Source organism: Bradyrhizobium genosp. L (assembly GCF_015624485.1).
GTDB lineage: Bacteria > Pseudomonadota > Alphaproteobacteria > Rhizobiales > Xanthobacteraceae > Bradyrhizobium.
On record NZ_CP061378.1, the window covers coordinates 510,626 to 568,296 of the forward strand.

A 57,671-nucleotide genomic window follows, 5' to 3' on the forward strand; every position below is an offset into this window, starting at 1 on the left:
GCCATAGGTGGCCGTCACGGTGAAGCTGGCGGCGGTTGCGAAGCTGTGGCTGAGCGTGGCGCTGCCGCCGGCCAGCGCCGCCGTCGCGGTGGTACCGTCGCCGAAGTTGATGGTCACGGTGCCGGTCGGCGTGCCGGCACTGCCGGTGACATGGGCGGTGAAGTTGATCGCCTGCCCGACGGCGCCCGGATTGGCCGAGGGTGTCAGCGTCGTGGTCGATGCACCCTGGTTCACCTGCTGGGTGAAGATGCCCGTGCTCGCCTGGAAGGCGCCGGTGCCGGCGTAACTGGCGGTGACGGTGAAGGCGCCGGCCGCCGCGTAGGTGTGGGTGGTCGTAGCGACGCCGCTTGCGTTCAGCGAGACGATGGCCGTGGTGCCGTCGCCGAAAAACAGCGTCACCGCGCCGGTCGGCGTCGGGCCGCCGGCCGTGTTGGTCACCGTGGCCGTGACATTGACCTGCTGTCCGATCGTGCTCGGATTGGGACCGGCACTCGCGGATGTCGAGGTTGGTGCGGTGTTGATGGTCTCGTTCGCAGTGGCGGTGCTGATCAGGAAGGCCGCGGTGCCGCCATAGCTCGCGGTGACGCTGAAGCCGCCGGATGCGCTATAGGCGTGGGTGGTGATGGCCTGGCCGCTCGCGTTGACGGTTGCCGTTGCCGTGCCGCCGTCGCCGAAGTTGAAGGTCACCGCGCCGGCGTTCACCGGGTTGCCCAAGCTGGTGACCGTGGCGATGAAGGTGACGGACTGACCGGCGAAGGCGGGATTGGGCGACGGCGTCAGGGTCGTGGTCGTCGCCGCCTGCACCGTTTGGGTGGCCGTCGCGCTGGAGGGGGTGTAATTGCTGTCGCCATTATAGGTGGCGGTGATCGTGAAGCTGCCTCCGGCCGTGTAGATGTGGTTGGCGAACACGCCGAGCCCCACGGTCTGGCTGGATCCGTCGCCGAAATTGAGGGTGACGGTGCCGGTCGGTTGCACCTGGGGTGGAGGGACGGCCACGCTGGCGGAGACGTTGACGGTTTGCCCCGCGGTGCTGGGATTGGAGTGCTGGATGATGGTGGGGGGACCCGGGTCGCCCTTGTTGACGGTCACCGTGGCGGTGCCGCTGCTCGGATCGGGGTCGATATCGCCGACGTAGGAGACGGTGACCGTGTAGGTGCCGGCAGCGGCGTATGCGTGGCTCGCGATCGCGGCGCCGCCGCTCGCCACCGGCTGGGAGCTGGTGGCGGTGCCGTCGCCGAAATCGAATGTCGCCGTCCCGGTCGCCGTGTTGTTGCTGTCCTGGATCAGTGCGGTGACGGCTACTGGCTCGCCGAGGGCGGCGGTCTGGGCGGTCGGCGTCACCGTGGTCGTGCTGAAGCCGGCAAGGCTTGGGGAGACAAGGCCGAACAGCACCAGCGCGGCGAGCAGCACGGACGCCATCGCCCCGCGCAACGACCGGCTCCGCCATTGCCGCCAACCGGGCGTCGACGACACTCCGGCCTCAACTCCGCAGGCGTCCTTCCCCATCAGGGCACCATGTCATCGCTTGCAAAATGCTTGAAAATACAGAGCGATAGGAAAGCGTGACGCAGTCATCGCGCCCCGCTCTCGCCATGCGACAGGCAAATCCTGCGGCAGGTTGTCGCAACCTAGGGATTGCTGCCCGGCCACACAAACGCTTTCGCACACAAACGTGCATTTGGCAGCAACATGTGGTGCGCTTGCCACAACAGGACGAAAGGAGGGGGCGAATAGTTCGTAGCCTGGATCTTTCCTCACGGTTGTCCTGGCGAAAGCCAGGACCCATTACCACCGCATTGGGTAGCTGAAGGAAGCCGACGCCGCTCGCGCCCATTTCACGGGCAGCGGCGTATGGGTCCTGGCTTTTCGCCAGCTACTTCGCTGCCGCATTCCCGCCCACCGGCCGCACCGGATCGCCCTCGCGCAGCAGCGCGCCGGCGCGGGCGACCACGATGTCGCCTTCCTGGATGCCGTCGCGGATCTCGACCTGGCCGGCCGACATCAGCCCGGTCTCGACCCGCCGCGTCTCGACCCGGCCGCCGCGCACCACCTGCACCACGGTGCCGGCGGTGGAATAGAGGATCGCGGTCAGCGGCACCGCGACGCCGCAGCTCTGCCCGGTCTTGATCTGCGCGCGGCCCGACGAATTCACCAGGAGCCGCCGGTCGCTCGCGATGCCGATGAACACCTGGCCGAGCTGGCTGTTCGGCTCGACCGTCGGCGCCACCCGCCGCACCTTGCCGTCGAGCTCGCCGGCGCCCGAGATCTTGATTCGCGCCGTCTGGTTGGCGGCGAGCCGCGCGATGTCGCGGGTCGGCACCATGCCGACCAGGTCGTATTCGCTCTTGGCGATGATCGAGAACAGCGCCTCGCCCTTGGCCGAGGCCGACGCGCCGACGATCGCCGTCGACGCGGCGATCGTGCCGGCCACCGGCGCCGTGACGTTGACCGAATTGGCCCCGTCCGTCAGCCGCGCCAGCGCCTGCCCCGCCGCGACCGTGTCGCCGGCATCCGCCATCACCTCGGCGACCTTCAGCCCAAACCTGTCAGGCCGAACCTGTTGCTCGTCGCGCGGCTGCACGATGCCGGAGATCTCGACGATATTACCGAAGCAGTATTTCGAGGCCTTCAGCACGGTGACGGCCGCGCCTTTGGGGGCGGCGTCGGTTTCGCCGGCGGCGAGGGTGGGCTGGGCTGCGATGACGAATGCGGTGGCAGCGAAAGCGAGACGCAAATTCATTGTGCGCTATTCCCAGAACGAGGGCCTCCTGAGTATCAGATGCGGCCCGGGCGAGCCAGCCGGCTGCGCCCGCACCGTGTCGGTCCCAGTTGCCAGATGCAGCGCCGCCAGCTCGTCGGCCCGCCTGACATGGCGCACGATCTTCGGATTGACCCGGTCCGCATGCGTCACCGGCAGCATGTGGCCGGCGGCCGGCCAATGCCGCATCTCGGCGCCATCAACCAGCGCGGCGAGCTTTGCGACAATGCGCTGGGTCACATAGGGCGACAACCCGCCCGACATCAGCAGCGTCGGTACGCGCAAGCGCGTCGCCGCAGCCGCGACGCCGTCTTCCGCGAGCACGGCGGCGAAATCGTACGGCAGCTTGTCGGCTTGCTCGATCATCCGCAGCCGCCCGCTCGGCGAGAACTGCTCGCGCGGCCCGGAGCCGGCCCAGAACGAAGTGAAATCCGCCACCGCCTCCATCACCGCACCCTTGAAGATATCCTGCGACAACCGCTCGGCCGCGTCCGCAAACCGCTCGAACAGTCGCGCGTCCTGTGCACTGTCGCGCAGTAACGTCGGCAGCACAGGTTCGATCAGGGTCAGGCTGCGAACCCGGTTCGCATAATGTGAGACCGTCGCCATCCGGAACGCGATCGCCGCGCCATAGGAATGCCCGATCAGATGCAGCGGTCCGGTCACTTCGGCAAGCCGGCACTCAAGCCGAGCGATCTCGCCATCCAACGTCCGCGGCCAGTCGCGCCCGACCGTGCAGACGCCATAGCCGGAGATATCAGGCGCAATGAACCGAGCGCCGCCAAACGCAGCCGCAAGCTTCGTCCACTGCCGCCCCGACCCCAGCGAGCAATGCAACGCCACCACCGACGCCGCGGCGTGCGTCCCGTCCAGACCCGTCATCCGACCCATCCTGCTTGTTGTTTGCCCGCGCCCAAGAGGATGCGAGCGGGGCGGGGGATGGGTTATTCCTGGAAGAGGTGAGGGCGGTCGTGATCGTGATCACGCTGGGGGTGGGGGTCACTGGATGGTGATTTTGCCATCGCTGTGACGCACCCCTTGATCGTTGAATCAGGAATGGTGCCACTTGTTCGGTGTCGTCCCGGCGCAAGCCCGGACCCCTAACCACCGCGCTTGCGGTGACGAGAGGCTGGGGCCGCCGCTCGCTTCAACAACACAATCCTGTGGCTATGGGTCCCGGATCGCGCTTCGCTTGTCCGGGACGACGTGGGGAGGGAGTCTTAGCGCACGATGCGCTTGGCTCGCTTCGCCTTGGTGGCCGCGGGCTGTGGCACAGGCGTCGCATCGGCCGCCTCGGCGTCGCGGGCTTCGCGCAGCGCACGCAGGCGCGCCATGTTCTTGCGCACGGCGATGCCGTCGCGCTCGACCTCGGCGATCGCGCGCGCGCCTTCCTCGGCCGCGATCCGCTGGCGGTGCGCCCGGGCAAGGCTCGAAGGCGAAGGTTCTGGCCGCTTCGCGGTCATCGGCGATCCCGTCTCCAAACACGTCAAAGCCCGCCCAACCCCTGCGGGATCGAGCGGGCCGCGTCGTCATCCCAGTACATCCGTGGAATGACGGCTCGGGCTTACATCAGCTCGAGATTCTCGGCGCTGGTCTTGCCACGCATCTTGTCGGTCTTCAGCTCGAACGAGAGCTTCTGGCCTTCAGCCAGGCCGGTCAGACCGGCGCGCTCGACGGCGCTGATGTGCACGAACACATCCTTGCTGCCGTCGCTCGGCTGAATGAAACCAAAGCCCTTCTGGCCGTTGAACCACTTCACTGTACCTGTCGCCATTCTCTTCTCCAAAGTGCGTGCACACGCACGCGTTCTTGCGCAAACCTGCGCATCATCATTCAACTTGCGATGTTCTTTGGAGGAGGGCCGCTTTGACCATTCAACAAGGCACAACGGCTAATCGAACGGTACCAATATACACATCTTTGCCGGGAATACAAGGTGAGAGCCGGGGGGTGAGTTCCCGCGAGGGGTGACCGCGCGCCCTCATTCTCAATCCGTCACCCTGAGGTGGCAGCTTCTTCAGCGGCCCTCGAAGGGTCGACGGCCCCGCTGGTGGCCGATTCATCCTTCGAGGCTCGCAAGAGCTCGCACCTCAGGATGACGGTTTGGTAGCGAGACGATTAGGGGAGAGAGCGTGCAACGCTCGCTCACTCCGCCGCGGCCTCCGCGCTTGGCTCGCCCTTCCAGCTCAGGATCTCCGCGGCCAGGATCGGGTGGTTGAATCCCTTCACCACGAGATCGTCGATCGGGCGGCCCTCGACGCAGGCCTCGACCATGCCGTAGACGCGGCGGCTCACCACGATCTGGTTGGGTTTGGCCTCGCCGCAGAGGCGGGAGGCGAGGTTGGTGACGCTGCCGATCGCGGCGTATTCCAGCCGCTGCTCGAAGCCGACCTGGCCGAGCGTGGCGTAGCCGAGCGCGATACCGATGCCGAAGCCCAAGCTGTGCCCGCGGTTGCGCCAACGCTCGGTGAGAGGGCCGACGGTGTCGCGCATCTCCACCGCCATCTTCACCGCGCGCTCGACATGGTCCTCGAACTGGATCGGCGCGTTGAACAGGATCATCACGCCGTCGCCGGCATATTTGTCGAGCGTGCCCTCGTATTTGAAGATCAGCTTGCCGAGCGCGGCGTGATATTCGCGCAGCACGTTCATCGCCTCTTCCGGCTCGGTCGCCTCGGTGAACGCGGTGAAGCCGCGCAGGTCGCAGAACACCACGGTGACTTCGCGGCGGTGGCTCGCCAGCAGGCCCTGCTCGCTGTCGGAGGAGGCGATCAGCTGCGCCACCTGCGGCGCCAGGAAGCGCTCGAGGCGGCGGATGCGCTCGATCTCGGCGAGCTGGGTCTCGACCCGGGCTTCCAGCGACTTGTTGAAGTCGGTGAGCTCTTCGGTCTGGGCGCGAAGCTTGTCGGCCTGCTCGCGCACGATACCGTTGGCCTGCTCCAGAGCGTGGCTCTTGTGGTCGACCTCGCTGAACAGCCGCGCATTGCGCATCGCCAGCACCGCCTGGTGCGCGAAGGTCTTCATCAGGCCGATCAGGCTTGCAGGGAAGTCGCCCGCCATCTTGCGCAGCACCACCAGCGCGCCGAGCACGCCCTGCTGGTCGACCAGCGGCACCACAAGCACGGAGTGGAAGCCGGCGCCGACCACGACATTGCGCAAGGGATGATCGGGACTGTCGGTGAGATCGGGAAACGCCAGCGGCTCGCCGTTGGCGGCGGCCTCGCCGAGCGGGCTGCCGCTGGCCTCGATGGCGCGATGGCTGCCTTCGGCCTGGTCGTCGATGCCGATCGATTGGGTCAGGGTGAAACTGCGATGGATGGCGTCGTAGCCATAGATCAGCACGGCATCGGCATGGGTGATCTCGAGCGCGCGCGCGGCAACCGTCGGCAGCACGGCGTTGAGATCGAGCGAGGAGGCCACCGCGCGGCCGACCTCCTCCAGCACCTTCAGTTCGTTGATCGACTGCGCGAGGTCGCGGGTGCGCTCCTTCACCTTGGCCTCGAGGCCGGAATAGGTCTCGGCAAGCTGGCCGGCCATGCTGTTGAACTGGCCGGCGAGCTCCTCCAGCTCATCGGAGGTCTTGACCTCGATGCGATGGCCGAAATCGCCGGCCCCTAGCCGCCGCGCGCCGGTGCGGAGCGCGGTGATCGGCACCAGCATGCGCCGCGCCAGAATGGTGCCGGCGATGGTCGCGACCACGAGGCCGAGCGCGATCAGGAGCGCGACGCGCACCAGCTGGTCACGGATCGGAGCCAGCGCCTGCGCGGTCGGCTGCTCGACAAACACGTGCCAGCCGAGCTTCGGCACGCTGCGCGCGGTGGTCAGCATCGCATTGCCGTCGCTGTCGGTGCCGGCGACCACGCTGGCGCCGCCGGGCATCAAGAGCGAGGCGACTTGCGGCAGTCCGGAGAGATCCTTGCCGACATCCGGGCCCTTCGACGAACTCGCCAGCACGCGGCCCTTGGCGTCGACGACATAGGCGAGCGCCAGCCTTCCGACCTGGGAGTCGCTCAGGAAGTCGTTCAGGAAGCGCAAATCGATCTCGGCCATGGTGACGCCGGCGTTGAAGCCGGAATGCTGCTCGCCGATCGACATATACGGCCGCTGGTCGCGGAAATAGGCCGGCGCGAAAGCCGTTCCGCGGTTCACCGTCTCGGTGTAGCGGAGATCGCGGGAGAAGTCGGCGTTGGAGTTGACGGTATAGGTCTGGCGCGACAGCCGCAGCGCCTCGTGGCCGCCGCCGTCGATCAAGGTGAGCTGGTTGACCTGCGGGACCTGGCCAAGCAGCTGGGCATAGTCGGCGCGACGCAACTCGAGCGTGTTGGAGGAGGCGCGGGTGACCCAGGAGATCTGGCGCTCGAGGTCGGAAATCGCCTGCTCGATGCGCTTGGCGGTGGCGTCGGCCTTCTCGCCCATCGCATCGGTGAGCGTGCTCTTGATGCCGCGGTAGCTGATCCAGGTCTCCAGCGCGCCGTTGACGGCGAGCACGAACACCACAAGGCCGACCAGCGCGAGGACGTATTTGGCGAACAAGCCTCCGCGCAGGAACCAGACCTTGTCCTTGACGACCTCGTTCATCCAGCCTCGTGCGCCCCTTCAGACCTACCGGGCGTGCCAGACTTGTTTAGCACGGATCGGGAGGCGGCGCCGGTTCCGGCCGGCCGCATGGTTAGCTCTTAAGGGAGCGGCCCGATCAGCGGTTGAACAGCTGCCGCAGCACGTCGTTCATGGCGGGATTGTCCGGCTGGGCGGCAGCATCGGCGGCCGGCGGGGTTGGCGCGGGCTGCTCGGCCGTCGGGGGCGCCGGCTGGGGCTGGGCCAGGCTGCGGTTTTGGCCGGGGCGGGGCGAATTGCCCTGGTTCATGGTGGAGAGGCCCTGCTGCAGCAGATTGCCGAGGGTCTCGCCGAGCTGCCCGCCGAGCGGGTTCTGGCCATTGGCACCGGCGGGCGGCTGGGCGTTCCCGGGCTGCGCGCCGGTTCCGCCGGCTTGTCCGGTCCCCTGGGCACCATTGAGGAGGTTGGTCAGGCCGTTGAGCCCCTGGCCCAGGCCCTGGCCGTTCGGCCCGAACAGGCCCTTGCCCATCTCCTTGAGCTTGGCATAGGCGGCCTCCGGATTGTCGAGCATGCCCTGCATCTCCGGATAGATCCGCGGGGCGACCCAGGGCCCTTCGACGCGCACGGGGATGCCGAAGCCGACCGGGTTGCCGGCGCGGCCCTGGCCTTCGGTGGTCATCACGAGCTGCGGCTCGACCCGGAATCCGATCTGGCGGGTGTTGAGGTCGACCGTGCCCACCCCGGTCATCTTGACCAGCGGGCCGACCAGATTGAGGTCGGTGGTGACGGCCTGGCCCTTGTCGATCTTGAACGAGGCCGAGAGCTGGCTGAGATCGGTCGCCTGCGCCTCACTCTGCTGCCAGCCGGACAACGTGCTCGTGGTGAGGTTGCGGATCATCTGCGCGACATTGAGGCCGATGATCTTGCCGTCCTGGAGCACGACAAAGGCCGTGCCGCCGAGACTGCCGACGACGGCGCGCTCGCTGCCGCCTTGCGCACGCAGGCTGATCTTGGCCTGCATCCGCCCGTCGAGCTTGTCGAAGGCGGCGAGGCTGCTCAGCACCGGCAGCGCGCGGACGCCGTTGACGTCGAGCGACAGCGTGTAGGCCGGCTCAGTGCCCCTGGCGTCGATCGCAAGATCGCCATTGGCGGTGCCGTCATAGGCGCCGAGATTGGCGAGACGGGCCTTCAGCATGCCGGAGTCGAGCGTGGCGTCGATCGCCACAGGTGCGAAGCGGCCGTCGCCGATCACAAGTTCCGCCGCCGAGATGCGCGCCTGGGCGTCAACATAGTTCAGCCCGGTGAGGTCGATCGAGGCATTGCTCCAGCTGTTGGTGCCGAGCGGCTGCGCTGCGTCGGAGGGACCGGGCGCTGCGATCGCGATGCGCTGGAAGTCGAGATCGAGCTTCACCAGCGGCTTGTTGCTGGCGAAATCGACCGAGGCCCAGCCGGTGAAGCCGCCGTCGCCGAGCGTGCCGGAAACGCCGTTGAACATCGCGACCGTGCCGTTCAGCCGCACCTCGGCATTGGCCTTGATCGCCGCAGGCAGCAGGCCGGGCGCATCGATGAGAAATTCCGCCGGCACGTTCTGCCGCTCCAGCGGAGGTGGCGGCGCCGTGGCCTTGATCTCGAATTTCAGCGGCTTGTCGCCGGCCTGCGCATTCCCCGTGATGACGATCTTGCGGTCGTCGCCGACGGTCGCATCGGCGTTGACCGTCTCGATCCGGTTCTCGATGCGGTCGCGGACATTGGAGAACACGATGGTGCCGCCGGAGACGCTGACGTGCCGGATCGTGATGCCGTCGTTGCCGGACGAGGCGGACTTCGTCTGCGGATTGTGATCGCGGGTGCGCTCGCGCTGCAGCGGCAAGGTGACCACGGGCTTGATGATCGTGAGCGCGGTGACGTCGGGGTGGCCCGACCACAGGCTCGCCAGCGTCATCTCGGCCGCGACGCGATCGGCCGCGAAGCGGTTGTTGACCTCGCGCTCGGTCGGATCCTGCAGCACGACGTCGTTCAGGGTCACGGTGACGCTCGGCCAGAAGCCGATCCTGGCGCCGCCATTGACCGTGAGCTGGTAGCCGGTCTCGCGCTCGACCCGTTCGGTGATCGCCGAAGTCAGGAAGGCGGAGGGAACTCCGATCGCCGTGAGCAGGGCGATGATCACGGCCACGGCGGCTATCGCGGCCACGGCAAATTTCAGTGCTCTCATGTCGTCGTTCCCGACCGGGCAGGCGGCATCGGATCGACTGACCCGCGGGCGGGCAGGTCCGATCGCGCGAGATTATCCCGCAAATGGGACCTCGCTCCAATGCAGGTAAAAATAATCCGCTAATCGCATGAACTTATGTGATCTCTGACACACTTCATTGAGGGTGATTTTTGCTAACCGGCGTGAGCGGGGACTGCGCTGGATCGATTTGGGAAGGCAGTACAATGAGCAAACAGGCCGAATTTGCGGTCATTTTGAAGATGAACCCGATGTTCGCCGATCTCGGCGCGGACGAATTGCAGCGGCTTTCAACCCTGTGCCACACCCAGCAGCTCGCCTCCGGCGAGCTCCTGTTCCAGAAAGGCGATCCCGGCGACGCCCTGTTCGGGGTCCGCCGCGGCCAGGTCCGGATCGAGACCGGTGCCTCCGACGGCAGCCGGCTGACGCTCAACTTCATGGGGCCCGGCGATCTCTTCGGCGAGGTCGCGGTGCTCGACGGCCAGGACCGCACCGCGGATGCGACCGCGGGCGAGGCCTGCGAATTGTTCGTGCTGCGGCGGGACGACTTCCTCACCTTCCTCGAGCGCGAACCCAAGGTCGCGGTCCGGTTGATCGAATTGCTGTGCCAGCGCATCCGCTGGCAGAGCGAGCGGATGGAAGAGTCGGTGCTGCAACCGTTGCCGGTGCGGCTGGCGCGGCGGCTCTGTGCGCTGGCAGAGGATTTCGGTTCCGAGGTGCATATCTCACAGGAACAGCTCGGCGTCTTCGTCGGCGCCGCGCGCGAAAGCGTCAACCGGCAGCTGCAGAGCTGGCGCCGGGACGGCATCGTCGACCTGCAACGCGGACGCATCATGCTGCACAACATGACCAAGCTGACCGCGGTCGCGCGCAACGACTAAGCCGAATCCGCTTCTGCACTCATCGCTTGCACACGCGCGAGATGACAGCACCTCGCGCGTGTGCGCATGCATTGTGCGTTCGGCTGCACAAAAGACTTGCTTGCCGGAACCGGCAGGCGTCGCTTTCAATGGGCGCGCGGGTCCTTGGGGTGACACCCAGCCTTGCTGGCCTCACGCCATCCACCCTGCAAACCCCTGCGGTCATCCCGTTGACCGCAGGGGTTTTGATTCCAGGCGCGTGAGGTGGGATCGTCTCGGTCAAGGCCCGATGGGCAAGCGCCTTCTGCGAAGGTGGTCGCGGTCGACGACAATGATGCTTTCAACAATATCGTCATCGCTGAGCTGCGCAAGGATATCGCCCAATCGCTTGCAGACCTCGGCGAGAGTCCAGTCGCCGCGTCGGAACAGGATGAGGCTTGGCTCGGTGGCGCGCGCGGTTGCGAGCAATTGAGGATAGTCGAGGTCGGCCGTGATGATAGTCCTCGCCTCACGTTTGGCGCGATCCATGATGTCGCTGTCAGGCGCGCGTTGCAGTCCCAGATCGATGGCGTGAACGGCGTCGTGACCGCGTTTGGCCAGCCAGGTCGCGGTAGCTGGCGGCAGCGGCATATCGATGAGGAATTTCACTTCGCGGGGACTGCAGGAAGCAGTTCGACCGTCTCGTCGTCAACGAGGAATGCTGCGTATCGCAGCGCCTCGTCGATATCCTCGGCTTCCAAATAGGGATAGCCCGCCAGGATCGTTTCGCGGGTTTCACCGGCGGCGAGCAGTCCGAGCAGACGCGCCACCGGGAATCGCAGTCCGCGGATGCAGGGCTTGCCGGTGCAAATTGCCGGGTCGATGGTGATGCGCGCAAAGGTCATGCAATCAAAATAAGCCTCATTGGGTCGCATTTCCAGCGCCGCGTATCACTCCGCCGCGGGCGACATCGTGCCTGGCGGCGGTCCGGGTGGTCGCTTGGACGACGGCGCCTCGTCGTTCGGGGCCAGCTCGTGATCGGCATGCGAGACCACGAGCCGCTTGCCGACGCGCCAGATCAGGCTGCCGATGTCGTCCATCACCATGAACATCGCCGGCACGAACACCAGCGACAGCACGGTCGAGAAGATCAGGCCGCCGATCACCGCCAGCGCCATCGGCGAGCGGAATTCGCCGCCGGCGCCGAAGGCGAGCGCGGACGGCATCATGCCGGCGACCATCGCGATCGTGGTCATCACGATCGGCCGCGCGCGCTTCATGCCGGCGTCGATCATCGCGTCCTCGCGGGTCTTGCCGTCGCGGATCGCCTCGATGGCGAATTCCACCAGCATGATGGCGTTCTTGGTGACGATGCCCATTAGCATCAGGATGCCGATCCACACCGGCGTGGTGAGCTGCTTGCCGGTCAACAGCAGCGCGCCGATCGCACCGCCGATCGAGAGCGGCAGCGAGAACAGGATGGTGATCGGCTGCAGGAAGGTGCCGAACAGCAGCACCAGCACCGCGTAGACCATCATCAGGCCGGCGGTGATCGCGGTGGCGAAGCCGTCGGACAGTTCGGCAAGGCTCTCGGCATCGCCGGACGGTGACACCTTCACGCCCTTTGGCAGGCTCTTCATGACCGGCAAATCGTAGATCTGCTTGGTGGCGTCGCCGAGCGCGGCGGTGCCGACCAGGTCGGCGGCGACGGTGGCCTGCCGCTCGCGGTCGTAACGGTTGATGCTGGTCGGGCCCTGGTCGAGCTGGATGTCGGCAACGACCGACAGCGGCACGCCGCCGCGTTCGCCGCGCTGGCCGAGCGGCACGCGCAATTGCTCCAGCATCTGCAGGTCGCTGCGGGCAGAGTCCTCGAGCTGGACGCGGATCGGCACCTGGCGCTCGCCGGCGTCGAATTTCGCCAGCGCCGGGCCGACGTCGCCGATGGTGGCGACGCGGATGGTCTGCGACAGGCTTTCGGTGGAGACGCCGAGCCGCGCGGCAAGCTCGGCCCGCGGCCGGATGCGCAGCTCGGGCCGGTCGAGCGAGGTCTCCGAGATCACGTTGGCGATGATCGGGACACGCTGCTTCATCTGCGTCGCGAGCTCGCTGGCGACGTTGTTGACGATGTTGCTGTCGACGCCGGTGACCACGAGCGAGATCGCGCGCAGGCCGTTCTCGTCGAGGAACCAGTAGCGGATGTCGGGGACGTTCTCGAGTTCCTTGCTGATCGAGAGCTCGAGCTCGCGCTGGGTGATCTTGCGATCGGCCTTCGGCGTGTAATTGACGATCAGCGCGGCGCGGCGCACCTCCACGATGCCCGGCGGCACGCGGCCGCCGTCGACGAACACGCTGCGCACCTCGGGCCGCTTGCGCAGGCGTGCCACGATCTCCTCGGTGACCTTCTCGGTGTAGGCGAGCTGCGAGCCGGGCGGCAGCTCCATCGCCAGCAGCGAGCGTGCGGTGTCCTGCGCCGGCAGGAAGCCCTGCGGCAGCAGTGTGATGCTCCAGATCGAGGCCGCAAAGATCGCAAAGCCGATCAGCACGGTGATGTAATGATGCTTCACCGACCAGGTGACGAGGCTGTGGTAGCCGCGCAGGATGCGCCCGGGTGGCGGCTCCGCATGCGAATGATGCTTGAGGAAATAGGCCGCCAGCATCGGCGTGACGAAGCGCGCCGCAAGCAGCGAGAAGAACACCTGCACCGACACCGTGATGCCGAATTGCTTGAAGAACTGGCCTGCGATCCCGGACATGAAGCTCGCCGGCGCGAAGATCGCGATGATCGTGAGCGAGATCGCGATCACGGCGAGGCCGATCTCGTCGGCCGCTTCGAGCGCCGCACGATAGGGCGTCTTGCCCATGTTCATGTGGCGCACGATGTTCTCGATCTCGACGATGGCATCGTCGACCAGGATGCCGGTCGACAGCGTGATGGCGAGGAAGGACACCAGGTTGAGCGAGAAGCCGAGGATGTCCATCGCCCAGAACGCCGGGAAGATCGACAGCGGCAGCGAGACCGCGGCAATGATCGTGGCGCGGATGTCGCGCAGGAACAGCAGCACGATGATGACGGCGAGGATCGCGCCCTCGAACAAGGTCGAGATCGCCGCCTCGTAATTGCCCTTGGTGAATTCGACCGAGGTGTCGATCAGCTTGAGGTCGACGTCGGGATAGGCGGCCTTCAGCGCCTCGATGCGCTTCTGCACGGCGGCCGCGACCACCACGTCACTGGCGCCCTTGGAACGCTTGATGCCCAGCGCCACCACCGGCTCGCCGTTGAAACGGGCGAAGGTGCGGCGGTCGGCGATGGTGTCGGTGACGGTGCCGAGATCGTCGAGCCGCACCTCGCCGCCGCCGAACAGCGGGATCATGGTGCCGGCGAGCTCGTTCAGCGTCTTGGCGCCGGCCAAGGTGCGGATCGCCTGGTCGTTCTTGCCGATCTCGGCGCGGCCGCCGGCGACGTCGACATTGGTGCCGCGCAGGATCTGGCTGACATTGACCGCGGTCAGCCCCATCGCCGACAGCTTGTCGGGATCGAGCGAGACCAGGATCTCGCGCTCGACACCGCCGATGCGCTCGACCTGGGCGACGCCGCGCACGCCCTGCAACGCGCGCTTGACCACGTCGTCGACGAAATAGGACAGCTGCTCCGGCGTCTTGCCGGGCGAGATCGCGGCATAGGTGACGATCGGCAGGCCGATCACGTCGACGCGCTGGATCAGCGGCTCGGTGACGTTCTGCGGCAGATTGGCGCGCACGCGCGTCACCGCGTCCTTGACGTCGTTGAGCGCGCGGTCGGTGTTGGTCTCCAGCGCGAACTGGATGGTGGTGACCGATACGCCGTCGGTGATCGAGGAGGAGATGTGGCGCACGCCCTCGACGCCCGACACGCCGTCCTCGATCGTCTTGGTGACCTGCGATTCAAGCTCGGACGGGGCCGCGCCGAACTGCGAGACCGCGACCGAGATCACCGGGATGTCGGCGCTCGGCAGCCGCGTCACCGCGAGCTTGGTGAAGGAGATCCAGCCGAGCGCGAGCAGGATGATCGAGAAAACGATCGAGGGAAGCGGGTTCCGGATCGACCATGCCGAGATGTTCAATGCCATGCGCGTGCCCGATTACCGTGACCGAGTGCGGTCGAGTTCGTCGGCGAACATGGTCTTGATCTGGTCGCCGTCATGCAGCGAGGTGCCAGCATCGGCCACGACGATTTCGCCGACATCGAGGCCTTCAAGGATTTCAGTCGAGGTGTCCGAGGTCAGCCCGACGCGCACCCGGCGGGTCTCGACCGTGTTGCCCTTCACGACCTGCAAGGTCAGGCGGTCGATCGCGGTGCGCGGCACGGCGACGCCGCAGGAGCGCTTGGCATCGATATTGGCGCGCGCGAACATGCCGACCTTGAGCGTCGGATTGTTGTTGAGCGTGATGCGGACATGACCGAGCTGGGTGGCGCGATCGATCTGCGGCGAGATCAGGCGAACCTTGCCGACCATGTCGGGCGCATCGTCGCGGCTGATCCGCACTGTGGCGCCGGGATTGAGCTTGAGGAGCTGGAACCCCGGCACCTCGGCGTCGAGCTCGATCTCGTTGCCGATCGAGATCTTGAACATCGGCGGCGCCTGCGGCGAGGCCGGTGCGCCGGCGGCGGTGCGCACCTCGGTGACGAGGCCGGCAGCCGGCGCGCGCAGCGAAACCGGCTTGGCATTGGCTTGGGCTGCCTGCTGCGGCGGCGGGGTCAGCCGCGCCAGCTCCTGGTTCTCGGTGACGGTGTCGCCCTCGTGGACCAGGACCTCGGTGACCTTGGAGCCCTCCTGGTCGACATTCACCTGCGCCTCGCGGCGCGGCACGATGAAGCCGGTGACACGGACCATGTCGGAGAAGCAGGCATTGGTGGATTTCGTCACCACCACCAGCGCTTCGCCCGGCGTCTCCTTTTCCTCGGGATGGGAACGGTGCTCGAAGGCGTAATAGGCGACGCCGAGGACGACCAGGCCGACTGCTCCGAGCGCGGGCTTGAGGTACTGGGACACATTCATCGCCGGATCGATCCAGAGCTTGGCACGTCATCAGCCTTCATCGAAATCTCATTCCGCCATCTTGCTGCTTTGAGCATGTGAGGGCCGTCATTGTTCCGGATCATGCTCTGACGTCATGTGCGGCGGGTCACTCTGGCGCTGCTTTTGGGGTTCGGCCGGCAAGCAAATGCGTCCCGCCGGGGCGCGGAACGCATTGTAACCTCAAACAAACCCGGCGCGCCACGGCCTTCGCTCGCGCATCATTTGGCGGCCGTGGTGGCCTTGTCTTCCATGTTCACGACCTGGACGCGGCGGTTCACTTCCGACAGCGGCTGGCTCGGGTCCTTCAGCTTGCTCTTGCCGTAGCCGACGGTGACGAGATCGGTGCCGTTGATGCCGTAATTGTTCACGAGGTAGCGCTTGATGGCGTCGGCACGGCGTTCCGACAGGCCCTGATTGTAGTCCTCGCCGCCGGCCGCATCGGTGTGGCCGGCCACCACGAAGGTCGAGCCCTTCAGATCCGGGTTGGTCAGGGCGCGGCCGAGCGCCTGCACCGAGGGCATGGATTCGTCGCGGATATCGGCGGAGTTGTAGTTGAAGTTGATTTCGAGATCGATCTTCGGCTTGTCCTGCACGATGGTCGCGATCTCCTCGCGCTCGTTGGACGAGAGCGAGCGGGTGGCGCGGCCGCGGACGCTTTGCACGAACTTGGCCTGATCGGCGTTCAGCCCGGGCGCCGGGGTCTGCGGGCCGACCGACAGGCCGCGGGTCACCGGTTTCTTGTCGGGCGTCAGGGCCCTGAGGATCTGCTGCTCGCTGACGTTATCGCCGGCGCGCGCGGCCGAGATGCCGAGCGAAAATGCGGCGCCGATGGTTGCGATCGACAGGATGACGGCCTGACGGGCTGACGGCTTGATCATATCGGTCCCTCCTGCGCGTGTCCTTGCGCGCTTCAATCACTGCTCAAATCGATGGCCGGCAACCGAGGCCGGCGCACACCCTGCTGATTAGTCTCGCAATACGGCCCAGGGTTCGAGTTCCACCGCGGACCGGCGACAGTTGATCACTGCACGCCGTAGTCCGTGAACTCCTTCACGATGTTGGGGTCCATCGCCTTGGCATTGGCGATGTCGAGATCGCCTTCCGCGGCCGCGCCGTTGCGCTTCTTGGCGAGACCCCGTCCGTACAACGACGACGTCAATCGCGGGTTGATCTTCAGCGCGGCGTCGAAATCGGCGATGGCGTTCTTGTTCTGGCCGCTCTTCAGGTTCATCAGCCCGCGGCTGTCGAGCGCGTCGACGAAATTCGGGCGCAGCCGCAGCGCCTCGTTGCAGTCTTTCAGCGCCCCCTGCAGGTCGCCGAGCACGGTACGGACCCAGCAGCGGTTGTTATAGGCCTCGACATCCTTCGGGTTCACCCGCAGCGAGTTGGTGAAGTCCTTCACCGCGAGGTCGTAGAAGCCCTTGCTGGCATAGACCTGGCCGCGGCGGTACAGCGCTGCCGCATCGTCCGGATTTTTTTCCAGCTTGTCATTCAGTCCCTTGATGGTCTGGTCGTCGGCCAGCGCGGGCGGATTGCCCGGAGCGGGCGCAGGCTGGATCACCACCGGCGGCACGGGTGACGGCGGCGGCAGAGTGATCTCGGGACCCTTTGGCGGCGGTGCGGGCGGGGCCGGCGGTGGGGTCGGGGCCGTCGCGACCGGGCCGGGCGGCGTCGGCTTCGGGGCTGGCGGGGGCGGGGCCGGCGTGGGTTTGGCCGGCGTCGCCTGGGTTGGCGGAGCCGGCGGAGGCGGGACCGGCGGGGAAGGCGCGGGCGAGGCGGGCGGCGCCACCGCAACATCGCCGGGCGCGTTGGTCGGCCGCGGTGCGCCGCCCGGGATGAAGGAAAAGTCCTCAGCCAGCGACGACGAAATCCACGGCACCTGTTCCTGGCGCGAGGCGCGGGTGACACCGACGCGGGTGCGGTTCAGCGTCTCCTCCGCCATCAGGTCGGGGGTGCGGATCTCCTTCAGAAGCTCGCGCACGAACAGGCTGTGGTCGCTGCCATTGTCTGACACCACCGACGACAGCGCGGCCGAGTACATCACCAGCGTTCCGTTCGGCGCGATCACCGGGGCAAGCCCCGCCGAGAAGCTGCGGAAGCGGCGCTCGAACGGGTTGCGCCTGGAAGCGTCGATCAGGGCGATCTTGACGCCGGCGCCGCGGCTGTTGATCTCGCCGAGCACGGTTTCCAGGCTGAAGCCGTCACGGCGGACATCCGCCTCGGCCCAGATCTGCGCGTCGACCGGGATCATGTAGCTCTGCCGGTTCGACTGGATGCCGTAGCCCGAGTAGAAGATCAGCGCGACCGCGCCCGGCTTGATCTTGCCATAGAGCTTGTCGAAGGCGCGCCGCATGCCGTCGCCGGTCAGGTTCTCGCCGACCTCGACGGTGAAGCCGTCGCGCTTGAGCTCGTCGGCGACGTCGCGGGCGTCGTTGATCGGCTCCTTCAGTGGCGCGTCGGCGTCGGGATATTTGGCGTTGCCGATGACCAGCGCGAAGCGCTCACCGGCCGCGTAGGAGGAGACCGGCGACGCGATCGAAAAAATCAGCGTGGCAAGCAAGGCAAGGCGGATTTTCATAAGCGCGGCAATCCAGATCGCGGCATTGCAAAAGAAATGGCGCCGATTCCAGCCCGCGCCTCGGCGACCTTACTCTAGGGAAAACCCATTATCAAACCACCGCCAAACCTCCGTCAACCGCCTGCGCCGGCATCGCAAATTGCGACAGACTATTTTGCGGCCGTGCGGTGCAACCGGACAATTCCGGCCCGCCGCGGCCGACCTCGTCCATGGTTACGGGTTCCGGGCGGCGGCTAATGTGACCCGCCTCTCACAGCAGATGTCGCGGCCCTGACGTGTGTTTGTCATTGGGCCGCGCGGTTTGACCTTTGCGCGTCGCGATGGCTTGCTGTGTGGGGACGGCAATCCACCCAAACAAAAGAGCGAAACCGATGGGAAACGCCTACGAGATCTATGCGCTGCGCTATGCGACGATGTCGCCCCGCACCCCTCATCTGAACTTCCTGGTGCCCGATCCGCACGATACCACCGCGCAGGACCTCGATTATTTCGTCTGGCTGGTTCGCGGCCATGGCCGCGACATCCTGGTCGACACCGGCTTCAACGCCGAGGAAGCGAAGGCGCGCGCCCGCAAGCTGACGCTCAACCCGGTCGATGCGCTTGAAGGCTTCGGCGTCAGTGCCGATGCGATCCGCGACGTCATCGTCACCCATCTGCATTATGACCACGCCGGCAATCTCGATCGCTTCCCGAATGCCCGCTTCCATCTGCAGGAACGCGAGATGAGCTACGCGACCGGCCGCTGCATGTGCAACGGCATGCTGCGCCATCCGTTCTCCATCGAGCATGTCACGCAGATGGTGCGCCATGTCTATGGCGAGCGCGTCACCTTCCATTCCGGCGACGGTGAGATCGCGCCCGGCGTCACCGTGCATCGGGTCGGCGGTCATTCCGACGGCCTGCAGGTGGTACGGGTCGAGACCGCGCGCGGCCCCGTCGTTCTTGCCTCCGACGCCGCGCATTACTACGCCAACCTGCACAAGCGCAGCCCGTTTCCGATCGTCTACAATGTCGGCGACATGGCGCATGGCTGGGAAACCGTCGAGCGGCTCGCCGGCCATCCGGATCGCTTCATCCCCGGCCACGATCCGATCGTGAGCGAGATCTATCCCCGCGCCAGCGACAAGGTCGACGCGTTCGCACTGCATCTGGCGCCGTCGCGGTCGTTCGCGAAGTAGCCGCTATTGCGCGGGTAGCGCGCCACAAACTCTCTGTCGTCCCGGGCTTGACCCGGGACCCATAACCACGAATGTGAATTGTTGTCCGACGCTGGGCCCCTGCTTGCGTCAACAACGCAATCCTGTGGCTATGGTCCCGGCTTTCGCCGGGACGACGGTTGGACCTAATACGCGTCCTTCGCGTCGGCTTCTTCGCTGGTCTGCACCAGCTCGAGGCTCTTCTCGACCTTGCCGAGCAGGCGGCCGAGATCGCGGCGCTCCTGGGCGGAGAGGCAGGACAGGATTTCCTGCTCCTTGCGCAGCAGGCGCGGGATCAGCTCTTCGTAGAGCGTGCGGCCCTGCTTCGTCAGTTGCAGGCGGAATTCGCGGCGGTCGTCCGCGTTCTCGACGCGCTCGACGATGTCGCGTTCCATCAGCGCCGAGACCGCGCGGCTGATGGTGGACTTATGGGTGCGGGTGCAGTGCGCGATATATTGCGCGCTGCAGGGATCGGCGCGAAAACCCAGCGTCGCGAGCACGCGCCATTCCGGAATGTCGAGGCCGTAGCGCGCCTGATATTCGCTCGACAGCGCCGACGAGACCTCGGCCGCCAGCCGATTGAGGCGGAACGGCACGAAGTGAAAGAGATCGAGGCGCTTCTTCCGTGCAGCGACATCGTCGCGCAGGTCGGCGTCCACCGGGCGCGGCCGGATCGGAGGCTGGCTAGCTGAGGTCCTTGCCAAGAATCTCTCCAATTTGAGTTGACGGCGAGCCCGCGGGGGAGTTTAGATAGTTGCAAGTGAGACTAATTTAGCAAGGTCGCCGTCCGGCCGCAAGCTTGTCATGCGGGACCGGAGCCAAAAGGGCCGGCGCCTCGAGGGAACATCCAGGGTCACGCAATCAGGGTCGCATCATGGCAGACGCCGGCACGGCACAGGCCAAAACCCAGTTCGGCTATCGCCGCCATCCCGACCAGGACCGGAGCGGCGGCAACGTCGCGGAGCATCCGGTCGTGGTGGTCGGCGCAGGTCCCGTGGGGCTGTCGCTTGCGATCGATCTGGCGCAGCGCGGCCAGCGCGTCGTTCTGCTCGACGATGCCGACCGCATCGGTGAGGGCTCGCGCGCGATCTGTTTCTCGAAACGTTCGCTGGAATTCTGGGACCGTCTCGGCGTCGGCGACCGCATGGTCGACAAGGGCGTGGTGTGGAGCGTCGGCAAAATATTTCACGGCGCCTCGCAACTCTACCAGTTCAATCTGCTGCCCGAGGAGGGTCACAAGCGGCCCGCTTTCATCAATTTGCAGCAGTTCTACGCGGAAGCCTATCTGGTTGATCGCATCGGGCAATTGCCTGACATCGATCTGCGCTGGCGTAACAAGGTGATCGCGCTGGACAGCCGCAATGATGGCGTGGCGCTGACCATCGCAACGCCCGAGGGCTCCTACCAGTTGCATGCGAGCTTCGTGGTCGCCTGCGACGGCGCCCGCTCGTCGCTGCGGCAGATGGTTGGCGCGGAGTTTTCAGGCCAGGTGTTCGAGGACCAGTTCCTGATCGCCGACGTCAAGATGACCGCGGCGTTCCCGACCGAGCGCTGGTTCTGGTTCGATCCGCCGTTCCATGCCGGGCGCTCGGCGCTGCTGCACAAGCAGCCGGACGACGTCTGGCGCATCGACTTGCAGCTCAACCCGGATGCCGATCCCGTGGCGGAGCGGCAGCCGGAAAACGTGCGGCCGCGGATCGCCCGCATGCTCGGCCATGACAAGTTCGAATTCGAATGGATCTCGCTGTACAAGTTCCAGTGCCGGCGGATGGCCAAATTCATCCACGGCCGCGTGGTGTTTGCCGGCGATTCCGCTCACCAGGTGTCGCCATTCGGCGCGCGGGGCGCCAATTCCGGGCTCGAGGATGCCGAAAACCTGGCTTGGAAGCTCGATCGCGTGCTGCGCCGGGTATCTCCCGAAGGCTTGCTGGAGAGCTATCACGTCGAGCGCAGCGCTGCGGCGGATGAGAACATCCGCGAATCGACCCGCTCGACCAATTTCATGGCGCCGGTGACGCGGCAGGAGGCGCGGCTACGCGAGGCGGTGCTCTCGCTTGCCAAGGAGACCGAGTTCGGCAAGCGCATGGTCAATGGCGGTCGGTTGTCGGTGCCTTCGGTGTATGAGACGCCGCTGTCGAGCGGGGATCGCGACCAATGGCGCGGCGGCCCGCGGCCGGGCGCCTCGATGCTGGATGCACCGGTGACGGAACGGGATGGCTGCCCGACATATCTGACCGAGGCTTTCATCAAGCAGGGAACGCGCTTCACGCTGCTGGAGTTTTGTAATGGCGCGGCGGCCGATGTTCCCGACGGTGTCGGGAGCATCCGCGTCGGCGGCAACGATGGCCTGGTCGACGCACAGGGTCTTGCCGGCAAGCGATACGACGCCGAGCCCGGCACCGCCTATCTGCTGCGGCCGGACGGCTATGTCGCGGCGCGCTTTCGTAAAGCGCAGCGGCCGGCGATCGATGCGGCGCTGGCGCGCGCATCAGGCGTGAGCTGAGGTATCGATCATGACGCTCTCGACCAGCTCAAATTTTGCCAAACCCGATGACGCCTTCCGCGCCATCGTCGAGGCGCATCGCGGCCTCACCGAAGCGCAGAGCGCCGACCTCGATGCCGCGCTCGTGCTCGTGCTTGCCAATCATATCGGCGACATCGCGGTGCTGCATGAAGCGATCGCGCTGGCGAAGCGGCGGATGCTGGATGCGAGCCAGCAGCAACAACAGCAACAACAATAGCGACAGACAGGATTGAACTGATGGCCAAAGGTTTCGCCTCGACCACCGATCTCTCGGAAAAGAAGGTCACCTTCTCCGAGATCGGCACCGATCTCTACGCCTTCACCGCCGAGGGCGATCCCAACACCGCCGTGATCGTCGGCGAGGACGGCTGCCTGGTGTTCGACGCGCAGGCGACGCCGGCGATGGCGAATAAGGTGATCGAGCGGGTGCAGACCGTCACCGACAAGCCGATCAAATATGTCGTGCTATCGCATTATCACGCGGTCCGCGTGCTCGGCGCCTCGGCCTATCATGCGCAGGGCATCGTCGCCTCGCAGGAAACCTACCGCCTGATCGAGGAGCGGGGCCAGCAGGATTGGGATTCCGAGTACGGCCGCTTCCCGCGCCTGTTCCAGGACGCCGCCAGCATTCCCGGCCTGACCTGGCCGACGCTGACCTTCGAGGGCGAGATGTCGATCTACCTCGGCAAGCGCGAGGTGCGGCTGATGCAGCTCGGCGCCGGCCACACCTCCGGCGACATCGTCGCCTGGGTGCCGGATGCCGAGGTGATGTTCTCGGGTGATCTGATCGAATACCATTCGGCCTGCTATTGCGGCGATGCGCATTTGCGCGAATGGCCGATGACGCTGAATGAAATCCGCGCCTTCAATCCGAAGGCGATCGCGCCGGGCCGCGGCGACGCGCTGACCGGCCTCGCCACCACGCGCGATGCGATCGCGATGACCCGGGATTTCGTCACCTCGCTCTATGGCGCGGCGGAGACCTCGGTCGCCAAGGGCCGCAGCCTGAAGGAATCGATGGCTGCGACACGCGAGGTGATGGATCCGAAATTTGCGAGCTTTGCGATCTACGAGCACTGCCTGCCGTTCAACGTCTCGCGCGCCTATGACGAGGCGTCCGGCATCGACGACCCCGTGATCTGGACCGACAAGCGCGACCAGGAGATGTGGGCCGCGCTGCAAGGAGGAGGATAGTCGTGAACATCAACACCTCGCCTGACCAACTGGTTCGCAGCACCGGACAGGTGACGCCGGGCTACATGTCCGGCTTCGGCAACAGCTTTGAGACCGAGGCGCTGCCCGGCGCGCTGCCGATGGGCCGCAACTCGCCGCAGCGCTGTGCCTATGGGCTCTATGCCGAGCAGCTCTCCGGCTCGCCGTTCACGGCGCCGCGCGGCACCAATGAGCGTTCCTGGCTGTACCGCATCCGTCCCTCGGTACGGCACTCAGGCCGTTTCACCAAGGCCGACGCCGGGCTGTGGCGCACCGCGCCCTGCCACGAATACGATATGCCGATCGCGCAACTGCGCTGGGACCCTGCGCCGATCCCGAAAGAGGACATGACCTTCCTGCAGGGCGTGCAGACCATGACCACGGCCGGCGATGCCAACACGCAGGCCGGCATGGCAGCGCATGTCTATCTCATCACCAAATCGATGGTGGACCAGCATTTCTACAATGCCGACGGCGAGATGATGTTCGTGCCGCAGCAGGGCAATCTGCGCTTCGTCACCGAGTTCGGCCGCATCGACGCCGAGCCCGGCGAGATCGTGGTGATCCCGCGCGGCGTCAAATTCCGGGTCGAGATTCCCGCCGGTCCTGCCCGCGGCTATATCTGCGAAAACTATGGCGGCGCCTTCACGCTGCCGGAGCGCGGCCCGATCGGCGCCAATTGCCTGGCCAATTCGCGCGACTTCCTGACGCCGGTGGCTGCTTACGAGGACAAGGACACGCCGACCGAGCTCTACGTCAAATGGGGCGGCGCGCTGTTCAAGACTGAGCTCGCCCATTCGCCGATCGACGTGGTGGCCTGGCATGGCAATTATGCGCCCTACAAATACGATCTGCGGACCTTCTCGCCGGTCGGCGCGATCGCCTTCGATCATCCCGATCCCTCGATCTTCACGGTGCTGACCTCGCCGTCGGAGACTGCGGGCACCGCGAATATCGACTTCGTGATCTTTCCGGAGCGCTGGCTGGTGGCCGACAACACCTTCCGTCCGCCGTGGTATCACATGAACATCATGAGTGAGTTCATGGGCCTGATCTACGGTGTCTACGACGCCAAGCCGCAGGGTTTTGTGCCCGGCGGCATCTCGCTCCACAATTGCATGCTGCCGCACGGCCCCGACCGCGAAGCCTTCGAGCACGCCAGCAACAGCGAGCTGAAGCCGGTGAAGCTGACAGGAACGATGGCCTTCATGTTCGAGACGCGCTTCCCGCAACGGGTGACGCAGCACGCAGCGACGTCGTCGACCTTGCAGGACGATTACTCGGATTGCTGGAAGGGCCTCGAGAAGAAGTTCGATCCGAAAAAGCCGTAACACTTGCCCTCCCCTGGAGGGGGAGGGTCGCTTCACAGTGAGCGAAGCGAATGTGAAGCGGGGTGGGGTGATCTCTCCCCTCGGGCACTGCTTCAGCGGAGAGACTTTCACCCCACCCCGCCGCTCATTTCATTCGCGTCGACCCTCCCCCTCCAGGGGAGGGTGAAGAACATCAGCCGTTGCACCTGATTGCACACCGGGAAATCCTATGCCCCACCCCAACGACCCCTCCCTCCGCTCCTTCATCGACGTCGCGCCGACCTCAGACTTCCCGATCCAGAACCTGCCCTACGGCGTGTTCTCGTCGAAGGACGGGCTGGCGCCGCGGGTCGGCGTCGCGATCGGCGACTACGTGCTCGACCTGTGGGAGCTCGAGCAGGACTCGCGGCTCGATGTCGGGCCGCTCGGCGTGTTCTCGCAGCCCTCGCTCAATGCCTTCATGGCGCTGGGGCCGAAGGTGTGGTCGGCGACGCGGGCGCGGATCAGCGAGCTGCTGCGCTCCGATCACGCGGAGCTGCGCGACAACAGGGAGTTGCGGGCGCGGGCGCTGGTGCCGATGGCCGACGTGAAGCTGCACATGCCGTTCACGGTCGCGGGCTACACCGATTTCTATTCGTCGAAGGAGCACGCCACCAATGTCGGCGTCATGTTCCGCGGCAAGGACAATGCGTTGCAGCCGAACTGGCTGCACATGCCGATCGGCTATAACGGCCGCGCGTCGACGGTGGTTGTGAGCGGCACCAACGTGCGGCGCCCCCGCGGCCAGCTCAAGCCGCCGACGGCGGAGGTGCCTTCGTTCGGTCCGTGCAAGCGGCTCGATTTCGAGCTTGAGATGGGCGTCGTGGTCGGGCAATCGTCGCCGATGGGCGAGATGCTGACCGTGCAGCAGGCTGAGCAGATGATCTTCGGCTTCGTCATCCTCAACGACTGGAGCGCGCGCGACATTCAGGCATGGGAGTACGTCCCGCTCGGGCCGTTCCAGGCCAAGGCGTTCGCGACCTCGATCAGCCCGTGGGTGGTGACGCGCGAGGCGCTGGAGCCGTTCCGGCTGCAGGGCCCGGCACAGCAGCCGGAACCGCTCGCCTACCTGAAGCAGGCAGGGGTGAACAATTACGATATGCAGCTCGATGTTGCGCTACGCGCCGGCGCGATGAACGAAGCGAAGACTATCACCAGCACCAATTTCAAATACATGTACTGGTCGTCGGTGCAGCAACTCGTGCATCACGCCTCCAGCGGCTGCGCGATGAATGTCGGCGATCTCTTGGGGTCCGGCACGATCTCCGGCCCGGAGAAGCAGCAGCGCGGCAGCCTGTTGGAGATTTCCTGGAACGGCACCGAGCCGGTCGAGCTTGCTGATGGCGTCAAGCGCACCTTCCTGGAAGACGGCGACACCCTCGTGATGCGCGGCTGGTGCCAGGGCGATGGCTATCGGGTCGGCTTTGGCGAGGTGGAAGGGACGATCATCGCGGCGGAGTGATCTCCGCACCGTCATTGCGAGGAGCGGAGCGACGAAGCAATCCATCCATCGGCGTACGCGGAGCGATGGATTGCTTCGCTCCGCTCGCAATGACGGGGGCCTACCGCTCCTCCGGTCTGATATCCCGCAACCGCGCCGAATGCGCCGCGCAATCCTCCGTGCTGTATTTCAGATGCACCCGCTTGTCCGACGGCGGCTGCTTCGCCGTGCAGACGCCCGGCCGCCATTCCGTCGCGGGCCGGATCGGGCGCGGCGCGAAGCCGCCGCCGCAATTCGGGCAGACATTGCCGAGCTTCTGCTCGGCGCAGTCCGCACAGAACGTGCATTCATAGGAACAGATGCGCGCCTCGAGCGCGCTCGGCGGCAGGTCCTTGTCGCAATATTCGCAGTTCGGTCGCAGCTGGAGTGCCATGATCGCTTCCCTTGCCGGATGTTGCAGCGATGATCGCAAGCCACGCCGCCAAAGCGAATGGCGGAATTCCCTCGATTTGCGCCATCAGGCCTGCAGCGACTTCAGCGGCAGCTTGGTGCTTTCCTTGAGCCGGTCGAGCACGATCGAGGAGCGCACGTGGGCCACGCTCTGGTGCGGCATCAGCACGTTGTTGATGATGTCCGACAGGCTCTTGAGGTCGCGCAGCATCACCTTGAGCAAATAGTCGGCGTCGCCGGTCAGCGCGTAAGCGTCCTGGATGTCGTCGACGCGGTTCACCAGCTCGCGGAACCGTTTGGCATTGTCGGGTGAATGGGTCGCCAAGGTGATGTGGATGAAGGCGATCAGGCCGAAGCCGAGCGCCTCGCCGGCGAGGTCGGCGTGGTAGCCGGATATCACCTTCTCCTCCTCCAGCCGCATCCGGCGCCGCGAGCATTGCGAGGCGGAGAGGCCGACCAGGTCGGCGAGCTGCTGGTTGGTGAGCCGGCCGTCATCCTGCAACGCGGCGAGCATTTTGAGGTCGAAGGCGTCAACGTCAGTCATGCTCTGATCGTCCAATTTGTGCACAAATCGTGCATGATTCTAGCAAAAAGAGGGTTATTTTGCACGCACATTGCGCAGCAAGTGACGGAAACTGATCTCCAGCCAAATCAGGGAGTTATCGCCATGGGTCCATTTCCGCACGACGCTCCGCTGGCCACGATCAGCGCCGACAACCCGATGGGCACCGATGGCTTCGAGTTCGTCGAATATGCCCACCCCAATCCCGAAGAGCTGCACGCTTTGTTCAAGTTGATGGGTTTTGTCCCGGTCGCCCGCCACAAGACCAAGGCGATCACGGTCTATCGCCAGGGCGACATCAATTATCTCGTCAACGAGCAGACTGGCACCCACGGCTTCGACTTCGTCGCCGCTCACGGCCCATGCGCACCGTCGATGGCGTTCCGCGTGGTCGATGCGAAGCAGGCCTATGCGCGTGCGATCTCGCTCGGCGCGGAGCCGGCCGATGTCTCGTCTGCACAGAAGACCCTCGATGTCCCCGCGATCAGGGGCATCGGCGGCAGCCTGCTGTATTTCGTCGACCGTTACGGCGCCAAGGGCTCGGCCTACGACACCGAGTTCGAATGGCAGGGCGTGCCGAACCCGCGACCTGCGGGCTCCGGCCTTTATTACGTCGACCACCTCACCCACAACGTCCATCGCGGCCGCATGGATGTCTGGACCGGCTTCTATTCGAAGCTGTTCAACTTCCGCCAGATCCGCTTCTTCGACATCGAGGGCCGCGCGTCGGGCCTGTTCTCGCGCGCGCTGACCAGTCCGGACGGCAAGATCAGGATTCCGATCAACGAGGACGCCGGCGATTCCGGGCAGATCGAGGAATATCTCAACATCTATCGCGGCGAGGGCATCCAGCATATCGCCTGCGGTGCGCGCGATATCTATTCGACGGTCGAGACGCTACGCGCGGACGGCTTGCCGTTCATGCCGTCGCCGCCGGAGACCTATTTCGAGCGGATCGATGCGCGCCTGCCCAAGCATGGCGAGGACCTGACAAGGCTCCAAAGCAACGGCATCCTGATCGATGGCGAGGGTGTGGTCGACGGCGACCAGACCAAGGTGCTGCTGCAGATATTCTCGGCGAACGCGATCGGACCGATCTTCTTCGAGTTCATCCAGCGCAAGGGCGACGACGGATTCGGCGAAGGCAATTTCAAGGCGCTGTTCGAATCGATCGAGGAAGACCAAATCCGCCGCGGCGTACTGAAAGTCGACGACGCGGCGTAACGCTGCGCAGACAGCGTGGGGTGGGCAAAGCGCAAGCGTGCCCACCATCACGAGCACGGAGTGGAGGGTGGGCACGGCGCAAGAGCGCCTTTGCCCACCCTACGTTCTACGATTCCCGTGCCGCTCAGCAGCAGCTAGCGCGAGGCGCCGGCCAGTGCTTCCGCTGGCCTCGCATCCTCCGGCTCGCTCCGTCGCAGCTCCGGCACGCGCATCGCCAACGTCGCGACCACGCTGATCACGCTCATGATGATCACGTACCAGACCCATGACAGCTTGTCGCCGGTGCTTGCGATGATCCAGGTGAAGATGATCTGCGCGGTGCCGCCGAAGATGGTCACGCCCAGCGCGTAGGCGATCGAGAGCCCGGCGGTGCGCACCACGGAGGGAAAGATCACCGGAATGAGGACGATGCCGGCCCCGGACGACATCGCGTGGAACGCCATCAGGAAGACGGTCGTGATCACGAGAACCTGCGGCGAGCCGGATGAAATCACCAGGTGCAGCGCGGGGTAAAGCAGCAGCGTGAAGACCAGCCGCGGGAGAATGGCCGCCGCCTTCAGCCCGTATTTATCCGCAAGGAAGCCGCCGACCAGCGAGAAGATCGTTCCGCTGATCGCGATGGCGAAGTTCGCGGCCATCGACCAGCCCTGGCTGTAATGCAGCGTGTTGATGGCGTAGGTCGCCGTGTACAGGAAGAAATACTGGCTGATGGTGCCGCCCGATATCAAGAGGATGCAGAGCAGGATCTTCTGCCAATGGTTCGCCAGCAAATCGGACAGCACGCGCCCCATGCTGTCATGGGCGTGCTCGGCGTCCATCGTCTCGTCGAGATTGCGCCTGATATAATAGCCCACCGGTGCGATCAGGATGCCGAGCAGGAACGGCACCCGCCAGCCCCAGCTGTCGGTGGCGCCGGGCGTGATCAGCAACGCCAGCAGCAGACCGATCAGGCCCGAGATCGCGCTTCCCATGTTCTGGCTGGCGAGCTGCCAGCTGCCGAAGAAGCCTTTGCGATGCGCGGGCGCGCTTTCCAGTAGATAGGTGGTGGCCGGCCCCATCTCGCCGCCGGCCGAGAAGCCCTGCAGCAATCGCGCGAACACCAGCAGGATCGGCGCGAGCACACCGATCTGCCCATAGGTCGGCAACAGCCCGATCATGCCGCTGCCAACCGCCATCAGCCAGATCGTCAGCGTCATCGCAGGGCGCCGGCCGAAGCGGTCGGCATAGGCGCCGATCAGGATGCCGCCGAGCGGCCGCGCCACGAAGCCGACGCCGAATGTCGCCACCGAGAGCAATAGGCCGGTGCTCGGATTTTCCGTCGGAAAGAACGCCTTGGCGAGCCAGGTGGCGAACGCCGCATAAACCGTGAAGTCATAGAACTCCAGCGCATTGCCCAGGATCGCCGCGCCGACGCGCATGGTCTGCGACGGTGGCGGACGGTCTGGCATACGATTCACTGGCATACGGTTCATGTGGCGTCCCCCTTGTCATCTCACCGACAACAAGCAAGAGGTGCGCCGTAATGCAACGGGCTTTCTCGCGAGAGCTTGAGATTGATTGCATTCGTCACGGTGCCTGTTCCGACAGGCTGCATGCAAATCACGTATTGGTTGTGGATACTAAAGCGCGCTGAGATCAGGTTGAACCGTCGTCACGCTTCAAACCGCTTCACACGTTTCCGGATCGTGCTCTAAGAGCGTTTTCGAGCGAAGTGGATTCCGGTTCGCGTGAAGAAAACACGTCAAAACCAGAATCTAGAGCTCCGTTCCGATTCCATCGGAACGGAAAAAGCTCTAGTCGCGGGTCTTCCAGGCGCTCGTCACGTCGCCGATGCGCGCGAGCTCAGGCTCGCGGATCGCGGACGGTGTGCGCGAGAAGCGCGGCGCGGGCGCGGGCTGGGTCACGCCGTGGCGCTCGACGAACACGTTTCGCGCGGCCATGTGCGGATGATCAGGCGCCTCCGCCATGGTCAGGATCGGCGCGAAGCAGATGTCGGTGCCTTCCATGATCTCGCACCAATCCGCGCGCGATTTGCTTTTGAAGACCTTGGTGAGCTTCTCCTTCAGCGCCGGCCATGCCTTGCGATCCATCTGCGCGTCGAAGTCGGCGTCGGTGAGGTCGGCATGCTTGCGCAGCAGCGCGTAGAACTGCGGCTCGATCGAGCCGATCGAGATGAAGTGCCCGCAGGAGCATTCATAGACGCCGTAGAAATGCGCGCCGCCGTCGAGGAAATTCTCGTCGCGCGCGCCGCTCCAGCGGCCCTGCGCGCGCATGTCGTAGAACATCGCCATCAGCGAGGCCGCGCCGTCGCACATCGCGGTGTCGACCACCTGGCCCTTGCCGGACTTCTGCGCTTCCAGCAGCGCGGCGAGCACGCCGACCACGAGATAGAGCGCGCCGCCGCCGAAATCGCCGACCAGATTGAGCGGCGGCACCGGCTTCTCCTTGGTCCCGATCGCGGCCAGCGCGCCGGTGATCGAGATGTAATTGATGTCATGGCCGGCGGCGTTGGCCAGCGGGCCTTCCTGGCCCCAGCCGGTCATCCGGCCATAGACCAGTTTGGGGTTGCGCGCGAGCACGATGTCCGGGCCGAGCCCGAGCCGTTCCATCACGCCGGGACGAAAACCTTCGATCAGCGCATCGGCGTGGCCGAGCAGGTCGAGCACCTCCGCGATTGCGTCCTTGTTCTTCAGGTCGAGCTCGATCACCTTGCGGCCCCGTGTCGCCACCGCCTTCAAGTTCTTGCCCGCGCCGACCCGGTCGAGCGTGATCACCTCGGCGCCCATGTCGGCGAGCAGCATGCAGGCGAACGGGCCGGGACCGATGCCGGCGAATTCGACGATGCGGAAGCCTGCGAGCGGACCGGACGCGCGGACGGCGGCGTGGGAGGCGGGTTTGTCGAGCACGTTGTTATTCCGTTGGTTTGCTGAGGGGGCGTTTCCGAACCGTCCGTGAGACGGAATTCTTAATTAGCTGATTAGCTAAATTGTCTCGCCGAATGCGCGGTGTGGCAAGCAGCTTTTGCCCCAAGTGCCCGGTAAAAACGCGAACGGCGCGCCTCGCTGCGCGCCGTTCCATGTTGTGTTGAGGCGCTATCAGCCCGCCGCGGTGACCGCGCGCTGGCCCATCACCTTGACGAGGTTGGCGCGATAGTCCGCCGAGCCGTGGATATCGGCGAGCAGGCCGCTTGCCGGGATCGTCACGCTGTCGAGTGCCGAGGCCGACCAGTTCGCCTTGAGTGCCTGCTCGATCACGCCGACCCGCATCACGCCGCTTTGCGACGCGCCGGTCGCCGCCACCTGCACATCGCCGGACCTAGTCCTGGCGACGAACACGCCGGTCAGCGCAAAGCGCGAGGCCGGGTGACGCATCTTGGCGTAGCCCGCCTTTGCCGGAACCGGGAACGACACGGCGGTGATGATCTCGCCGTCTTCGAGCGCCGTCGAGAACAGGCCCTTGAAGAAGTCGTGCGCTGCGATCGACCGCTTGTTGGTCTTCACCGTCGCGCCGAGCGCCAGCACCGCCGCCGGATAATCCGCCGCCGGGTCGTTGTTGGCGAGCGAGCCGCCGATCGTGCCGCGATGGCGCACGGCGGGATCGCCGATCATCGAGGCCAGATGGGCGAGCGCCGGGATCGCCTTCTGCACGGCCTCGCTTTGCGCGACGTCGTAATGCGTGGTCGCGGCCTTGATGGTGACGGTATCGCCTGACACGTCGATGCCGATCATGTCCTTGATCTTGGCGACGTCGATCACGTCGGATGGCGCGGCAAGGCGCTGCTTCATCACGGGCAGCAACGTCTGTCCACCGGCCAGGAATTTCGCCTCGCTGCCTTTGCCGAACAGCGACACGGCATCGTCGACCGAGGATGCGCGGTGATAAGTGGTCTCGTACATCGTATCCTCCCTCAACCGTGAATGGCATGCCAGACGCGATCGGGCGTCGCCGGCATTTCCAGCTTGTTGTTGCCGATGGCGTCCGTGATCGCGTTGATCACGGCCGCGGAGGCGCCGATGGCGCCGGCTTCACCGCAACCCTTGACGCCGAGCGGATTGCCCGGACAGAGCGTCGTGGTGTGGGAGAGCTGGAACGACGGCAGATCGTCGGCGCGCGGCATGGTGTAATCCATGAACGATGCGGTCACCAGCTGACCGGTATCGTCATAGACCGCGCCTTCGAGCAGCGCCTGGCCGATGCCCTGGGCAAGGCCGCCATGGACCTGACCTTCGACGATCATCGGGTTGATCAGGCGCCCGAAATCGTCCGCCGCCACGAAGTTGACGAACGAGGTCTTGCCGGTGCCGGGGTCGACCTCGAGCTCGCAGATATAGGCGCCGGCCGGGAAGGTGAAGTTGGTCGGGTCGTAGAATGCCGTCTCCTTCAGGCCCGGCTCCATGCCGTCGGGCAGATTGTGCGCGGTGTAGGCGGCGAGGGCGACCATCGGCAGCGCGATCGACTTGTCGGTGCCGGTGACCTTGAACTCGCCGTTCTCGATCACGATGTCACCTTCGGACGCTTCGAGCGCGTGCGCCGCGATCTTCTTGGCCTTGGCTTCGACCTTCTCCATCGCTTTCACGATCGCCGCTCCGCCGACCGCGATCGAGCGCGAGCCGTAGGTGCCCATGCCGAACTGCACCTTGTCGGTGTCGCCATGCACGATCGAGACCTGGCTGATCGGCACGCCGAGCCGCTCGGCGACGATCTGGCAGAACGTGGTCTCGTGGCCCTGACCGTGGCTGTGCGATCCCGTCAGCACCTCGATGGTGCCGACCGGGTTGACGCGGATTTCCGCGGATTCCCACAGGCCGACGCCGGCACCGAGGCTGCCGACCGCCTTCGACGGCGCGATACCGCAGGCCTCGATGTAGCAGGAGACGCCGATGCCGCGCAGCTTGCCTTCACCCTTGGCCTTGGCCTTGCGGGCCGCGAAGCCGGCATAGTCGATCGCCTTCATCGCAGCGTCGATCGAGGCGTGGAAGTCGCCGATGTCATACGCCATGATCACGGGCGTCTGATACGGGAACTGGGTGATGAAGTTTGCCTTGCGCAGCTCGGCCGGATCGACCTTCAACTGCCGCGCCGCGGTCTCCATCATGCGTTCGATCAGGAAACTCGCCTCGGGGCGGCCGGCGCCGCGATAGGCGTCGACCGGCGTGGTGTTGGTGTAGACGCCGATCACCTCGGCATAGATCGCCGGGATCACATATTGTCCGGACAGCAGCGTGGCGTAGAGATAGGTCGGCACCGACGAGGAGAACAGCGACATGTAGGCGCCGAAATTGGCATGGGTCTTGACCCTGAGGCCAAGGATCTTGTTGTCCTTGTCGAACGCCATCTCGGCCTTGGAGACATGGTCGCGGCCGTGCGCGTCGGTGAGGAAGGCTTCTGAGCGGTCGCCGGTCCACTTCACCGGGCGGTTGACCTTCCTGGAGGCCCACAGCGCCACCATCTCTTCCGGATAGATGAAGATCTTGGAGCCGAAGCCGCCGCCGACGTCGGGCGCGATCACCCGCAGCTTGTGCTCAGGTGCGATGTTGTAGAACGCCGACAGCACCAGGCGGGCGACGTGCGGGTTCTGCGAGGTCGTGTAGAGCGTGTAGTGCTCCTCGGCCTGGTCGTAATGTGCGATCGCCGCGCGCGGCTCCATCGCGTTCGGCACCAGGCGGTTATTGGTGAGGTCGAGCGTCACGACGTTGGCGGCCTTGCCGAAGGCGTCGTTGACCGCCGCTTCGTCGCCGAGATGCCAGTCATAGACGATGTTGCCGGGAGCTTCGGGGTGCAGCTGCGGCGCCCCCGATGCGATCGCGGCCTTGACGTCCGCCGCGGCGGGAAGCTCTTCGTAGCTGACGATGACCGCCTCGGCCGCGTCCTTGGCCTGGTTCTTGGTCTCGGCGATCACGACCGCGACTGCCTGTCCGACGAAGCGCACGGTCTCCGGCGCCATCGCCGGCCACGCGCCCATTTTCATCGGCGAACCGTCCTTCGAGGTGATGGCCCAGCCGCAAATGAGATTGCCGACCTTGTCGTCGACGATCTGTTGCCCGGTCAGCACCGCGATCACACCGGGCATCTTCATCGCCTCGGTGGAATCGATGCCTTTGACCTTGGCATGTGCGTGGGGGCTGCGAATGAAGTGAGCATAGCTCATGCCGACCATCTTGATGTCGTCGACATATTTTCCCTGGCCGGTAATGAACCGGCGGTCTTCCTTGCGCACGACGCGTGCGCCAATTCCTTCAACACCCATTGTCAGATCCTCCCGACCGGAGATTTCGATTTGCCGCCGTTTCCATCGAGCCGGCGGTGATGAGCTTGATCGTTTCGTGTCCGTAGGCGGCTATTCGGCGGCCTGCGCAACCTTCATGCGGCCGGCGGCATCGAGCACGGCCTTGACGATGTTGTGGTAGCCGGTGCAGCGGCAGATGTTGCCCTCGAGCTCGTGGCGGACGGTTTCCTCGTCGAGATTGCCACCATGGCGGTGCACGATATCGACCGCGGACATGATCATGCCGGGGGTGCAATAACCGCATTGCAGGCCGTGATTGTCGCGGAACGCCGCCTGCATCGGGTGCAGCTCGTCGCCCTTGGCGAGGCCTTCGATGGTGGTGACGCTGCTTCCCGCGGCCTGGCCCGCCAGCATGGTGCAGGATTTCACCGCCCGCCCATCGACATGGACGACGCAGGCGCCGCATTGGCTGGTATCGCAGCCGACATGGGTGCCGGTGAGGTTCAGATTTTCGCGCAACAGGTGCACGAGGAGGGTTCGGTCCTCGACGTCGACCGAGACCGCCCTGCCGTTGACCGTCAGTTTGACTGTAGACACGCGTCTCTCCCGAATTGCTTCGTTATCGGCCCAGTAGACCATGCTTCATTTGGGACGTAACCGCGATCAAAGTCGTAGTGGCGACCTCGTCATGAAGGCGGCCGGGCCTGTGCCGCGATCCTAGCAGGCCGTTGTTGCGTCGGCAATTTGCAAGGTCGCAACCCGACGATTTGAGGCGACGAGACCGGCCTCGTCCGGCCGCCTTTGCCGCGCATTGGCAGCGTCCGCGTTGCCCGGAATCGGTCTCCGTCGCTGCTACTACCTTCCGCCTATAACGACCCAAAAGCGTTGCTGTCATCTTCCTTGCCGAAGCAGCGACGAAGATCGCGCATTCATGAATTGGGTAAGAATTCGCGCCCGCGATGCATGCATCGCGGCAACGAAACCATATTGTCTGGAGGAAGCAGATGAAGCCGAGGAGCGGGATTTTCTTTGCCGGCGTGTCGCTGGTCGCGATGGTGATGGCGAGTGTTGGCGCGTCGAGAGCCAACGATTCGGTCGTGAAGGCGGTCTCGGACCCCAACGAATGGGCGATCGCCGGGCATGATTACGGCAATACGCGTTTCAGTCCCTTGAAGCAGATCAATTCCGAGAATGCCGGCAAGCTGCAGCTGGTCTACTCGATGTCGCTGGCCTCGTTGCGCTCCAACGAGTCTTCGCCGGTCGTGATCGGCAAGACGCTCTACGTCTCGACCTCCTGGGGACCGAAATACGTCTACGCGATCGACGCCGCCACCGGCGCGCGCAAATGGACCTGGCAGCCGGACATTCCGGATGACGTGCTTCAGTATGCCTGCTGCGACGTCAACAGCCGCGGCGTGTCCTATGCCGACGGCAAGATCTTCGTCGGCCGGCTCGACGGCAAGCTGACCGCGCTCGATGCCGAAACCGGCAAGGAGCTGTGGACCTCGACCGTGGTCGACTACAAGCAGGGCTCGGTGATCACCTCGCCGCCGCTGATCGTCCGCGACAAGGTCATCACCGGCTTCGGCGGCGGCGAGTACGGCGTCCGCGGCTCGTTGCAGGCGTTCAGCCTGAAGGACGGCAAGCTGCTCTGGCAGACCTACACCGTGCCGGCGCCTGGCGACCCCGGCAGCGATACCTGGAAGGGCGATACCGGCCTGCATGGCGGCGGCGCCGCCTGGCTGGTCGGCTCCTATGATGCGAAGACCGACACGGTCTATTGGGGCACCAGCAATCCGGGGCCGTGGAACACCGCGGTGCGCTCCACCGGCGACGGCAATTTCGGCAAGCTGACCAATCTCTACACCGCCTCGACGCTCGCGATCGATCCCAACGACGGCAAGATCAAGTGGCACATCCAGGGTACGCCGGCCGACGCCTGGGATTTCGATGGCGTCAACGAGTTGCTGCTGGCCGATCTCAAGATCAAGGGCGCCGAGACCCCGGTGTTGATGAAGGCCGATCGCAACGGCTTCTTCTTCGTCGCCAACCGCGAGACCGGCAAGGTGATCTCGGCCGAGAAATATGTCTTCGCGAATTGGGCCAAGAAGTGGGACATCAACACGATGCGGGCCGAAGAGGATCCGGACAAGCGCCCCGGTCCCGGCCATCCCGCTAAGGACATCTGTCCGAACCTGATCGGCGGCAAGAACTGGCAGCCGATGTCGTTCAACCCGGGGACCGGCCTCGTCTACATCCCGACCAACAACGTCTGCATGGACTGGTCGGTCGGCGACGTCAACTACAAGCGCGGCGTGTTCTATCTCGGTGCCGAATTCCCGACCAAGGAAGGTCCGGGCGGCTTCCTCGGCGAACTCGTGGCCTGGGATCCGATCGCCAACAAGAAGGTCTGGGGCATCAAGGAAGACCTTCCCTTCAACGGCGGCACGCTGACCACCGGGGGCAATCTGGTGTTCTCCGGCAATCTGCACGGCGACTTCCGCGCCATCGACGCCAAGAACGGCAAGGTGCTGTGGAGCAAGAACCTCGGCAGCGGCATCGGTGCGGGCCCGGTCACCTATTCGGTCGACGGCAAGCAGTATGTCGCGATCGTGGTCGGACGCACCGCGGCACTCCCGGCCTTCCTCGGCGACATCGGCAAGAAGATGGTCGCCGCGGCGCCCGAGGGCGGCTCGCTGTTCGTGTTCGCCCTGCAATAACGATCGAACGGAGGCAATCGTGTTCCTGATGTGCATGGCCCGAAACGAACTGCGCAGTCGTTCGCGCAACGCCCGGTTGGGACGCGATCCGGTCCGTCCTGCTCTCCACACTGCTGCTGGCGCCGGCCCTGTCGGCCGGCGCCGAAGCGACCAAGCCGCTGCGGCTTTGCGCCGATCCGACCAATTTGCCGTTCTCGAGCGACGAGCCCGGCAACCCGGGCCTCTATCTCGAGATCGGCCAGGCGGTGGCCCAACGGCTCGGCCGCGCGGTGAGCTACACCTGGTACAAATCGTACTTCGGCAAGCGCACGGTGCGCGAGACGCTGCTCTCGCGGCAATGCGACGCCATGGTCGGCCTGCCGCTGGTCGACGACTTCATGGGCCCGGCGGTGATCTTCTCGAAGCCGATTGCCCACGAAGGCTACGCGCTGGTCGCGGCAAAGGATCGCAAGCTCGGTGGTGTCGACGATCTCAAGGGATTGCGGGTCGCGGTGCAATACCAGTCGACGCCGCAAAACCTGCTGGCGTCGCGTGACGAGATCCAGAAGGTGACGGTGCTCAGTCCCGATGAGGGCATGGTGGCGCTGGAGCAGGGCAAGGTCGACGTCGCCTTCATCTGGGCGCCGGTGGCGGGCTGGCTCAACAAGACCGTCTATGGCGACAAATATCGGCTCGTCTCGACCGAAGGCGACGGCCTGCTCTGGCAGACCGCGATCGGCTTCGCCAAGGGATCGGGCGCGCTGCGCGATGAGGTCGACACGGTGCTGCCGTCGCTGCAGGCCGATATCGACGCGCTGTTCGTCAAATATGGCGTGCCGAACGCCACACCGGTGAAGTTCGGCGAGGTCGATCGGGCGACGTCGTCGGTCGGCGCCAACGAGCCGGTCACGGTCGGACAGGCCGCCCCGGCCGACAAGCCGGTGCAGACCGCGGCAGTCAGCGGAGACCCCAAGGCAGGCCGGGAAACCTTCAACGGCACCTGCGCGCACTGCCATGGCCCGGACGCGGTTCAGGCCGAACGCAAGATCGATCTCAGGCTGCTGAGGAAGCGCTATGCCGACGAGATGGAAGCGACCTTCTGGAAAACGGTCCATGATGGCCGGCCGGCCAAGGGCATGCCGGCGTGGAAGGATGTTTTTAGCGACGACGAGCTGAAAAACGTCTATGCCTATCTGCAGACGGTGCAGGACTCCGGCACGTCGAACTGAGGGGCAGGGCGATTGTAACATCCATGCGAGGGTCCTCATGATGGGGTTCCTGATCATCGACGATCACCCATTGTTTGGCGAAGCGCTTGGCAATGCCATCCGGATCTCGCATCCGGATGCCCGGATCTACGAGGCCACCTCGATCAAAGGCGCGCTCGGCATCCTCGCCGCCGAGCCGAACATCGACCTCGCGCTGCTCGATCTACTGCTGCCCGACGTGGTCGGCTTCTCCGGCTTCCAGAAGATCCGCGACCGCTATCCGCGGCTGCCGATCGCCATCGTGTCGAGCGAGGAGGACAAGCACACGATCCGCGAGGCGCTGGAGATGGGCGCGGTCGGCTATTTGCCGAAATCGACCTCGCTGGGCGAGCTCTCGGAAGCGATCGCGCGGGTGCTGAGCGGATCGGTTTCGGCGCCGCGGGACTTCGTCGCGGTCGGCGCGCTCGAGCAATCCGAGACCGCGCGGACGCTGCGCGAGCGGATCCAGAAGCTGACCCCGCAGCAGATCCGCGTGCTGCATCTGATCACCCGCGGCCTGCAGAACCGCGAGATCGCCGCCGAGCTCAAGCTCGCGGAGTCCACGGTGAAGGCGCATGTTACGGAGATCCTGCGCAAGCTGAAGCTGTTCAGCCGCAACAAGGCGATCATCGAGCTCGGCAAGATTCCGCTGCCCGCTCCCGAAACCTGCGCGGCGAACAAGCCGGAACAGGCGTCCTGATCAGCCGCACCGCAAGGCGCGCGGTGCGCTCGCCTATAGGCCGCATGGCATCTTTGAGGTAACGTCGTGGCCAAAATGGCCGCCCAAGAGCGGCCTGGGAGGACCGCGCAGCTTTGACCATGACCACAACCGCGCCCCCGGCGGAGCCGCCGCCGGTCAGCAAGGCGGATGCGCCTCGGCTGCTCATCGTCGAGGATCATCCGCTGTTCCGCGCCGCGCTGATCGGCGTGATCGGCGCCGAATTTCCCGATGCCGAGGTGCTGCAGGCGACGTCGATCGACGGCGCGCTCGACATCGTCGCCGCGCGCGAGGATTTCGATCTGATCCTGCTCGACCTCTCGATGCCCGGCACGTCGGGGCTGCTCGGCGCCTATCGCGTCCGTGCCGCCGCGCCGCGCAGCGCGCTCGTTATCGTCTCCGCGCATGACGATTCCCGGATTGTCGGCAGCGCGATTGCGCTCGGCATTTTCGGCTACATCCCGAAGTCGACGCCGAAGGCCGAGCTGGCGCGGCTGTTGCGCGGCATACTCGACGGCGACGTCAGCCTGCCGAAGCGCTTCCGCGATGCAGCCGCCGCCAGGCGAGGCCAGGCCGACACGAGCGGCCTGCTGCAGCACCTCGGCCAGATGACGGCGCAGCAGCTGCGCGTGCTCGACATGATCTGCCACGGCCTGCAGAACAAGCATATCGCCTACGAGCTCGACATCTCCGTCACCACCGTGAAGGTGCATGTCTCGGAGATCCTGCGCAAGCTCGGCGTCCGCAGCCGGACCGAGGCGATCATCGCCCTGTCGAAGCTGGACTTCGGCAAGCACGACCATGCTCCGGTGACGGCCGCGTCGGCATCGGAAGGCGAGGATTCATAACCGAACCGCCTGTGGCTCCGAGGCCAGCAGGAACGACAGCAGTGAGCGCATCTCGGCGGGCTTGATCGGCTTCTTCAGCAACTCATGTCCGAACGCGGAGACGCTCGAGGCGGCGGTCGCGGAGTAATCGGCGGTGACGATGATCGCCGGAACCGCGCTCTTGATCTCGCTGCGGATCACGTCGACCGCGTCGATGCCGGTTTCACCGTTGTCGAGATGGAGATCGGCGATGATGGCGTCCGGAATGCCGTCCAATGCCCGGATGCGCTCCAGCGCCTCGGTCTTGGAGATCGTCACCGCGACGTCGCAGCCCCATTTCTCCAGCAGGCTGGCGAGGCCCTCCGCGCTCGAGAGATCGTTCTCGATCAGCAGGATCTTGGCACCCTCCATGCCGCCATAGCGGTAGTCGACGCTGACCTGCTCGCGAACCGCCGTAGCGACGGGATCGGCACTGCGCGGGACGGTGACCGAGAACACCGAGCCCTTGCCCGGTCGCGAAGTCAGGCGGATGTCGTGGCCGAGCACGCTGCCGAACCTGCGCACGATCGAAAGGCCGAGGCCGATGCCCGCCTTGTCGGCGGCGCCAGCCTCGCCGCGCTGGAATTCGACAAAGATCGCCTCGCGCTGGGCTTCGGGGATGCCGGGTCCGGTATCGTGCACCTCGATCCAGATGTCGTCGCCGCGGCGGCGGCATCCCATTACGACGCTGCCGCGCTGGGTGTAGCGCAGCGCATTGGCGAGCAGATTCTGCAGCACCCGCCGCAGCATCAGTGGATCGGACCGCACCACGGCGGAGGACGGGACGATCTGCAGCGCGAGATTGCGCTTGGCGGCGGTCGGGCTGAATTCTTCGCGCAGCGGCTCGAACAGCGCCGCGATCGCGACCGGACCGAATTCCGGCTTGAGCACGCCGGCATCGAGCTTGGAGATGTCGAGCAGGGTGCGCAGCATATCCTCGAGCGTCGCCAGCGAGCGTTCGATCTGGTCGGTCAGCGCGATGCCCTTGGCCTCGTCGATCATCTCCGTCAACGCCGACAGCGTCAACCGCGCCGCGTTCAAGGGCTGCAGCAGGTCGTGGGTGACCGACACCAGCACCGACGATTTCAGCGAACTCGCCGCCTCGGCCTGCTGCTTGGCCTGCAGCAGGCGGCCGTTGGTCTTCTCCAGCGACTGCAGCACCTGCTTGAGCTGCTGGGTGCGGTCGCGCACCTGCTGGTCGAGCGCGATCGCGGTCTCGAACAGCGAAAACGCGTTGAGCTGCTGGTCGGTCGAGCGCTCGACGCGCGACATCAGCGCCGCGTTGATCTTGCGCAGCTTCTCGGCCTCGCGCTCGAGCGCCGCAATGCGGCTTTTGCTGCTGTCGGTCATCGTGGTGTGGCGGTCCGCTTGCCGATGGCGACCCCGGTCAGCGTCTGGTTGACATGCATGGAGCGATATTGCTCGCCATAGGTCTGAAAACCAACCACCTTGTTGCGGCGATAGAGCTCCGACATTTCCCGCGACAATTGGTGCTGCTCGACGTCGAGCCGGCGCAGCACGCATTCGAAGCCGATGAACACCGAGATATCGCCGAGCTCTTCGCTGATCTCCTCGAGCAGGTCGCTGGTCGCCTCGACCGGATCGCGCTCGCGCGCCACCGTCAGCACCATCCCCTCGTCGATCGCACAGAAGAATTGCAGCGAGCCGTCCGGGTTGGTGCGCTGGATCGAGCGTGCGTAATAGGAACCGCCGACGCGGACCAGCAAGGGATGGGCGGCAAAGGAGAACAGTTCGAGCTTGCTGTCGCTCAGGCCCACCGCGCGCGAATATTCCAGCGCCGCCGGCTCGGCATTGATCTCCTTGACGATGCGTCGCTCGATATCGGCCTCGGTGACCACCATCTTGGTCGAGGTCGGCTCGAAATGATCGCATTTGAACAGGCGGAACGGCAGCCGGGTCCGGACCAGGATCAGGACGGCGGCATCGGTGTAGGCCTTGCCGCGGTGAAAGACCCACGACTTCTCGAAGCGCAGGCCGTCGCCGGCCGAGCCGCCGACGATCGGAATATCGCCGAGCGATGCGTAAATCGCCGACATCAGGGTCTCTTCGCGCTGGCACATCCCGTCGATGAACATCAGGCCGAACGACTCGTGGCCAAGGTCGCAATCCTCGGTGTGCTGCGCGAACTCCTGCTGCAGCTCGGTGCAGACTGATCGCCCCCGATCGACCCGGAATGTCGACAGCTCGAACAGCGGGCGGGCCGCGATCATGAAGTCCGCCGCGTTGAAGCCCATCGCGACCACGCTATCCTCGTCCCAGCCGCCCGGCGTCAGCTCGCCGGCGGTCGTGCAGCCGAAGATCGGCGTGTCCGGCAGTCGCTGCGACAGCTCCGCGATGAAGATCTCGGGATCGTAGAACGGCGACACGAACACGGTGACCATCGCAAGCTCGGTCGTCGCCAATTGGCGCGCGATCTCGTCCGCGGCTTGCCGCGGTCCGGTGGTCTTCGCCTGCGCCACGACGATGCTGTCGGCAGCGCTGCCGTGTGCCTCCAAGGCCTCCTCCCTGACCAACCTCGTCGTTATCGGCGCAAGCGAACCCGCGCGCGTCGCCGCCTCGTACAGATTGTACGGCGTTGGCGCGCTGTCGGGTTCGCCGGAATCTCACTTGTGGCAATGGGACGTGTCCGCGGGCGGGCGCTGCCGCCGGCAGGTCCGTTCGTCGCAAGCACCCGTGGCGCCGTTCGACGCGATGACATGGGACTCCTCCGATGTAGTCGCTTGGCCCGCGCAGGGCCGAGTTTGATTGGTTCTAACCTATCGGGCCCACCGGGCGCGTCAATCGCCGGACCCTTCGTCCTGGGCCGACCAAGGTAGTATCGGCCGAATCGGCCGTACATTTACCCAGCCTTATCCATTGTCCCTTAGCTTTGCGCGCCGGGGACTGGGGCGGGCTGCTGCCGGACCCCGTGTGGTTTTCAGAATGAAGACGAGGGGCGGCATGACGGGGCTGAAGCGATCGCGTTCGATCAAATTCCCAACCCTTCGGTTCCGCGCCAAGATCATGCTCGGCTTTGCCGTGACGCTGGCGCTGTCGGCGGCCACCATGGGCTTCGCCTATATGGGCTTCGAGCGGGTCTCCGCCGGGGTCGGCTCCTACCGCCAGAGCGTCGCAGAGGCGGATCTCGCCCGCAACATCGACCGCGAGCTGATTTCCTATCAATCGCTGACGCGCTATTTCGTGCTGACCGGCAAGGAAGACGATGCCAAGGCCGCGCTCGAGGCCGAGACCAATCTGAAGGACGCCATCCAGGCCGCCAAGAAGGGCACCACCAGCCCGGCCCGGCTCGAGCAGCTCGCCAACCTCGAGCGTGAGTTCCAGGCCTTCACCAAGATTTTCGCCGAGATCGTTAGGCTCAAGGACGAGAGCGCGCTGACCGCGCAGAACAAGCTCACCCGCAGCGCGACCTCGATGCGCTACAAGCTCGACGACCTGCCGAGCAACGCCGATGATTCCGAGCTGCAGGCGATTCAGTTCGGCGCCAAGAAGGTGTCCGACCAGATCGCGTCGATCACCGGGGCGGCCAACACCTTCATCGTCAACGGCGACAAGTCGGTCGCCGCCAGCGCGCTCGCCCGGCTGAAATTCGCCGATAATCTGGTCAAGGCGATCACCTCGAAGGACCAGCGGATCATCCAGGGCGTGAAGGAAATCACCGGGCTGCTGGACGAGTACCGCGAGGCGCTCGCCAAGCTGATCGAGAACTCCAAGGCGATCGATGCGCTGACCGGCCAGATGACGGCGTCCGCGTCCGGCATCGGCGACGTCTCGGCTGCGATGACCTCCGACCTGCTCGCCGACCAGAAGCGGCTCGATACCGAATCGCACGCCACGATCGGCGAAACCGAGCGCTTGATCTTGATGCTGGCCATCGGCGGCCTCGTGCTCGGAATTGTCTGGGCGTTCCTGCTCGGCAAGGGCATCTCGAAGCCGATCGCGGCGATGTGTGCCGCGATGCGCGAGCTCGCGGCGGGCAATTTCGAGGTCGTGCTGCCCGGCCTCGGCCGCAGCGATGAGCTCGGCGAGATGGCCGGCGCGGTGGAGGAGTTCAAGCTCCAGGCGGTCGCCAAGGCCGAGCGCGACGCTGCGAGCCAGGAATCGCAAAATAAAGCCAGCGCCGCCGCCCGGCGTGCCGAGCTTATTCGTTTCGCCGACGAGTTCGAATCCGCCGTCGGCTCGATCGTCTCCAACGTGTCGGCCTCCGCCGTGCAGCTCGAGTCGGCGGCCGGCACGCTGACCCGGACTGCGGAGACCACGCAGAATCTATCCAGCCAGGTCGCCGGCGCCTCGGAGGAGGCCTCCAGCAACATGCAGTCGGTGGCGTCCGCGACCGAGGAGCTCTCCGCTTCCGTCGACGAGATCGGCCGCCGCGCCAAGGAATCCAGCCAGATCGCCGACGCCGCGGTGCGTCAGGCCGAGCAGACCGATGCGCGGATCGGCAAGCTGTCGCGCGCCGCGCAGGAGATCGGCGACGTGGTCAAGCTGATCACCGCGATCGCCGAGCAGACCAACCTGTTGGCGCTGAACGCCACCATCGAGGCGGCGCGGGCCGGCGATGCCGGCCGCGGCTTCGCGGTGGTCGCCTCCGAGGTGAAGTCGCTGGCGAGCCAGACCGCCAAGGCCACCGACGAGATCTCCAACCACATCGCGGGCATGCAGTCGGCGACACAGGAATCAGTCGCCGCGATCAAGGAAATCGGCGGCACCATCGGCCAGATCTCGGGCATTGCCACCAACATCGCAGGCTCGGTCGAGCAGCAGAGCGCCGCGACGCAGGAGATCGCCCGCAGCGTGCAGAATGTCGCGATCGGCACCCAGGAAGCCGCGACCAACGTCACCCTGGTCAACCGCGGCGCGACCGAGACGGGCGCAGCCTCCGAGGAGGTGCTGCATTCGGCACGCACGCTCTCGGTCGAGAGCACGCGGCTGCGCGAGGAGCTCGACCGCTTCATGGCGAACATCCGCGCGGCGTAAGGCGCGCGCTGGCCCATCCATTATTGTCGTCCCGGCGCAGGCCGGGACCCATAACCACCGCTGTTTGCTGTTGTAGACACAACCGGCCGCGTGCTTTTTGCAACGGCCGCGGCGTGTAGGTCCCGGCCTTCGCCGGGACGACGCTGTGAAATGGCTTGAGCGAACTAATCCCGGCCGAACTGGTGCTTCAATTCGACCTTGGCGCGTTCCAGCCGCGCGCGCTGCGCTTTCGGCAACGTCGTTCCCGCGCGGTTGATGTAGAAGGTCAGCATCGACAGCGCGGAACGGTAGGCGCCGCTCTTGCGGCGCGTGCTGTGCTCGGCCGATTGTTTCAGCGATGCCGCGATCTTCTTCGCGCTGGTCAGCTTGAACACGCCGCCCTTGAGATCGAGCGCGTCACTCTCCTTTGTGACGCGCTGCGACCAGCGCCTCGATGGCGCCTTGCGTGTCGTGCGCTTGCGGCGCGCCGTGCCGGTCGGTCGTGCTGCGGATTTTCGTGCCGTCTTGCGCGTGGCCTTTTTTCGTGCCGCCATCATCGCCTCCATGACTTCTGTGCCGAAAACAGCGTGCCGCGGGCTCTGTTCCTATTCGGTCTGGTTCGGTCTGGCGGAACCCAGGCGCCGCGCCGACGTTAACTCGCCGTGGCGGGCAATCGGTTTGCCGCAATTTTGGGAGCGAGAACCTTGGAGCACGTCGTTCCAAGGTTTTTCTCATTGGTCCGGCGCAATGGCTTTGCAGCGAACACATTCGAATCCTGCGACGACGAACGAAATGTCTGTGCCGGTCGCGCAGGACAACGACCGTATCATCGAGACCTCGATCCCGGTTCGGCTCGACAGCCTGCACTGGAGCGGCTTTCACACCCGCGTCGTGCTGGCGCTCGGCATCACCTGGATCCTCGACGGGCTCGAAGTGACGCTCGCCGGCGCCTTGTCGGGCGCGCTGAAGGACAGCCCGACGATGAGCTTCTCCAATGCCGATGTCGGGTTCGCCAGCAGTGCCTATCTTGCCGGCGCCGTGCTCGGCGCGCTCGGCTTCGGCTGGCTCACCGACCGGATCGGGCGCAAGAAGCTGTTCTTCATCACGCTCGCGCTGTACCTCTCGGCGACCGCCGCGACTGCGCTGTCGTGGAATGTCGCAAGCTACGTGCTGTTTCGTTTTCTCACCGGCGCCGGCATCGGCGGCGAATACACCGCGATCAACTCGACCATACAGGAGCTGGTGCCGGCGCGCTACCGCGGCTGGACCGATCTCGTCATCAACGGCAGCTTCTGGATCGGTGCCGCGATCGGTGCATCGAGCGCCATCGTGCTGCTCGATCCCGCGGTGCTGGCGCCGGACCATGGCTGGCGCATCGCCTATTTCACCGGCGCAGTGCTCGGCCTCGTCGTGCTGTTGATGCGGATGTGGATTCCGGAAAGCCCGCGCTGGCTGATGATCCACGGCTATCCCGACGAGGCGCACAGGATCGTCGGCGATATCGAGCGGAGTGTGCTCGGCCACGAGCAATCCGGCGAAGGCTTCGACAAGATCAAGCTTCGGATGCGCGATCACACGCCGTTGCGCGAGGTCGCGGTGACGCTGTTCTCGACCTATCGGGAGCGCGCGCTGGTCGGGCTGACGCTGATGGCCGCGCAGGCGTTCTTCTACAATGCGATCTTCTTCACATTCGCGCTGGTGTTGACCGATTTCTTCGGTATCCCCTCTGATAAGGTCGGCTGGTACATCCTGCCGTTCGCCGCGGGCAACTTCCTCGGGCCGCTGCTGCTCGGCCATTTCTTCGATACGCTGGGACGCCGCACCATGATCGCGGCTACCTATGGTGTCTCGGGTGTGCTGCTGGCGGTGTCCGGCTATCTGTTCTCGATCGGCGCGCTCAGCGCGCAAGGGCAGACCATCGCCTGGATGGTGATCTTCTTCTTTGCCTCGCCGGCGGCGAGCGCCGCCTACCTCACCGTCAGCGAGACCTTTCCGCTCGAGGTGCGCGCGCTTGCGATCGCCGTCTTTTACGCGATCGGCACCGGAATCGGCGGCGTGATCGGCCCGGCGCTGTTCGGCGTGCTGATCGACACCGGGTCGCGCAACAGCGTGTTCGCCGGCTATCTGCTGGGGGCGGTCCTCATGGTGGTCGCGGCTGCGGTCGGGTGGCGCTACGCCATCGCGGCGGAACGAAAATCGCTCGAATCGGTCGCCAAACCGCTGGCATCTGTGGAGTAGACTATGACGAAACATGACGTGGCCGAGATGCAAATGCCCAAGGATCCCAAGGATGACGACACCGTTCCCGATGCCCCGCGCAACGATGCGTCGGCATCGCTGATCCCGCCGCTGGAGCAGACCGCGGTGCTGCTCGACATCGACGGCACGTTGCTCGACTTCGCGCCGACGCCGCGCGAGGTCTGGGTGCCGCCGGAGCTCGCGGTGACCCTGAAGCAATTGCATGCGCGCACCGGCGGGGCGCTGGCGATGGTCAGCGGCCGCTCGCTCAACGATATCGATCTGATCTTCGCGCCAGATGTGTTTCCCGCCATCGGCGGTCACGGTGCCGAGATGCGGCTGCAGCCGGACAGCGAGGCGGTCGCCACGCATTCGCCGCCGCTCGACAAGGAATTGAAGCGCCGCCTGGCGGCGATCGCCAAGCTCAGCCCCGGCATCCTGCTCGAGGACAAGGGCTACTCGCTGGCGCTGCACTATCGGCTGGCGCCGCAGGCGGAGAAGGCGATCTATGAAGCGGTGTCGCTGATCCGCGCCGAGCTGCCGAATGCGCCGATCGAGGTGCTGCCGGGCAAGAGCGTCTGCGAGATCAAGCATTCCGGCTTCACCAAGGCGAGCGGCGTGCGCGAATTGATGCGACACGCGCCGTTCAAGGGCCGCCGTCCGTTCTTCATCGGCGATGACGTCACCGACGAGACCGTGTTTGCGATCATGCCCGACTATGACGGTCTCGCATTTTCCGTTGGCCGCCGCGCTGCCGGGGTCGCCGGTGAATTCGCAGCGCCCGGCAACGTGCGCGAATTCCTCGCGCGACTGCTCGACGTCGACAGGGACGTGAGCCTGTCCTGATCGAGTCAATTTTGCTCGCAACAGATCGGAGCGCGATGCTTTTGCATCGTCGCATCCGCGTCGCCCGCAACTTTAACTTTTCTTTTCGCGGGTTCCTTCAGGTTCCTTCGCGATTCGTCAGAATCTGGCTTCATTTGGGAGATTCCTTGCGTCGGAACCATCTTGATGAATGGTTGTTAATACGCGAGTTGACCCACAGGAGGGGACCTGGTGAACCTCGTCGTCGTTTCCAACCGCGTTTCGCGCGGAAAACCCAATGAACCCATGACGGGGGGCCTGGCAGCAGCGTTGCTGCCTGTCGTCGAAAAGACAGGGGCAATATGGGTTGGTTCCAGCGGACGTGTCCGCGATGGCCAGCAGAAGGAACCGTTTGCGGAAGTCGAAGCGCTCGGCGCCGGCGCGCTGGCGATGCTCGACCTGCCGGCCGCGCATTATGGCGGCTACTATGAAGGCTTCGCCAATTCGGCGCTGTGGCCGGCGCTGCATTCGCGCGCCGATCTGATTCGCGCCTCTCACGGCGACTATGCGAGCTATCGCGAGGTGAACGCGTTCATGGCGCGGGCCCTGCTCCGGTTCCGCAAGCCGGATTCGATGTTCTGGATCCAGGACTATCATTTCCTCGCGCTCGGCGCCGAGCTGCGCGAACTCGATGTCACGCAGCCGATCGGCTTCTTCCTGCACACGCCGTGGCCGGCGCGCGCGGTGATCTCGGGCGTGCCCAATCATCGCGAGCTGATCGAGGCGATGCTGGCCTATGACCTGATCGGCTTCCAGACCGACGAGGATCGCGAGAACTTCCTGAGCTATGTGAGCTGCGATCTCGGGCTTGCGGTCGAAGACGGCGCGATCGTCTCGTCGTACGGCCGCACCCGCGCCGCGGTGTTTCCGATCTCGATCGATCCGCAAAAATTCGCGCAGCAGGCCACCAGGGCGATGACGCATCCCGACGTGTCGCGGTTGCGGCGCAGCCTCAATGGCGAGAAGCTTGCGATCGGCGTCGACCGGCTCGACTATTCGAAGGGGCTGGTCAACCGCATCAAGGCGTTCGACCGGATGTGGGCGCAACATCCGAATCTGCGGCGCTCGGTGTCGCTGCTGCAGATCGCGACGCCGTCGCGCGGCGCGATCGAGGCCTATGGCAATTTGCAGAGCGAAATCGCCAAGCTCGTCAGCGACGTCAACGGCGCGCATGGCGAGGTCGACTGGACGCCGATCCGCTATCTCAACAAGGGTTTCGGCCAGGGCGTGCTTGCCGGCCTCTATCGCACCGCGCAGGTCGGCGTGGTGACGCCGCTCAAGGACGGCATGAACCTGGTCGCCAAGGAATATGTCGCCGCGCAAAATCCGGCCGATCCCGGGGTGCTGGTGCTATCGAAATTCGCCGGCGCCGCCAACGAGCTCGACGCCGCGCTCCTGGTCAACCCGCATGACATCGACGGCATGGCGCGTGCGATCGCGACCGCGCTCGCGATGCCGCTGACCGAACGGCGGGTGCGCTGGGAAGCGATGATGGCTAAGATCAACGCCAACACCATCCAGCAATGGTTCGCCGACTTCATCGAGGCGCTGCAGGACACGAATGGCGTGGGAAACGTGGCGCCGCCTGAGCCGCCGCAACTGTGGCCGCGCCGCACGGCCGACGTCGTCGCCCGCTATCGCTGAGCGGGCATCGAGCCCCGGAGCGCGCAGCGACGAACATTCGTGGTCGGGTCGCGGCCTTGGCCCGTCGGGTAGTCACACAGCCCGTCACATCCGTCATTTCGGGCTCGCGCCAAGCGGCACGCGCCGGAATGAGGAATGGTGAAATGCCCGGCTGTCTCCATTGATTTGCACTTCGCCCGGCCAATTGGCGGCCAAATGCATGCAGCGCTCGGCAGAGCCGCCGCATGCGGCCGAGGTCAGCCCGAAATTATCCAATATTTTCAACTGATTGTGGAAATTTCGAAGGGAGCGCCTGCGCTCCCTTGCAAAATCCGCCCCGGGCCTTCAAGAGAGGGCCTCCCGGAGAGATGGCCGAGTGGCTTAAGGCGCACGCTTGGAAAGCGTGTGTGCGGGAAACCGTACCGTGGGTTCGAATCCCACTCTCTCCGCCACTGCTCACATCTCTCTTCAGAATCCAGTCATTCGAATCGACGGCAAAGCAATGAGCCGGACGATGACGAATGTCGCTGCCGATGCCGCGACGTTACGCCTGGGTCGTACGATTGCGCATCCGAAAAATGCGCGCGGTGACACCCCCTCGCAGAAACAGACGATGAAGGCGGTCGAGGTTTCGCGCAAAAGCTGGACGAACTCACGAGCAGCGGCGAGTTGGAGAGTTGCACCGAAGGCACATCGCGCCGCATCACGATCAGATCGATCGATGACAACATCGAGCGGCGAGACAAAACCCTGAAATTGGCTGGCGCACCCGACACGATTCGAACGTGTGACCTTTGCCTTCGGAGGGCAACGCTCTATCCAGCTGAGCTACGGGTGCGTACACGGTTCATTTAGCTGATTGGTCCTCTCACGGCAACGGCGTTGTCTGGCCGGGCACAGGCTGTAAGCTGCCGGGCCGATATGACAGGCCGCGGAAGAGGCCGTTTTCGAGGGAGTTGACCGATGCGTCCGCTGGAATTCGGCTGGTATCTGCCCACGCATGGCGACACTACGGCCTACGGGCTGATGGAGGCGCAGATCGCGGGCTCGCCGGAACTGTGCGAGCGCGTGGTCAAGGCCGCCGAGGCGGCCCGCTTCGAATATCTCCTGATCCCGGTCGGCTCGGTGTGCTGGGAGGCCTGGATCACGGGCGCGTTCATGGCGGCGCGCTCCTCGTTCATCAAGCCGCTGATCGCAGCACGGCCGGGCTACATCAATCCGGTGCTGCTGGCGAAGATGATCTCGACCTTCGACCAGATGTCGGGCGGCCGCATCTGCATCAACCTGATCGCCGGCCAGAACGAGAGCGAGGTCGAGGCCGAAGGCGTGCGTCACGCCAAGGAGAAGCGTTACGCGCTGATGGAGGAGGAGGTCTCGATCCTGAAGGCGCTGTGGACCGCGCGCGGCCCGGTGCATTTCGAGGGCAAGTTCCATCAGCTCTCCGGCGCGCATATCCGGCCGCGGCCGCTGCAGCAGCCGTTTCCGAAATTCTATCTCGGTGGCGGTTCGCGGCAGGCCTGGGAGTTGTCGGCGAAGCATTCCGACGTGCATTTGTTCTGGGGCGACCTGCCGGCGCGCATCGCCGAAAACATTGCCGAGATCAGGCAACTGGCACGCGCGTACGGCCGCGAGGATGCGATCGGCTTCGGCATGCGGCTGCAGGTGATCTGCCGCGAGAGCGAGGCCGACGCCTGGGCGGCGGCGGAGCAACTGGTGCGTCACGCCACCGAGCGGCAGAAGCAGGAGATGAAGACGCTCTACGTCAGCTCGGAAGCCAACCAGCGCGTGCAGCAGCTCGCGCGCGACTACGGCGATCTCCTGATGCCGCATCTGTGGACCGGGATCACCAAGGTGAGGCCCGGCGCCGGCATCGCCGTGGTCGGCAATCCCGAGCAATGCGCCGCGACGCTGCAGGCGTTCATCGACGCCGGCTGCCATTCGTTCTGCCTGTCCGGCTATCTGCACGACGAGGAGGCGGAGCGGTTCGGTCGGCTGATCCGCCCGATCCTCGCTGCCAACAATCGCGGGCGGCTCGCCGCCTGAGGTGCGATGTAATGGCTTTCCAAAGTTTCATGCTCAAATCGCACCGGGCATGCGATGACGTGGGCCCGATCGCAGCGAGCAGCGGTGGGTCACCGACAGGAGTTGAACAATGCGTCATCGATCCTCGCTTGCGGCACTGGCGTTGCTCGCCGTGACGGCGGCTTACGCACCCGTCGTATCGGCCACACCTGCGCAAGAGGAGCGCGATCAGAAGCCGGTCAAGGAGATCGCCAGCGCGCGGATCGCGGTCGGCAAGGCTAACTTTCCGCTCTACCTCTCGACCGACTGGTCTCACCCACTGCCGGACGTCACGCGCGCGGTCCTGGTGCTGCATGGCGTGCTGCGCAATGCCGACGACTATTTTCGCGCCGCCTTGAGCGCCCAGCAAGCGGCCGGCGAGGCCGGCAAGCACACGCTGATGATCGCACCGCAATTCCTGATCGAACCCGACGTCGCGGCGTTCAAGCTGCCGCAGGACACGCTGCGCTGGAGCCTCTATGGCTGGCAGGGCGGCGAGCCGGCGATCGCGCCGGGCCCCGCGAGCTCGTTCGATGCGCTCGACGCCATCCTGGCGAAGCTCGGCGACCGCACGCTGTTTCCGAACATGAAGGAGGTCGTGGTGTTCGGCCATTCCGGCGGCGGGCAGGTGGTGCAGCGTTACGCGATCGCGACCAAGGGCGATCAGGCGCTGATCCGCGCCGGCATCAACGTGCGCTTCGTGGTCGCCAATCCCTCGTCATACGCCTATTTCACCAAGGACCGGCCGATGCCCGAGATCGCGGCAAGCTGCCACGGCTTCAATCGCTGGAAGTTCGGCATGGATGATCGGCCGCCCTATCTGGCCGAGCCGACGCCAGCCGCGCTGGAGCAGGCCTATGTCGCGCGACGCGTGATCTACCTGTTGGGCACGCTCGACACCAATCCCAATCATCCCGCGCTCGACAAGTCCTGCATGGCGGAAGCCGAGGGGCCGTATCGCTATGCCCGCGGCCACGCCTATGTTGCCGCGATGCAGGCCCGCGACAACGGCACGCCGAACCACAACGTCTGGGACGTGCCCGGCGTCGGCCATGAGGGCGGCAAGATGCTCAACTCGCCCTGCGGCCTGACCGCGGTGTTCGACATTCCCGGCTGCGCAGCGGCGCGTTAGTCCAGGTGTGCGACACCGCGATGTGAGGTGAGCACGCTGTTCAGGCTCCCTCCCCCGCAAGGGGGGAGGGAACCCTTCCGCCGGTGCGTTCCTTACACGGAACGAGAGATGAGCCGACGCGACTGCATCACGTCAGCACGTCACGCCGCCCTGATCGAGCTCAGGAAGCCGGCGACGCCGCGCTTGAGCCTGCTGCTCTCGTTGGCCAGCGATTGGGCGGCGGCCTGCACCTGCGACGAGGCCCCGCCGGTCTCGGACGCGCCGCGCTGAACGTCCGCGATGCTGGTCTCGACCTGCGACGTTCCCTCGGCCGCACGCTGCACGTTGCGGGAAATTTCCTGCGTCGCCGAGCCCTGCTGCTCGACCGAGGTCGCGATCGAGGCGGAGATCTCCGAGATGCGCGCGATCGTCGCGCCGATTTCCTTGATGGCGCTGACGGAATCCCGGGTCGCCGACTGGATGTCGGTGATCTGCTGGCTGATCTCGTCGGTCGCCTTCGCGGTCTGCTCGGCGAGCGACTTCACCTCGGAGGCCACCACCGCAAAGCCCCTGCCGGCTTCGCCGGCCCGCGCCGCTTCGATGGTGGCGTTCAGCGCCAGCAGGTTGGTCTGTCCGGCGATGGTCTGGATCAGATCGACCACGTCGCCGATCCGGCTCGCGGCCTGCGACAATTCGCTGATGCGGGCGTCGGTCTTCTGCGCCTGCGTCACGGCCTCGTCGGCAATCCGCGCCGACGCGCCGACCTGGCGGCTGATCTCGCCGATCGAGGATGCGAGCTGCTCGCTGGCGGCCGCCACCGAATGCACGTTGGCCGCCGCCTCGCCCGATGCATTGGAGGCGCGGTTGCTGACCTGTTCGACGGTCTCGGCGGTCTTCGACAGGCTGGTCGACGACTGCTCGAGCTGGCTCGCCGCGACCGACACCAGCTCGATGATCTCGCCGACCTCGTTTTCGAACTGATCGGCAAGACGGCTCATGTCGACCTTTCGCCGCTCGCTCTGCTGCTGCTCGGTGGCTGCCTGCTGATCGCGCAGGCGGTTGGTCTCGAGCATCGCGTCGCGGAACACCTGCACGGTGCGGGCCATCTCGCCGATCTCGTCGCGGCGGTCGGCGTGCGCCACCGGCGCGTCAAGCTGGCCGGCGCTGAGCGAGGCCATGCGCTGCTTCAGGCTGGTCAGCGGCTTCACCACGCTGCGTCCGACCGCCCAGGCGATCGCGATCGAGATCAGCATCAGCACGGCGATGACGGCGGAGGCGGTCTGCACCATCGACCAGAACGAATTGTCGACCTCCGACATGTACTCGGCCGATCCGATCATCAGATTCCATGGCGCAAAGCCGCGGGTGAAGGCGACCTTGGCAAGCGGGGTGGGGTCGCTGCCGCTGCGGCGGAAGGAATAGCGCAGGGTGCCCTGGCCCTTCTTCGCGATGTCCATCAGCATGACGGCGAACGGCATGCCGTCGGCGTCCTTGTTGGGACGCATATCCTTGCCGACGAATTGCGGGATGCCCGGGTTGGAGACGCAGAGCCCGGTTTCGTAGTCGTAGATATAGGCGTAGTTGCTGCGGTTCTCGTACCAGACCGAATTGTTGGCCTCCAGGAAGCGCTTCTTGGCTTCCTCTTCCGTCATCTGGCCGGCCTTGTAGGCCTTGTAGTAGCCGTCGGCCAGGTTCCACACCACGTCCACGACCGCGTGCGCCTTCTCGGTGCGCTCGGTGACGAGCTGGTCGCGCGCGATCCACAGCACGGTGGACGCCACCAGCGCCATGCAGATCGCACCGACAATGGTCATGATCGCAAGCTTCGCGCCGACGGAGCGGAACGACAAAAGGGTCTTGAGAGCCGGCATTCTGCCTCTTCAGATGTTGCTGAGCGCCGCGCCCAGAAACCAGGCGACAGACTGTTCACGAGGGTGGATGCCGCAAATTAGACCCAATTCGTTAAGAACTGGGTCACACGGCTGCCATCGCAGCCGCGCCACGGGCGCGGCCGCGATCAGTGAAGCGCGGCGATTGAAGAGCCTTTAACTCAGCGTCAGGCCGGCACGATCGCCTTGCCGATCGGCCACAGCGCGATGCCGGCGAGCTTCAGATGCGCCCAGGCAAAGGGGATGCCGATGATGGTCACCGCGAGCAGGATGGCGGTGATCAGGTGTCCGATCGCAAGCCACCAGCCCGCCAGGACGAACCAGATCAAATTGCCGATCAGGCCAAGCGGTCCGGTGCCGATGTCGCCCTGGCCGGTCAGCTCGTCGCGGCGCACCGCGCGCGAGCCGAACGGCAACAGCGTATAGGCGGCGATGTTGAAGGCGGCGCGTGCCCAGGGCAGGCCGACGATGGTGATCGCCATGATCACGGCGGCGATCAGCCAGCCAACCGCCATCCATGCGCCGCCGATCAAAATCCAGAGGATGTTCAGGAGGATAGATACAGGCTGCATGGCAGACACCTTCGCGCGGGCCGTGGGACCGAGCCTATATAGGCCAGCGTGCGGTGCAGCGGTAGGTGCGCGTCAGGCCCGCGCGCGCGTGCGCTTGTCGCGCGCGCCGAGCAGCCGCCTGAGCTCGGCGGCGGGCTTGGGCGGGCTGAACAGATAGCCCTGCATCTCGGTGCAGCCGAGCTCGCGCAACAGATTGCGTTGCTGTTCGGTTTCGACGCCTTCCGCCACCGTGGTCATGTTGCGCGAGGTGGCGATGTTCACCACCGACTGCACGATGGTCGCGGAACCGTCGACCGCGATGTCGCTGACGAAGCTGCGGTCGATCTTGATCTTGTCGAACGGGAACCGCTTCAGATAGCTCAGCGAGGAATAGCCGGTGCCGAAATCGTCGAGCGCGATGCGGACGCCGATGGCGCGAAGCTGGTGCAGGATCGCCAGCGCCACCTCGTCGTCGCCGATCAGTACCGCTTCGGTGATCTCGAGCTCGAGCCTGTCAGGCTTGAGGCCGGAGGCGGCGAGCGCGCTCGCGACCTTCAGCGCCAGGCTGATGTTCTTGAGCTGGATCGGGGACACGTTGACGGCCAGGCGGATGTGATCCGGCCAGCTCGCCGCCTCCATGCAGGCGGTTCGCAGCACCCATTCGCCGAGCTCGCCGATCAGCCCGGTGTCCTCGGCGACGGGGATGAATTCCACCGGCGAGATCATGCCGCGCTTGGCATGGCGCCAGCGCAACAGCGCCTCGCAGCAGGTTACCTCGCCGCTCGCGAGGTCGAGCAGCGGCTGGTAGTGGATCTCGAAGCCGCCGTCATTCATCGCCTGCCGCAGGTCCTGCTCCATCGTCAGCCTTGCGCGGGCATGCGCGCCCATTTCGGGCTCGAAGAAGCGGTGGGTGCGGCGGCCCTCGGCCTTGGCGGCATACATGGCGATGTCGGCGTTGCGGATCAGCTGGTCGAGCTCGGTGCCGTCCTGCGGCGCCAGCGCGACGCCGATGCTGGCATCGGTCGACAGATGATGGCCGAGGCAGTCGCAGGGCTCGCGGATCGCGCGATGCACGCTGGCGACGAAGGCCTCGACATCGGCGGCGGAGCCGATCGAGGACTGGATCACCGCGAACTCATCGCCGCCGAGCCGCGCGATCAGGTCGCCTTCGCTGAGGCAGGCCTTGATCCGGCCGGCGACGGTCTTGAGCAGTTCGTCGCCGACATGGTGGCCGAGCGAATCGTTGATGCCCTTGAATTCGTCGATGTCGATATAGAGCAGCGCGAAGGGCCGCCCCTGCCGCGCCCTGCTGAGTTCGCGCTCGATCTGCTCGCGGAACAGGACGCGGTTCGGCAGGTCGGTCAGCGCATCGTAATGCGCGAGGTGGGCGATCCGCTCGTTGGCGCGGCGCCGCTCGGTGACGTCGTCGACGACGGTGATGATGTAGCGCGGCGTGCCGGCATGGTCGCGGATCCCGATCCGCCGCGAGGTGATGTAGTGGTCGCCGGTGACATGGCTGTGCCAGAGGTGCTCGTCCTTGAACAGGCCGCCGGTGGACTGCAGCGCGATCTCGTCATCCGCCGCGATGACCTCGGCGGCGTCGGACGGGAAGAGGTCATGCGGCGTCTTGCCGATGATGTTGTCGCGCGCGGTGCCGAAATGGGTCTCGGCGACGCGGTTGACCAGCAGATAGCGGCGGGTATGGGCGTCCTTCACCGTGATCTGCGACGGGATATGGTCGACGATCTCGCGCAGGAAGGCGTTGTTGCGGTCGCGCTCCCGCTCCAGGTTGAGCCGCTCGGTGATGTCATCGATGGTCGCCACCCAGCCGCCATGGGCGAGCGGCTGGCTGACGGCAGAGAGATAGCGTCCATCGGCGGTGGCGGTGATCACATCGACCGGCTTGCCGGCGGCGATGCTGGTCCGCACCGTTGCGCAGAACGCCTCGACGTCGTCACCGTCGAACGTTCCCGCGGTGTTGCGTTGCCGCATCACGTCCTCAAAGCTGCAGCCCGGCTTGATGTGCTCGGCCGACAACCTGCACATGTCGAGATAACGCTGGTTGCAGACCACCATCCGCGCCGACGCATCGAACAGCACGAGACCCTGCATCATGTTGTTGAGCGCGGTGTCGAGCCGCTGCCGCTCGGATTCCAGCCGCAGCTGCGCTTCGCGGTTCTGCCGCCAGATCTGCCTGATCAGGACAAACAGCACCAGCGCGACGATCGTGGCCGCGAGCGTCGCGGCACTGATCAGGAAGCGGGTCTGCGCCCGCCAGTCGGCCAGCGCCGCATCGATCGAGTTGGTGGCGACGACAACCGCGGGAAAATGGGTCAGGCGCACGGCCGAGCCGAGCCGGTCGATGCCGTCGATCGGGCTCGCGAGCCGCTGGGTCCGCTGGCCGCCCTGTCGCGCCACCTGATCGACCAGCGGGGCTTTGCTGAGTTTCCTGCCGATCATTTCGTCGACATGCGGGTAGCGCGCCAGCATCGTTCCGTCGGTGTGGAACATGGCGATCGCAGCGCTCGTCCCGGGCGCGACGGAAGCAAAGAACTTCTCGTAGTTCAGGGGATCGATGCGCCGGGTCATGACGCCGAGGAAGCTGCCGTCCGGCCCGGTCAGGCGATGGG

General features: G+C 65.4%; 45 protein-coding genes and 2 tRNA genes (2 of these 47 running past the window's edge). 19 read left to right on the forward strand and 28 right to left on the reverse strand.

Annotation, left to right across the window (positions count from 1 at the left end; genetic code table 11):
- From IC762_RS02395 to IC762_RS02425, 7 genes are all read right to left on the reverse strand, one after another.
- Window positions 1–1,431 carry the start of an autotransporter outer membrane beta-barrel domain-containing protein gene (locus IC762_RS02395; RefSeq protein ID WP_195787065.1) on the reverse strand. The gene continues 1,797 nt to the left of window position 1, outside the view, so 1,431 of the gene's 3,228 nt are visible here — the first part of the coding sequence; its start codon is at window positions 1,429–1,431; its stop codon lies beyond the left edge, outside the window.
- 442 nt (window positions 1,432–1,873) lie between these two features.
- The gene (locus IC762_RS02400) at window positions 1,874–2,740 is read right to left on the reverse strand and encodes an efflux RND transporter periplasmic adaptor subunit (RefSeq protein WP_195787066.1); all 867 of its coding nucleotides are present in this window, start codon (window positions 2,738–2,740) and stop codon (window positions 1,874–1,876) included.
- 6 nt (window positions 2,741–2,746) lie between these two features.
- Window positions 2,747–3,640 (reverse strand): alpha/beta fold hydrolase, encoded by an 894-nt coding sequence (locus IC762_RS02405; RefSeq protein ID WP_195787067.1) that lies wholly within the window; start codon window positions 3,638–3,640, stop codon window positions 2,747–2,749.
- Between the two features lie 338 nt (window positions 3,641–3,978).
- Entirely contained in the window at window positions 3,979–4,221 is a 243-nt protein-coding gene (locus IC762_RS02410; protein WP_195787068.1) for a hypothetical protein, read from the reverse strand.
- 101 nt (window positions 4,222–4,322) lie between these two features.
- Window positions 4,323–4,532: a cold-shock protein gene (locus IC762_RS02415; protein ID WP_195787069.1), complete on the reverse strand. Its 210-nt coding sequence runs from the start codon at window positions 4,530–4,532 to the stop codon at window positions 4,323–4,325.
- Window positions 4,533–4,903: 371 nt separating this feature from the next.
- Window positions 4,904–7,336 carry an adenylate/guanylate cyclase domain-containing protein gene (locus tag IC762_RS02420; RefSeq protein ID WP_195787070.1) on the reverse strand — a complete coding sequence of 811 codons (2,433 nt, stop codon included), beginning with the start codon at window positions 7,334–7,336 and terminating at the stop codon, window positions 4,904–4,906.
- Between the two features lie 115 nt (window positions 7,337–7,451).
- Window positions 7,452–9,524 carry an AsmA family protein gene (locus IC762_RS02425; protein ID WP_195787071.1) on the reverse strand — a complete coding sequence of 691 codons (2,073 nt, stop codon included), beginning with the start codon at window positions 9,522–9,524 and terminating at the stop codon, window positions 7,452–7,454.
- A 224-nt stretch (window positions 9,525–9,748) separates the two neighbouring features.
- Here IC762_RS02425 and IC762_RS02430 point away from each other — a divergent pair, with 224 nt between their 5' ends.
- Complete coding sequence (locus IC762_RS02430) at window positions 9,749–10,423, forward strand: Crp/Fnr family transcriptional regulator (protein ID WP_195787072.1); 675 nt, start codon at window positions 9,749–9,751, stop codon at window positions 10,421–10,423.
- A 258-nt stretch (window positions 10,424–10,681) separates the two neighbouring features.
- Here the strand turns inward: IC762_RS02430 and IC762_RS02435 are convergent, their stop codons facing one another.
- The 6 genes from IC762_RS02435 to IC762_RS02460 form a co-directional block, all read right to left on the reverse strand.
- Window positions 10,682–11,050: a DUF5615 family PIN-like protein gene (locus IC762_RS02435; protein WP_195787073.1), complete on the reverse strand. Its 369-nt coding sequence runs from the start codon at window positions 11,048–11,050 to the stop codon at window positions 10,682–10,684.
- On the reverse strand, window positions 11,047–11,286 hold the full coding sequence (locus tag IC762_RS02440; RefSeq protein WP_195787074.1) for a DUF433 domain-containing protein: 240 nt from the start codon (window positions 11,284–11,286) through the stop codon (window positions 11,047–11,049). Before IC762_RS02440 ends, IC762_RS02435 begins: the two co-directional genes overlap by 4 nt.
- Before the next feature lie 45 nt (window positions 11,287–11,331).
- A complete protein-coding gene (locus tag IC762_RS02445) occupies window positions 11,332–14,487 on the reverse strand; it encodes an efflux RND transporter permease subunit (protein ID WP_195787075.1) in 3,156 nt (1,051 codons plus the stop codon).
- A 12-nt stretch (window positions 14,488–14,499) separates the two neighbouring features.
- Window positions 14,500–15,417 carry an efflux RND transporter periplasmic adaptor subunit gene (locus IC762_RS02450; RefSeq protein WP_195787076.1) on the reverse strand — a complete coding sequence of 306 codons (918 nt, stop codon included), beginning with the start codon at window positions 15,415–15,417 and terminating at the stop codon, window positions 14,500–14,502.
- A gap of 239 nt (window positions 15,418–15,656) precedes the next feature.
- Window positions 15,657–16,316 (reverse strand): OmpA family protein, encoded by a 660-nt coding sequence (locus IC762_RS02455; RefSeq protein WP_195787077.1) that lies wholly within the window; start codon window positions 16,314–16,316, stop codon window positions 15,657–15,659.
- Window positions 16,317–16,459: 143 nt separating this feature from the next.
- On the reverse strand, window positions 16,460–18,016 hold the full coding sequence (locus tag IC762_RS02460) for a caspase family protein (RefSeq protein WP_195787078.1): 1,557 nt from the start codon (window positions 18,014–18,016) through the stop codon (window positions 16,460–16,462).
- 371 nt (window positions 18,017–18,387) lie between these two features.
- Here IC762_RS02460 and IC762_RS02465 point away from each other — a divergent pair, with 371 nt between their 5' ends.
- On the forward strand, window positions 18,388–19,194 hold the full coding sequence (locus tag IC762_RS02465) for an N-acyl homoserine lactonase family protein (RefSeq protein ID WP_195787079.1): 807 nt from the start codon (window positions 18,388–18,390) through the stop codon (window positions 19,192–19,194).
- A 164-nt stretch (window positions 19,195–19,358) separates the two neighbouring features.
- Here IC762_RS02465 and IC762_RS02470 read toward each other — a convergent pair whose 3' ends face one another.
- Window positions 19,359–19,916: a MarR family winged helix-turn-helix transcriptional regulator gene (locus tag IC762_RS02470; protein ID WP_433995870.1), complete on the reverse strand. Its 558-nt coding sequence runs from the start codon at window positions 19,914–19,916 to the stop codon at window positions 19,359–19,361.
- 170 nt (window positions 19,917–20,086) lie between these two features.
- Here IC762_RS02470 and IC762_RS02475 point away from each other — a divergent pair, with 170 nt between their 5' ends.
- From IC762_RS02475 to fahA, 5 genes are all read left to right on the forward strand, one after another.
- Window positions 20,087–21,715, forward strand: coding sequence for an FAD-dependent oxidoreductase (locus IC762_RS02475; protein ID WP_195787080.1), 1,629 nt, complete (start codon window positions 20,087–20,089; stop codon window positions 21,713–21,715).
- A gap of 10 nt (window positions 21,716–21,725) precedes the next feature.
- Entirely contained in the window at window positions 21,726–21,953 is a 228-nt protein-coding gene (locus IC762_RS02480; protein ID WP_195787081.1) for a DUF2783 domain-containing protein, read from the forward strand.
- Between the two features lie 20 nt (window positions 21,954–21,973).
- Window positions 21,974–22,930 (forward strand): MBL fold metallo-hydrolase, encoded by a 957-nt coding sequence (locus tag IC762_RS02485; protein WP_195787082.1) that lies wholly within the window; start codon window positions 21,974–21,976, stop codon window positions 22,928–22,930.
- Between the two features lie 2 nt (window positions 22,931–22,932).
- The gene (gene hmgA, locus IC762_RS02490; protein WP_195787083.1) at window positions 22,933–24,279 is read left to right on the forward strand and encodes a homogentisate 1,2-dioxygenase; all 1,347 of its coding nucleotides are present in this window, start codon (window positions 22,933–22,935) and stop codon (window positions 24,277–24,279) included.
- Window positions 24,280–24,487: 208 nt separating this feature from the next.
- The gene (gene fahA / locus IC762_RS02495) at window positions 24,488–25,759 is read left to right on the forward strand and encodes a fumarylacetoacetase (RefSeq protein WP_195787084.1); all 1,272 of its coding nucleotides are present in this window, start codon (window positions 24,488–24,490) and stop codon (window positions 25,757–25,759) included.
- 100 nt (window positions 25,760–25,859) lie between these two features.
- Here the strand turns inward: fahA and IC762_RS02500 are convergent, their stop codons facing one another.
- The gene (locus IC762_RS02500; RefSeq protein WP_195787085.1) at window positions 25,860–26,171 is read right to left on the reverse strand and encodes a DUF1272 domain-containing protein; all 312 of its coding nucleotides are present in this window, start codon (window positions 26,169–26,171) and stop codon (window positions 25,860–25,862) included.
- Between the two features lie 84 nt (window positions 26,172–26,255).
- Window positions 26,256–26,732, reverse strand: coding sequence for an Lrp/AsnC family transcriptional regulator (locus IC762_RS02505; protein WP_195787086.1), 477 nt, complete (start codon window positions 26,730–26,732; stop codon window positions 26,256–26,258).
- 123 nt (window positions 26,733–26,855) lie between these two features.
- Between IC762_RS02505 and hppD the strand changes: the two genes are divergently transcribed.
- Window positions 26,856–27,974 carry a 4-hydroxyphenylpyruvate dioxygenase gene (gene hppD / locus IC762_RS02510; protein ID WP_195787087.1) on the forward strand — a complete coding sequence of 373 codons (1,119 nt, stop codon included), beginning with the start codon at window positions 26,856–26,858 and terminating at the stop codon, window positions 27,972–27,974.
- Window positions 27,975–28,108: 134 nt separating this feature from the next.
- On the opposite strand, the gene IC762_RS02515 is transcribed toward hppD, so the two are convergent.
- From IC762_RS02515 to IC762_RS02535, 5 genes are all read right to left on the reverse strand, one after another.
- Window positions 28,109–29,422: an MFS transporter gene (locus IC762_RS02515; protein WP_195787088.1), complete on the reverse strand. Its 1,314-nt coding sequence runs from the start codon at window positions 29,420–29,422 to the stop codon at window positions 28,109–28,111.
- Between the two features lie 345 nt (window positions 29,423–29,767).
- Window positions 29,768–30,880: a CaiB/BaiF CoA transferase family protein gene (locus IC762_RS02520; protein ID WP_195787089.1), complete on the reverse strand. Its 1,113-nt coding sequence runs from the start codon at window positions 30,878–30,880 to the stop codon at window positions 29,768–29,770.
- A gap of 189 nt (window positions 30,881–31,069) precedes the next feature.
- A complete protein-coding gene (locus IC762_RS02525) occupies window positions 31,070–31,870 on the reverse strand; it encodes an FAD binding domain-containing protein (RefSeq protein ID WP_195787090.1) in 801 nt (266 codons plus the stop codon).
- 11 nt (window positions 31,871–31,881) lie between these two features.
- A complete protein-coding gene (locus IC762_RS02530; RefSeq protein ID WP_195787091.1) occupies window positions 31,882–34,221 on the reverse strand; it encodes a xanthine dehydrogenase family protein molybdopterin-binding subunit in 2,340 nt (779 codons plus the stop codon).
- Between the two features lie 90 nt (window positions 34,222–34,311).
- Window positions 34,312–34,797 carry a (2Fe-2S)-binding protein gene (locus IC762_RS02535; protein ID WP_195787092.1) on the reverse strand — a complete coding sequence of 162 codons (486 nt, stop codon included), beginning with the start codon at window positions 34,795–34,797 and terminating at the stop codon, window positions 34,312–34,314.
- Window positions 34,798–35,204: 407 nt separating this feature from the next.
- On the opposite strand from IC762_RS02535, the gene IC762_RS02540 reads away from it, so the two are divergent.
- The 4 genes from IC762_RS02540 (at window position 35,205) to IC762_RS02555 (ending at window position 39,712) form a co-directional block, all read left to right on the forward strand.
- Window positions 35,205–36,920 (forward strand): PQQ-dependent dehydrogenase, methanol/ethanol family, encoded by a 1,716-nt coding sequence (locus IC762_RS02540; RefSeq protein WP_246801401.1) that lies wholly within the window; start codon window positions 35,205–35,207, stop codon window positions 36,918–36,920.
- Window positions 36,921–37,105: 185 nt separating this feature from the next.
- Window positions 37,106–38,128, forward strand: coding sequence for a c-type cytochrome (locus IC762_RS02545; RefSeq protein WP_246801402.1), 1,023 nt, complete (start codon window positions 37,106–37,108; stop codon window positions 38,126–38,128).
- 37 nt (window positions 38,129–38,165) lie between these two features.
- On the forward strand, window positions 38,166–38,846 hold the full coding sequence (locus IC762_RS02550; RefSeq protein ID WP_195787093.1) for a response regulator: 681 nt from the start codon (window positions 38,166–38,168) through the stop codon (window positions 38,844–38,846).
- A 119-nt stretch (window positions 38,847–38,965) separates the two neighbouring features.
- On the forward strand, window positions 38,966–39,712 hold the full coding sequence (locus tag IC762_RS02555; protein WP_195787094.1) for a LuxR C-terminal-related transcriptional regulator: 747 nt from the start codon (window positions 38,966–38,968) through the stop codon (window positions 39,710–39,712).
- Here IC762_RS02555 and IC762_RS02560 read toward each other — a convergent pair.
- Entirely contained in the window at window positions 39,707–41,080 is a 1,374-nt protein-coding gene (locus tag IC762_RS02560) for an ATP-binding response regulator (RefSeq protein WP_195787095.1), read from the reverse strand. The genes IC762_RS02555 and IC762_RS02560 overlap by 6 nt on opposite strands.
- The gene (locus IC762_RS02565; RefSeq protein ID WP_195787096.1) at window positions 41,077–42,246 is read right to left on the reverse strand and encodes an FIST N-terminal domain-containing protein; all 1,170 of its coding nucleotides are present in this window, start codon (window positions 42,244–42,246) and stop codon (window positions 41,077–41,079) included. Before IC762_RS02565 ends, IC762_RS02560 begins: the two co-directional genes overlap by 4 nt.
- Window positions 42,247–42,691: 445 nt before the next feature.
- On the opposite strand from IC762_RS02565, the gene IC762_RS02570 reads away from it, so the two are divergent.
- The gene (locus IC762_RS02570; RefSeq protein WP_195787097.1) at window positions 42,692–44,725 is read left to right on the forward strand and encodes a methyl-accepting chemotaxis protein; all 2,034 of its coding nucleotides are present in this window, start codon (window positions 42,692–42,694) and stop codon (window positions 44,723–44,725) included.
- A gap of 164 nt (window positions 44,726–44,889) precedes the next feature.
- Here IC762_RS02570 and IC762_RS02575 read toward each other — a convergent pair whose 3' ends face one another.
- Window positions 44,890–45,258: a DUF3175 domain-containing protein gene (locus IC762_RS02575; protein ID WP_195787098.1), complete on the reverse strand. Its 369-nt coding sequence runs from the start codon at window positions 45,256–45,258 to the stop codon at window positions 44,890–44,892.
- A 238-nt stretch (window positions 45,259–45,496) separates the two neighbouring features.
- Between IC762_RS02575 and IC762_RS02580 the strand changes: the two genes are divergently transcribed.
- The 4 genes from IC762_RS02580 to IC762_RS02595 all read left to right on the forward strand — a co-directional run bounded on the left by IC762_RS02580 (window position 45,497) and on the right by IC762_RS02595 (window position 49,881).
- Entirely contained in the window at window positions 45,497–46,942 is a 1,446-nt protein-coding gene (locus IC762_RS02580; RefSeq protein WP_195787099.1) for an MFS transporter, read from the forward strand.
- A 3-nt stretch (window positions 46,943–46,945) separates the two neighbouring features.
- Window positions 46,946–47,788: a trehalose-phosphatase gene (gene otsB / locus IC762_RS02585; RefSeq protein ID WP_195787100.1), complete on the forward strand. Its 843-nt coding sequence runs from the start codon at window positions 46,946–46,948 to the stop codon at window positions 47,786–47,788.
- A gap of 210 nt (window positions 47,789–47,998) precedes the next feature.
- A complete protein-coding gene (gene otsA, locus IC762_RS02590; protein WP_195787101.1) occupies window positions 47,999–49,450 on the forward strand; it encodes an alpha,alpha-trehalose-phosphate synthase (UDP-forming) in 1,452 nt (483 codons plus the stop codon).
- A 341-nt stretch (window positions 49,451–49,791) separates the two neighbouring features.
- A tRNA-Ser gene (locus IC762_RS02595) sits at window positions 49,792–49,881 on the forward strand.
- A 309-nt stretch (window positions 49,882–50,190) separates the two neighbouring features.
- On the opposite strand, the gene IC762_RS02600 is transcribed toward IC762_RS02595, so the two are convergent.
- A tRNA-Arg gene (locus IC762_RS02600) sits at window positions 50,191–50,267 on the reverse strand.
- 125 nt (window positions 50,268–50,392) lie between these two features.
- On the opposite strand from IC762_RS02600, the gene IC762_RS02605 reads away from it, so the two are divergent.
- Window positions 50,393–51,472 (forward strand): LLM class flavin-dependent oxidoreductase, encoded by a 1,080-nt coding sequence (locus tag IC762_RS02605; protein WP_195787102.1) that lies wholly within the window; start codon window positions 50,393–50,395, stop codon window positions 51,470–51,472.
- 109 nt (window positions 51,473–51,581) lie between these two features.
- Entirely contained in the window at window positions 51,582–52,622 is a 1,041-nt protein-coding gene (locus IC762_RS02610; protein ID WP_195787103.1) for an alpha/beta hydrolase, read from the forward strand.
- A gap of 140 nt (window positions 52,623–52,762) precedes the next feature.
- On the opposite strand, the gene IC762_RS02615 is transcribed toward IC762_RS02610, so the two are convergent.
- From IC762_RS02615 to IC762_RS02625, 3 genes are all read right to left on the reverse strand, one after another.
- Entirely contained in the window at window positions 52,763–54,472 is a 1,710-nt protein-coding gene (locus tag IC762_RS02615) for a methyl-accepting chemotaxis protein (RefSeq protein WP_195787104.1), read from the reverse strand.
- Window positions 54,473–54,657: 185 nt separating this feature from the next.
- A complete protein-coding gene (locus IC762_RS02620) occupies window positions 54,658–55,062 on the reverse strand; it encodes a YccF domain-containing protein (protein ID WP_195787105.1) in 405 nt (134 codons plus the stop codon).
- Window positions 55,063–55,134: 72 nt separating this feature from the next.
- Window positions 55,135–57,671: the 3' portion of a bifunctional diguanylate cyclase/phosphodiesterase gene (locus IC762_RS02625; protein ID WP_195787106.1), read on the reverse strand. 559 nt of this gene lie beyond the right edge of the window; 2,537 of the gene's 3,096 nt are visible here — the last part of the coding sequence; the start codon falls outside the window, past its right edge — the gene reads right to left on this strand; it ends in the stop codon at window positions 55,135–55,137.

Bases quoted from the DNA above. Each gene is read 5' to 3' on its own strand.
- fahA (WP_195787084.1), top strand. From the start codon at position 24,488: ATGCCCCACCCCAACGACCCCTCCCTCCGCTCCTTCATCGACGTCGCG.
- IC762_RS02515 (WP_195787088.1), bottom strand. From the start codon at position 29,422: ATGCCAGACCGTCCGCCACCGTCGCAGACCATGCGCGTCGGCGCGGCG.
- IC762_RS02460 (WP_195787078.1), bottom strand. From the start codon at position 18,016: ATGAAAATCCGCCTTGCCTTGCTTGCCACGCTGATTTTTTCGATCGCG.
- IC762_RS02420 (WP_195787070.1), bottom strand. From the start codon at position 7,336: ATGAACGAGGTCGTCAAGGACAAGGTCTGGTTCCTGCGCGGAGGCTTG.
- IC762_RS02570 (WP_195787097.1), top strand. From the start codon at position 42,692: ATGACGGGGCTGAAGCGATCGCGTTCGATCAAATTCCCAACCCTTCGG.
- IC762_RS02560 (WP_195787095.1), bottom strand. From the start codon at position 41,080: ATGACCGACAGCAGCAAAAGCCGCATTGCGGCGCTCGAGCGCGAGGCC.
- IC762_RS02530 (WP_195787091.1), bottom strand. From the start codon at position 34,221: ATGGGTGTTGAAGGAATTGGCGCACGCGTCGTGCGCAAGGAAGACCGC.
- IC762_RS02550 (WP_195787093.1), top strand. From the start codon at position 38,166: ATGATGGGGTTCCTGATCATCGACGATCACCCATTGTTTGGCGAAGCG.
- IC762_RS02605 (WP_195787102.1), top strand. From the start codon at position 50,393: ATGCGTCCGCTGGAATTCGGCTGGTATCTGCCCACGCATGGCGACACT.
- IC762_RS02500 (WP_195787085.1), bottom strand. From the start codon at position 26,171: ATGGCACTCCAGCTGCGACCGAACTGCGAATATTGCGACAAGGACCTG.
- IC762_RS02450 (WP_195787076.1), bottom strand. From the start codon at position 15,417: ATGAATGTGTCCCAGTACCTCAAGCCCGCGCTCGGAGCAGTCGGCCTG.
- IC762_RS02610 (WP_195787103.1), top strand. From the start codon at position 51,582: ATGCGTCATCGATCCTCGCTTGCGGCACTGGCGTTGCTCGCCGTGACG.
- IC762_RS02485 (WP_195787082.1), top strand. From the start codon at position 21,974: ATGGCCAAAGGTTTCGCCTCGACCACCGATCTCTCGGAAAAGAAGGTC.
- IC762_RS02525 (WP_195787090.1), bottom strand. From the start codon at position 31,870: ATGTACGAGACCACTTATCACCGCGCATCCTCGGTCGACGATGCCGTG.
- IC762_RS02575 (WP_195787098.1), bottom strand. From the start codon at position 45,258: ATGGCGGCACGAAAAAAGGCCACGCGCAAGACGGCACGAAAATCCGCA.
- IC762_RS02540 (WP_246801401.1), top strand. From the start codon at position 35,205: ATGAAGCCGAGGAGCGGGATTTTCTTTGCCGGCGTGTCGCTGGTCGCG.
- IC762_RS02580 (WP_195787099.1), top strand. From the start codon at position 45,497: ATGTCTGTGCCGGTCGCGCAGGACAACGACCGTATCATCGAGACCTCG.
- IC762_RS02440 (WP_195787074.1), bottom strand. From the start codon at position 11,286: ATGACCTTTGCGCGCATCACCATCGACCCGGCAATTTGCACCGGCAAG.
- IC762_RS02620 (WP_195787105.1), bottom strand. From the start codon at position 55,062: ATGCAGCCTGTATCTATCCTCCTGAACATCCTCTGGATTTTGATCGGC.
- IC762_RS02410 (WP_195787068.1), bottom strand. From the start codon at position 4,221: ATGACCGCGAAGCGGCCAGAACCTTCGCCTTCGAGCCTTGCCCGGGCG.
- IC762_RS02400 (WP_195787066.1), bottom strand. From the start codon at position 2,740: ATGAATTTGCGTCTCGCTTTCGCTGCCACCGCATTCGTCATCGCAGCC.
- otsB (WP_195787100.1), top strand. From the start codon at position 46,946: ATGACGAAACATGACGTGGCCGAGATGCAAATGCCCAAGGATCCCAAG.
- hppD (WP_195787087.1), top strand. From the start codon at position 26,856: ATGGGTCCATTTCCGCACGACGCTCCGCTGGCCACGATCAGCGCCGAC.
- IC762_RS02480 (WP_195787081.1), top strand. From the start codon at position 21,726: ATGACGCTCTCGACCAGCTCAAATTTTGCCAAACCCGATGACGCCTTC.
- IC762_RS02615 (WP_195787104.1), bottom strand. From the start codon at position 54,472: ATGCCGGCTCTCAAGACCCTTTTGTCGTTCCGCTCCGTCGGCGCGAAG.
- IC762_RS02465 (WP_195787079.1), top strand. From the start codon at position 18,388: ATGGGAAACGCCTACGAGATCTATGCGCTGCGCTATGCGACGATGTCG.
- IC762_RS02475 (WP_195787080.1), top strand. From the start codon at position 20,087: ATGGCAGACGCCGGCACGGCACAGGCCAAAACCCAGTTCGGCTATCGC.
- IC762_RS02425 (WP_195787071.1), bottom strand. From the start codon at position 9,524: ATGAGAGCACTGAAATTTGCCGTGGCCGCGATAGCCGCCGTGGCCGTG.
- IC762_RS02405 (WP_195787067.1), bottom strand. From the start codon at position 3,640: ATGACGGGTCTGGACGGGACGCACGCCGCGGCGTCGGTGGTGGCGTTG.
- IC762_RS02455 (WP_195787077.1), bottom strand. From the start codon at position 16,316: ATGATCAAGCCGTCAGCCCGTCAGGCCGTCATCCTGTCGATCGCAACC.
- IC762_RS02505 (WP_195787086.1), bottom strand. From the start codon at position 26,732: ATGACTGACGTTGACGCCTTCGACCTCAAAATGCTCGCCGCGTTGCAG.
- IC762_RS02415 (WP_195787069.1), bottom strand. From the start codon at position 4,532: ATGGCGACAGGTACAGTGAAGTGGTTCAACGGCCAGAAGGGCTTTGGT.
- IC762_RS02555 (WP_195787094.1), top strand. From the start codon at position 38,966: ATGACCACAACCGCGCCCCCGGCGGAGCCGCCGCCGGTCAGCAAGGCG.
- IC762_RS02430 (WP_195787072.1), top strand. From the start codon at position 9,749: ATGAGCAAACAGGCCGAATTTGCGGTCATTTTGAAGATGAACCCGATG.
- IC762_RS02445 (WP_195787075.1), bottom strand. From the start codon at position 14,487: ATGGCATTGAACATCTCGGCATGGTCGATCCGGAACCCGCTTCCCTCG.